Consider the following 57671-nt stretch of genomic DNA (forward strand, 5'->3'; position numbering starts at 1 on the left):
TCGAAAGTAAATGGGCCTCTTTGGATGCCCCTGGAATAATACATCCTACTTCCGGGTGATCCAAAATCCATCGTAAGGCGATAGGGGCTAAATTTGTGTGGTTCGGAAATAGCGCTTTTAGCTCTTCCACAGCTTTAAGACCTAGATTATAAGGAATTCCGGCAAAGGTTTCACCCTTATCAAAATGGGAACCATCCCTATTGAAATTTCGATGGTCATCCGCATCAAAGGTGCTGGCAGCACTGAATTTCCCGGTTAATAGACCACTGGCCAAAGGTACGCGAACAATCACCCCGACATCCTTTTTTCTCACCTGTTCAAAAAACAGTTCTTTGGGGCGTTGCCGAAACATATTGAAGATAATCTGTACGGTAGCGACGTTTTCATATTCGATTCCTTTTAAGGCTTCCTCAATTTTTTCAACACTTATACCAAGGTGCTTTATCTTCCCTTCATCCTTTAAGCGATCGAACAATCCAAAAATCTCGGGGCGGTAGAATACTTCGGTAGGCGGACAATGGAGTTGTATGAGGTCCAAACATTCCAAGCCCATATTCTTCAGGCTGTCCTCAACAAATTTCCGAAGTACTTTGGGTTGGTAGTTTTCGTTGGTATGGGGGTTGATTTGACGTCCGCATTTTGTAGCCACATAGACTTCTTCCTTTCTAGATCTTACAACCCTTCCAACAGCAGCTTCACTCAATCCTGCTTCATAAACATCGGCAGTGTCAATAAAATTGATTCCTTGGTCAATGGCGGTATTGATGATTTTATCCGCCGAGGAATTGTCGAATCCGCTTCCCCATGAACCTCCTACCTGCCAAGTTCCCAGTGATATTTCCGATACATTGAAATCGGTCTTTCCAAGTCTTCTGTATTTCATTTTTGGCTATTTTTAGTTGTATGGATGAACCATAAGGGTTAATTATAAACCCTAACTACGTTATTGCTATAGGTGTTATTATAAATCAGCATATCGTAATAACGCCCACCATCATCCGGTCTGTTGAGCATTTGCCCTGTAAACAGACTGTATTCATAATCATCGCAAGGGCATATGGCCGTCTGTCCATTAAGAATCATTGTTGAACAATCGTTGGGGGCATGGTTAGGGCAGCTGGCTTCAGACGCGACGAATTGGTTGAACCCTGAATTGATGACAAAAATGCCTGCAGTGCCTACACCATTCGTTCCTACATATACAGCGGTTCCAGTGTTTGTCAAAAGGCTGTATGAAGGTAAGTTCAAATTCAATTCGTAGTTAAACGAAATTTCTTGTAAGTATGGATTTCTATTGGTACTACTACTGCTGCAACCCAAAATCAATAACAATAAAAACAGGGGATAAATACGATTCATATTTCAATTTCTATATAAAGGAACAAATACAAAATTGAACAAAAAATATGTATATTTGCGTTAAATCCTCTTTAAAATAAGGGGATTTTCCTATTAATGAGACCCTAGGATGGGAATATCGCTTTTTCTAAAAGCATTCATCTTAGCTGGGTGGATTAATCCCGCGACATGGCGGATTGTTTTAGAGTATTGGGGGAAATTCTTCGAGTATGACTTAAAAATGGATAAATTATGAGTAACGTATCATATTATACTGCTGAAGGTTTAAAAAAATTAAGGGACGAATTGAATTATCTTAAAGACGTTGAACGCCCAAAGGCTTCACAGGATATTGCCGAAGCTAGGGATAAGGGTGATTTGTCAGAGAATGCCGAGTATGACGCTGCCAAGGAAGCCCAAGGACTTTTAGAGCTTAAGATTTCAAAAATGGAAGCCACTTTGGCCAATGCCCGATTGATTGACGAATCCCAATTGGATACGTCCAAGGTCTTGGTGCTGTCTACAGTTAAATTAAAAAACCAGACCAATGATATGGAAATGAAATATACCTTGGTGGCTGAGAGCGAGGCGGATTTGAAAACAGGGAAAATATCAGTGAGCTCGCCAATAGGTAAAGGACTATTAGGGAAGAAAGTGGGGGATACCGCGGAAATTTCAGTGCCAAATGGCAAAATAACCTTTGAGATTTTGGAAATAACCAGGTAATAAAAACCGGGAATTCTTTATATTTAAACCTATCATAATCGATAGGTTTTTTTTGTACTTATTTTAAATGAATTGACCATGGCAAGTATCTTTACAAAAATCATCAAAGGGGAAATCCCATGTTATAAAATAGCCGAGGACGAGAATTTCTTTGCCTTTTTGGATATTAATCCGAATGCTAAAGGACATACGTTATGTGTGCCTAAAAAGGAGGTGGATAAGATCATGGACTTGGATGAGGAAACTTATATGGGATTAATGGCTTTTTCAAGAAAGGTAGGTAAAGCCATTGAAGCAGCTATCGATTGTAACCGGGTGGGTATTACGGTAATTGGACTCGAAGTGCCCCATGTGCATGTGCATTTGATCCCATTGAACCAAATGATGGAGGCTACCTTTCAGCACAAAGTGGCATTGACACAGGATGAGTTTGTTGCGATTGCCCAAAGCATATCCTCTAAAATTGGATGATTCCGGATTGCCATAGATAGATACCAGCCCCGATTAGTATCAACAGGGAAACCAAAAGAATATAGAACAGGGGTGTAAAGCGGATCACGGCCTTTTCAGGGGTAACCATTTTTTGATAATAATTGAAAATGCGTTCTATATCTTCCGTCCAATTTACCGGATAGATTATGGAGTCGCATTTGTTGCACCTAATGGTGTGTGTGATCTCACTGGTTGTTCTATCGTAAAGCTTCCCGTATTTGTGTTTCTGTTTAAAGGTTATCTTCATATCCTGATTAAAACACTCGGGACAATTATTGGTAATATTTGCTTCCTTTATAATTACTAACTTTTCCTTTGACATGGTTTACTTATTTACTTTTAAGGAGATTTGCATGATGGTACCTTCCTTTCCAGATGAAAGTACCCTTACTTTTCCCTTATGATATTCTTCCACGATTCTTTTTACTAAAGACAGTCCTAAGCCCCATCCTCGTTTTTTGGAGGTAACCCCCGGGTTAAATATGCTCTGGTGATTACTCTTCGGGATACCGCCTCCCGTATCGGCTATCAGGATATTCACATACTTTCCAGCAGGAATAATATCGATGGCGATACTTCCTTTGCCTTTCATGGCATCTATCCCGTTTTTGACCAGATTCTCAATGGTCCAGTTGTACAAGGCATGGTTTAAAAGCACTGGTAATTTATCAATTTTCGAATTGAACGAAAAATGGATCAATTTCGAACTCCGCAATTTCAGGTATTCATAGGCTTCCTTAGTTTCCTGTACAATATCGACTTCCTTTAACTCGGGTAAGGAACCGATTTTGGAAAATCGTTCGGTAATGGTTTCCAAGCGACCGATATCCTTGGCGATTTCCTTGGTGATTTCAGGGTTGATCCTTTCTGATTTCAAGAGTTCGTTCCAACCTAAAAGCGAGGATAATGGTGTGCCGATCTGGTGTGCGGTCTCTTTGGCCATCCCGGCCCATAATTTGTTTTGTTCCGAAGCCTTGTTGGTTTTGAAGAAGAAGAATATAACCGCCGCAAAAAGTAAAATAATCAACAAAAGGGCTATGGGGTAATACTTTAGTTTGTTCAGGACTTCTGAGTTCCCATAGTAAAGGGTGGCAAGGTGTTCTCCTTGTTGGTCAATGAATATGGGGGTGTTCTCGCTTTCGAATTTTTGGATGTTTCGCTGTATGTACAAAGAATCCTTTGCGCTTTCCTCACTCATGTTATTGGTCTTGACCGAGCCATCCTTGTTTACCAGTATCATTGGGGTTGAGGTATTGTTCTGTAATACCTTTATGGTGAGGTTACCCATATCCATATTTTCCGAATATTGCAATAATTCGGATTGGGCGGTAGCCCATATTTCCATTTTTAAGCGTTCTTCCTCCTTGAACTTTTTAAAGAAACTATTGGTGTTCCACAGAATCAAACTCACAATGGCAAAGGCTATGGCCAATAAAATAAAGTTCGAGGTCTTCTTTTTTGGGTTAAATTCCATCCAACCGGTTTAATGCTTTAAAGATAACGTAAAATGAGCATAAATGGTGTGTAGGGTAGATGGCCATCTGTTTTTAGTCGTAGTCAAATTGACTACATTTGTTATACTATGGATGATATGATCTCGATAATTCCAAAGGATATCACAACCCAAAAATTGCATGGGTACCTTTTAGGTGCCATTGGGCCCAGACCTATCGCTTTTGTCAGTACCATAGACGAAAAAGGTAGGCCCAATCTTTCGCCTTTTAGTTTTTTCAATGTATTTAGCGCCAATCCGCCCATATTGATTTTTTCACCAGCGCGCAGGGTTCGCGACAATACCACAAAACACACCTTGGATAATGTTGAAAAAGTGGGTGAGGCCGTCATTAATGTAGTCACTTATGAAATCGTTCAACAAATGTCGCTCTCAAGTACTGAATATCCTCAAGGGGAAAATGAGTTCTTGAAGGCTGGCCTTACCATGTTGGAATCCGATTTGGTGAAACCCTTTAGGGTAGCGGAATCACCCGTTCAGTTTGAATGTAAGGTAACCAAGATCGAACCGTTGGGAAAAGAAGGTGGGGCCGGAAACCTTGTTTTTTCCGAAGTGGTTAAAATACATATCAACCCCAATATATTGGACGAAAATGGTAATATAGACCAATTTAAGATAAATCAGGTTGCCCGCATGGGAGGCAATTGGTATTCTAGGGCCAATAAAGGGATGTTCGAAGTTCCCAAACCATTGTCGAGTATGGGGATTGGGGTAGAAGCCATTCCGGAAGGAATCAGGAACAGTACGGTTTTAACAGGCAATGACCTTGGGAAATTGGGTAATGTAGCGAAATTACCTTCAAGAATCGAAATAGGGGAATTTATCAGTTCAAACGAAGGAATATCTTCTTTGGCAACAAACAATGACCTTCAAACCATACATCGTAAGGCCAAGGAATATCTTGACCGGGACGAAGTGCTTTCAGCCTGGAAACTGCTTTTGGCAAACGAATTGTAAATAACTATTTGGTCAGTTTTTATGAAGCCATTTGTAAAACCCTTAACTTGGCGGCAAATTGTTTTTATCTATTTGATGGAGTCTTTCCCAATCTGTTATACTCGGGAAGGAAAGTTTGCCACAACAAAGAATAGGAAGAGGCAGGTAGTAAGCCTTAAAGGCATCAATAAAAAAATTAATACAGAATACAATTAGATAATTATCAAAAGATGGAAATACAAGGAAAAATCAAGAAGATAGAAGAGACCAAAACCTTTGGAAGCAATGGTTTTAGAAAAAGGGAAGTGGTAATAACCACCGAAGAGCAGTACCCACAACAAATCCTAGTCGAGTTTATACAGGATAAATGTGATTTGTTGAACAGCTATCAAGTTGGTCAGGATGTAAAAATCAGTATTAATATCCGAGGGCGTGAATGGACAAACCCACAGGGAGAGGTAAAGTACTTCAACTCTATTCAAGGATGGCGCATTGAGAATCTTCAGGCAGCGGAAGGCAATGCCGATATTCCACCAGTACCGCCTATGGATGCTTTTGAGCCTGCCGATAACATCAATGAGGAGGATCATGATGATCTGCCTTTTTAATAGGACAATGGATCAACAATACGAAAAGACCCGGAAGGGTCTTTTTTTTGTCCTTGTTTTTAGATAACTTCCGCTATTGAATCAATGTTTTTCTTAAAAAACCTGTGGTGAAAAAGAACGGTATTCATAAACCATTGGTATTCCTTACCAATGAAATTTATTTTCCTCCAGTAGCGGATGCCAATAGCGAAGGATTGGTGGCTGTTGGTGGGGACCTTTCCCCAGAACGTTTGTTATTGGCCTATAAGCGGGGTATTTTCCCTTGGTTCAACGAAGGCTCTATGGTAATGTGGTGGAGTCCCGATCCTAGAATGGTATTGTACCCTGACCAGGTGAGGATTTCGAAAAGCATGCGTAAGGTCTTGAAGGGCGATCAATTTCAATTGACCAAGAACACATCGTTTGAACAGGTGATCGATCAATGTGCAAGGATAAAACGCAAGGGTCAAGACGGTACGTGGATTACCCAGGATATGAAGAAAGCCTATCTGAAATTACACGCTATGGGATTTGCACAATCTTATGAGGTTTGGGAAGAAGGCAGGTTGGTCGGGGGACTCTATGGTATTGATCTAGGCCATGTATTCTGTGGGGAAAGCATGTTCAGTACCGTGGGCAATGCATCAAAGTTTGCTTTTATCAATTTGGCCAAGGAGCTTGGTCAAAAAGGATATCGTCTTATCGATTGTCAGATATATACCAGCCATTTGGAAAGTCTCGGGGCCCAGGAAATCCCAAGGGAGGATTTTATGGAAATTTTAAAGAATATGTAAGGGTTGAATTGAATTTTAGGGAACTGGACTAGGTTTTTTTAGGAAGTTTTGGTTGTACACAGTATTTATTCAAGTTCAGAGATTGTTTAAATAACATTAATTACGCTTATGGTCCCATAATTTTTGAAACTATGGGCCTAGAATACTAATGTCACAAATTAAAGGAGAAATGGTTTGCTTTTTACCTCAGTTCTTTGTTGCTTATCGTTGTTTCTATTCCTTGCTTTTTGGTTTAATGGTTCCAATCAATTCCCTAATGGTTCCATTACCAAAATATTGGTATACGTAAGTTTTTCCTGTTGCAAAGTCCGAATACAGGGAAACGATAGTCTTATCGTGTTCAATCCAACCGGTTAATGTTGTATGTTCATTCAAATGAATAGTTTTGATTTTTTCATTTGCATCAGCTCCTGATGTTCTTTCAATCCAATACAATTCTGTATCAGAACTAAATGTCAGGTCAATTTTTACATAATCTTTAAAATCATATTCAAATTCTTTATCGTAAATATTTTCAGTGGTCATATTTAATTGGGAAAAAGCCATTGAAGAAAATAGCATAGTTAAGCAAAGAAGTATGTTTTTCAGTTTTTTTCAGTTTTTTTTTCAATTCCGCAAACTTGCTAAATTCTGATATTGAGTTATAAATTCCGCGTTTTATTTTCAAAAATCCAATGCTTTTCAATTCCGAATTGTTCACGTTTGAGTGATTTCCGAGATTGTTGGCAACTTGTTTGTGCATGGCTAGTTGCGTGGTTAAGCACGTAATTTAGCAAATAAAAACCGTCCCGACGGTTTGGGAGAAAATCCGCAAGAAATTTCGTAAATAGGCTTTTACCAGCCATTAATTTTATACGGCTTAATTTTGATTCCCTTTAAATTGATAATATAATCAAAAAGAACAAAAGAGAGAATAAAGGTCAGGATACACGGTGAAGCTTTAGACTTCGACAATCCCGAGGGTTCGGGAATAATCCTCTCTTTTTTACGACTTAAACCACGTTCAGTTCTGCTTAAGCTATAACCTTTAGACTTTCTTTTAAAACCTCTAAATGCAATTCTACAGGGTTTGTTCTCTTCAATTCGCCATCCAGCTCAAAAATGATTTCTATGTCCTGATTTTCTATTTTTATTGTAGCATTTTTAACCCTATGATAAGAATATTCCTTGATTTTATGCTCGTATTTGAGTAGAAATAAAAATGCGAAATAAAGGATTTTAAATTTATTCAATCGATCAATTATCACAACATCCAGAAATCCGTCATTTAAAATTGCCTTTCTTGTAATGGAGAAATTATAGCCCATGATATTGGTGTTCGATATGAAAACTAAAAAAGGGTTTAAGACCGCTTCTTTCCCATTAATTTCAATGGTGTATTTTGCATCATTTTTAAATGACCTGATTGATTGTAAAGTTGCTTTTAGATAAGTAAACAATCTTCTGTTCGAAGAGCTTTCAAAATTTGAAATCGTATTGGCGGCAAATCCAAAACCAATGTTGCTGAAAAAATATTCCCCATTGATTCTACCTACATCAATAGAGGTAGCTTTTTGCTCTTTGATGCGTTGAATGGCTTTTTTTATGTTTTTCGGGATTTTAAGGTTTCTTGCCAACCCATTACCTGAACCAATAGGGATAATCCCAAGTAATATCTTAGAATTGACCAAACAGGATGCTACTTCGTTGATCGTGCCATCACCCCCACAGGCAACGATGATTTCAGCTTTTTCGTTTATGGACTGTTGTACTAAAAGTGTCGCATGTCCTTTATAGGAGGAATGTTTTACAACAATTGAAAAATAGTTCTTTTCAAAATATGCCGATAGATAATGCTTTGTAATTCGGGACTTCCCTTTACCGGCAATTGGATTTACTATGAAGTGGACTATTTTCATTCGTTCACTTTTAAGGATAGTCCGTTATTATTGTACAGATGGTCGGCCACTTGAAAATATGAAATGGTTTCTTTAAGAAAATCTTGGTTCATAGGCTTTGCAACCAAACTATTGTCATCTCTTTTCCAATTATAGAAATTAGCCTGTTTTTGATCCCCTAAGATCATAAGTTCATGACCCTTTAATAATCCTAATTTTCTATAGTTGCCAATAAAGGCACGTTCATCAGTCTCTTCCATTTTTAGAATGTCCTGTCCAAAAAGGTTACTTTCATAAGTCCAGTCCAATTGTGCAAATAATGTGGGGAAGATATCGACTTGGGAACAAAGTCTGTCAATATGTTGTTGTTCTACACCATCAAGATTTAATATCATTGCCGGAATATGATAATTGGCTACATCGAGTTCCCAACGACCTGCACTGCTGGCACAATGGTCTGCCATTAATATGAAAACGGTATTTTTAAACCAAGGTTTTTGTTTTGCATTTCTTAAGAATTCTTGAATTGCGAAATCGGTATATTTAATGGCTCCGTATCTTCCTGTACCTGATGGAATACTAATTTTATTGGCGGGATAAGTGTATGGCTTATGGTTCGAAGTAGTCATTATAAAATCAAAGAAAGGCCGTCCTGTGGCAAAGGCCGAATCGGCTTCTTTTATTACCTTTTTATAAATATCTTCATCACAAACCCCCCAGGCATTTTCAAAAGTTACTTCTTCATCCGCGATATTCTTACGATTGGTTACAATATCTGCAGATGGTAGAAACCCTCTTCCCCTGTCCACAATGTCAAATCCATTACCACTGAAATATTTGTCCATATTGTCAAAATATCCGTCGCCCCCATAAAAGAACGTCCTTGAGTATCCTTTACCCCTGAATACCTCGCCAATAGTAAAGAGATTATTATTTTTCTTTCGTTTAACAATACTTCTCCCAGGCGTTGGGGGAATTGAAAGTGTAATGGCTTCCATTCCGCGAACTGTCCTAGTGCCAGTTGCCATTAAATTGTCGAACGATAGTCCCACTTGCGATAAGGAATCCAATGTTGGGGTTAACATATTTTCATTGCCAAAAGCCCCCAAATATTTTGCACTTAAACTCTCAATGCAAATAAAAATAATGTTAGGTTTCTTCTCTTCACCATCATTTCTAATATATCTACGTATGCCCGTAGATGGCGCATAGATGCTGTCTTGAAAAGTTTTTATGTTTTCATTTACCTTTAAGAACGCTTCTTTGATTGGCTCGGTTTTGTAAAACTCAGGATAGCTAAGTTCATTATTCCGAAAAGCTGCAAAAAAAGAATAAATACCTGCTTTTGAAAGCTCATTGTTATAGCGATTATCTGAAATCTCGGCATTTTCATTTTTGATAAACAAAGTAAAAATCAAGGCAATACCCAATATGATTACACTTGGCAGTAAGCGGATTTTAAATGGATCTGTGCTTTCAAAAGTTCTCTTGAATATTCGTAATCTTATAAAGAGTATAACCGTAAGCATGACAAGTATTCCTATACTTCCAATCAAAATAGGTATAGGATATGATTCATTTATATTCTTAACGACCTCGTAAGTGTATATTAAATAGTCAACTGCAATAAAATTGAATCTTCTCTGGAATTCTTCCCAAAAAGTGATTTCTGCAAAGAATGAAAAGAAGATTATTAGCACGCCCACTATAAAGCCTGTATAACAAATAATCCTATCTGCCATAGTACCATTAAGACCTTTGGGTACTATCAAAAAATATAAAGTAGCGATTAGGGCAAAAAATGAAACGGTACCGATATCGTAAAAGAGCCCAATAAGGAATGTGGTAAACACGGTAATAACACCATGGTCGATTTCTGAAAAATTCCAAATAAGAAAAATGACTCTCAATAACAACGAAATTCCTAGGAACAAAAGGATGAAGCCTTTTAACAATTCGAACCGTTTTGTAAATCCTATTTTCATCTTATTCGTATTAATTGTTTTAGTTTGTTTAAATTTTCTTGTTTCCCTTTTTCCAAGACCTCTTTACCGTATGTGGTCTTAAACCGATACTCCTCCAGAAATTTAATATTGAGGAGATGCCATTCGTTATCGGTCATAACGGTGTCACAAAATAGTTCCCATTCCTTTCGCAAGAGCATATTCCTGTACATGTAATTAGTGGTTCCCAGATGGAACAAATCGGCATCGCAAAGTACTTTCTCATATACATCCATAGGATTTTGGGGCATCTTTGTGGCATCGATACAAGAAAGCACCCTTTCAATTTCGGTTTGCGGACAATTGGCTTTTGAAAGATATTGAGTAGCCAATCGTTTACTTACTTCTTCGTGTCCTTCATAGGTTTCCGAGAAACCTGTATCATGAAAGCAAGCCGCAATAGCTATGAAATCCACTTCTTTTGGTTGTAATCCTATGGCATTGGAAATCAAAAAAACGTTGTCGATTACTTCTTGCGTATGGGCAAAGTTGTGGAAGGGGAGATTCTTACATTTGTCATTTTGAAGTATCTCCGAACAATACCTCGTAATGCTTTTAATTGTCATCGCTGTCATTGTCCGGGTCTAAATGAATCATATCAGCATCATGTCTAATTTCAGTATGGCGAATCACACCTCCACTCAATCCTACATATTTGGAAATTATTGTCGAGGTTATAGCGAGTATCAGAACAATTGAAAAACAATATTTAGTATATTTTGATTTTTTATGGAGTAGAAACAGAGCGGCAAGGGACACCCCTCCTAAAATCAAAATAGTGGTAAAAAACAACTCTGCATATTCTTCATGGTTATGTAAAAGTGTCTCGCTTACTCCAGGAAAATCCTCAACAATTTCCGCAGCCCCTTCACCTGTATTAAAGGCAGCAATGGATGTTAAGGCACTGAATACAAAAATACCCAGTGATGTGTTCTTTACTTGGTGGTTCTTTATGATATAGCCTGAAATCAATACCAGAAAACCAACCAAAACACCAACAATGGGTAGATGGTTTATCACTAAATGTATATTTGCGTCGTTCATAACATTGTTTTCATTATTTAGGTTTCTGTTTTACTCTGTTATCAAGTTAAATGCCCCATTGGTTAGAAATTCCGTGTTTGGTTTAAAATCAGCTGCATTAAGGATTTGGGTAAATCCATTATTTGTAGCACCTATTTTGACCAATACCCTTTTGAAGTTTGTATTATCTTTTTTTACAAGTACAAAAAAGTCATTATCAATGTTCGATACAGCTTCGGATGGTAATGCTGGATATTCTGCTGAAGTGGTCAGGATTTCAGCCTCAATGTACATTCCAGGGGCAAATAGTTGTACTTCCTCATCATTTACAAGATCCCCATGTATCTCCACGGTTCTACTTTGGGCATTTATCGACTTGTTGACTAAATGAACCACTCCTTTATATACATTGCCCGTGTCGTTTTGCAATCTTACATTGATTTGCTGCCCTTTTTTGACCATAGGTAGGTCCTTTTCGAAAATCTTCAATTCTATGTGAAGGTCGTCGGTATTGGTAACGGTTACAGCAACATCAGAAGGGTTTAGGTACATTCCTTTACTTGCGTTTATTGTAGTCGCATACCCTGATAATGGTGAAACTACACTAATGACTGACCGAATATTTTCGCCCGTAAGGGTATTCGGATTGATGTTCATAAGGCTCAACCTCTTTTTAAGGGATTGATATTGTGCCATGGTCACGGTATATTCCGATTCAGCCTTTAAGAAATTCTTTTGGGAGGTGACATTATCCGCCATTAACTCTTTCTGGCGTTCATAATCGGATTTCAAATAGCTCAAACGTCCTTTGGCTTCCAAAAAATCTTGTTGCACCTGAATATATTCTGGGTTTTCAATGGTGAACAATACTTGACCTTTTTCAACCTTATTCCCAGGTAATAGATTGATGTTCTTTACATAGCCGGCAAAGTAGGCGCTAACATCGGCTTGGTTCTGTGGGGGTACTGCGAACATACCGTTCGCTTTCACAACTGTATTGAACTCTTGCATCGATATTTTCCCCAAATCCATTCCACCAGATTTAAATTGATTTTCGGTAATTATTATTGCATCTTGGTCTTTAATCCCCATCGTTACACCTGTGTTGGCCGTTTCTGGTTTTACTTTTGGGTTACAGGAAGCCAATGTTAGTGTCAGCAGTAAAAGAATGCTTGTTAAACTTATAACATGGGTAAAATTGTTGACTATATCTTTCATCATTAATTGATTAAATAATTTAATTCTAAAACTGTGGCGTTATACTCATTAAGGTTCTGTAGATAGGTGATTTGAATATTTTTGGCACTTTCCAATAGCTGTACATACTGTAAGAAATCTATCTCTCCGTTTAGAAATGATTTTGATGCACTTGTAGTTAATTCTTCTGCTAGTTTGCCACCAGTGGTTTCATAATAATCAACGGCCTCTTGGAATTTCTTTAAATCGGATAGCAAGGCTTGATACTTTGATGCCAATTGTATTTTGTAATTTTCAGACTCATCGGCCATTATCATAGTCTCTGTTTTTGCCGCATTGATTTTTGCCTTGTTCGCCCCGAACCATAACGGAATCGAGACACCCGCCTGGAAACCATTGTATCGCTTCGCATTAACACCATTATTAGTGCCCTGAAAGACTGACATATGTAAATCTGGAAGTAATCTTTGCCTTTCCAAAGAGAGAGAGGATCTACTCAGTTTTTGAGCGGAATCGTAATACAGTATTCCAGGATGATCACCAAAATTCGGTTGTTGTAATTCCAGTTTGGGTAAACTGTTCTCTTCTACGATAATCAACGAATCTGTCTGCATCCATTGATATAGCATCGTAGATGCTTTTGCCACGCCTGCTTTAGTTTGTGCAAGCAAAATGGATATTTCTTTTTGCTTGGCCTCTGCCGTAAGTTTTTCCAATAAATTGGTTTCCCCTACAGCATATCGCTTATCGGCAGCCTTGGAAAACTGACCATAGAGACTATCTAGAAATTTGTATTGTTCTACAAGACTGTTATTGTATACCACATTGTAATAGGCTTTATAAACCTCTTTGGTCAAGGTTCTTTCATTTAATCGGTACTGTTGGTTTGATAACTCAACCTTATATTTTTCTACCTTACGTTGGGCACCATAAATCGTTGGGAACTGTAAGGACTGGCTAATTCCGAAAACATCCAATGGAAGCCCGTTATCCGCAATATTATTTTCGTCGGAACTATAATAAACTTGGGTTTTATCCAAGTTAAAAGCACTTCCAACCAATTGTTCGGATTGCTGCACTCTTTTGGCAGAAGCTTTAAGTCCATAATTGTTCTCAATCGCAATTAGAACTGCTTGTTCTGCATTGATAGTGCTCTGTTGGGCACTTCCGACAACCGGTAAGAATATTAAGGCTATGATACCAAGTACTTTTAAATTTATTTTTTTCTTGATCTTAGGATGATGCCCCTTCCTATCGAACATTGCATATAGGATAGGTAGTACGATTAGGGTCAAAGCTGTTGCCGTAATCAGTCCACCCACAACAACTGTTGCCAAAGGTCTCTGTACCTCTGCCCCTGCTGAGGTCGAAATTGCCATAGGCAAAAAGCCCAAAGCTGCTGCTGCTGCTGTTAACAATACAGGGCGCAATCTGTTTTTAGTTCCCATTAAAATTCGCTTATTAATATTGCTGACACCGTGTGCTTTGAGCTCCTTAAATTCTTCGATCAACACAATACCGTTTAGCACGGCAATCCCAAAAAGGGCAATAAAGCCTACACCTGCCGAAATACTAAACGGTAAACCTCGTAAGTAAAGTAACATAACGCCACCAATGGCGGACAGAGGAATAGCACTATAGATCATTAAGGCTTCCTTTACGGAATCGAAAGCAAAATAGAGTAAGACAAAAATCAGAACCAGTGCGATTGGAACTGCGATTTTCAATCTAGCCGTTGCGGTACGTAGATTTTCAAATTGCCCTCCATAACTTATAGAATAGCCGGTCGGTAGTTTAATATCCCTTTCTATTATGCTCTGTACATCCTTAACCACCGATTCTAAATCGCGATTACGAACGTTTACACCTACTACGATGCGCCGTTTTGTATTATCACGTGAAATTTTAGCTGGTCCTTTGGTATAACTTATTTTAGCGAATTCGCTTAATGGTAATTTCATTCCATTGGGTAATGATACCGAGGCCGTTTCTATGTTTTCAATATCCCTTCGGTGGGCATCATCATAACGAATCACCATATCGAATTGCTTTTCACCTTCGAAAACAGTTCCTGCGGGCATACCTGCAAAACCCATGGTGACAACTTTATTCAAGTCTTCGATATTCAAGTTGTACTTAGCAATTTTTTGTCTGTTATATTTAACGGTCATTTGAGGTAACCCAGCAGTTTTCTCAACGGAAATATCGGCAGCACCTTCGACGTTTTGGATTGCTTTTTCTATTTCTAAGGCTTTATTATAGAGAACATCCAGATTCTCACCGAAAACCTTAATGGCCAAATCTGCACGTACTCCTGTAATCAATTCGTTGAATCTCATTTCGATAGGTTGGGTAAACTCGAAATCGACACCGGCTATTTCGGATAGGGCATCCTTAAATTTATCGGCTAATTCGTCCTTGGTCTCTGCGGAAACCCATTCCCCTTTTGGCTTCAATTTGATGATGACATCACTTTCTTCCATTGACATTGGGTCTGTTGGAACTTCAGCAGCGCCTATTCGACTTACAACCTGCTCCACTTCGGGGAATTTCTTCAATATTTTTTCCATTCGAGTAGTAGCCTCAATGGTTTTACTTAATGATGTTCCCGTTTTCAATACAGGTTGAATTACAAAATCACCTTCGTCCAATGTAGGCACGAATTCGCCTCCCATTCTAGTGTATAGAAATGCAGTAATTGCCAACAAACCTATAGCCATACCCAATACCAATTTCTTTTTACGCAATGCCCAAGAAATAGTGGGTTGGTATTTTTCTTCAAGAAATGCGATTAGTTTGGATGAAATCGTTCGTTTTTCGGTATTTGAAGGTTTGATAAACAAAGAAGCCATTACTGGAATGTATGTAAAACACAGTACCATGGCACCTGTGAGTGCAAAACTGAATACCAAAGCCATTGGGCGGAACATTTTACCTTCTACATTTACCAAAGAAAGAATAGGAATGAATACGATGATAATGATCAACTGCCCAAAAACTGCAGAGTTCATCATTTTAGACGCACCTTGATATGTGATTTGATCTATTAAGCCTTGCCTTTGGTTTTTTGGAAGAGCCAATAATTTAGTTCGTTGATTGGTGATTTTAAAGGCAATAAACTCAACAATGATCACTGCACCATCGATGATTATTCCAAAGTCTATCGCCCCTAAGCTCATCAAGTTGGCATCTACCCCAAAAATGTACATTAAGGAGAGGGCAAAAAGCAAGCTCATTGGAATAACCGATGCTACCACTAAACCAGAGCGTAGGTTGCCCAAAAGTAGTACTACTACGAAAATCACGATTAAACATCCCAAAATCAGGTTTTCCGCAATAGTAGCTGTGGTTTTCGCAATAAGTTCGCTCCGCTCTAGAAAGGGATTAATAGAAATGCCTGGAGGTAATGATGATTGTATTTCAGCCACACGTTGTTTAACCGCTTCTATAACAGCATTAGAGTTGGCATCCTTCAGCATCATTACCTGTCCCAATACTTTTTCTCCCTCACCGTTTCCTGTAATTGCGCCAAAACGGTTGGCATGACCAAAGCCTACTGTAGCAATATCCCTTACAAAGACGGGTATATTTCCTGTACTGGTTACTACAATGTCTTCAATATCCTGTACGGAACCCACAAGTCCTTCACCTCTTATAAAGTAGCTTTCATTAGCTTTTTCTATGTAACCGCCCCCGGCAACGCTATTGTTTTTTTCCAATGCACTGAACACATCAAAGATGGATACGTTCATGGAGCGAAGTCGTTCAGGGTTAATAGCAACCTCATAGGTCTTTAAATAGCCTCCCCAAGTATTTACTTCTACCACGCCTGGAATGCCTGAAAGTTGACGTTTTACCAACCAATCCTGAATGGTACGCACATCAGATAAAGAATACTGTTCCTTATGTTTTGCATCAACATCTATTACATATTGATAAATTTCACCCAAGCCTGTGGAAACAGGACCCATAAATGGTTTGCCAAAACCCGCGGGGATTTTTTCTTCAGCACTTTTTATTTTTTCTGCGATTAGCTGACGGGGTAAATATGTACCTAAATTATCATCGAAGACGACTGTAACAACCGATAGACCAAACTTGGAAACGGAACGTATTTCTTTTACCCCCGGTAAGTTTGCCATTTCTAACTCTACAGGGTAAGTCAAAAACTTTTCTACATCTTCAGTAGCCAGATTTCTGGAGGTTGTGATGACCTGTACCTGGTTGTTGGTTACATCGGGTACCGCACCTATAGGAATATTGGATAAGGAATATAAGCCAAAGCCAATAATACCCGCAGTAAACAAGAGAACTATGAGTTTGTGGTGTATACTGTATTGGATAATACGTTCTAACATTTTTACTGGATTATTAATTTATATCCCAAATGTATTTGGTGTACCTAAGAGCCATCTAAATGGTTTCTTAAGATTGGCTTAAGAATGGTTTTCCTTCGGTAAATGATAAAAAACAAAAGCCCTGAAAATTATTCAGGGCCTTTGCCAATCGCTATTAAAAACTAACCATCAATCAAAAGTCTTTATAGGGCGTCTATTTTAATAAATAATTTTGCATCGGTCATGGAAATTTCACAGCGCGATGGTGCTGTGGTCGCATAGGTGTTCCCACAAGTTGGACATAGATAATACACGGAAGGCAATGATTTTACATTTCCTTCTTCCAAAACTTTTAAAGCATTTATGTAAAAATCCCTGTGCTTTTGTTCTACTTTGTATGCATATGTCAAACTTATTTGTGCCATATAATTACCTGCTGCATTGGCATCCTTGATGAAGTTTGGGTACATTGTATTAAACTCATAGCTTTCGCCTTCAATGGCATTCTTTAAATTCTCCTTGGTTGTTCCCACACTAAATTCTGGAGTAACGGTTGGTATTTGCTCCCCCATTCTTTGAATAACGACCTTATGATTATTGGCGTGTATCAATTCCGCCCCGGATGCAGCCTTGAAAAGCAGCGCTATTTCCGGGTAGCCTTCTTCAGCCGCTTTTTTACTGAAAGCGGCATATTTAGCATGTGCGGTCGTTTCACCTTTAAACGCATCTTTCATATTTTGAATGGTTGATTTTTGAGGGTCCTCTTTTTCTTTAACTACTGCCATGGCTGTTTCAGCCACTTCTTTTGAAGGTTTGATTTCAATTTTGTCTACTGTATTATTCTTACAAGATTGAAAAAGCATACTTGAGAATACCATTCCAATTGCCAATACCGCTACTGATTTTTTCATTTTATTTATTTTTAAATATTTGAGTAAGTGTATGTCCACATTTCCGTGGGTTTTCTATATTTTTTATAAGATTCGATTTTAGTTGGTTGATTGATTTCCAAAATCGGGAAGAGCCAATTCTATACCTGCCCCGTGTTGAAAAACCAATTGCCCACCTAAATATCCTGTTCGTGCCACCGACCCAACTAAGGCAGTAAATAGGATGATCCCTACCCATTTAGACCACGTTCTTTCAAATTTGAAATAGTACAATGACACGCGAAATAATGCCGTTATAATAGCAAGCCATAACGTTATGGTAGCAGCTTCCTCGTGTAGTTCCATGGGTTTTTGTAGAATGCCATCTGTCATTCCGTCCCCAGCATAACTTCCGCTTATATAAGCTACTATGGCCCCTAAAGCACCTAATAGCAAAAGATAAAATGAGGTATCTTTGAAAAATTGTTTTTTACTGATAAGAGCTATGATTTCTGAGAAAAATCCAACTAGGATCAAAGCAATCGGAAAGTGGATAACCATTGCGTGAATGTGTGGTGATGTTAACATTTTAATGTGATTTTTAATTACACATCAAATGTATAGGCACCAACTTAAGACTGAATTAAGTAAAACTTAAGTTTGGCTTAAAATGAGATGGTGAACGTTGTGCCTATACCAAATTCACTATCTACATAAATTTTGGCGTTTATGGCATCGGCGGCCTTTTTGGCTATGGATAGACCTAAACCGTTTCCCGGGATGTTTTTATGGTTTAGAGCATCGGATCTAAAAAAGCGTTTGAACACATTATTTAGATCCTCTTTTTTAATACCGATACCTTCATCTTGGATTTTACAAATTATTTTTGAATCCATACGTGCGATTTCGATATGTATTGTGGAACCCTCCTTAGCATATTTTATGGCATTACCGATAATATTTTCCATGATCAATGTGGTGTAATATTGAGGTGCCATTTCTTCCAATAGAACCCCTTTCTGGAAAGCTATTGTAAGTTTCTTTTGTAAGATAGGAGTCTTGTTCCTAGAGAGAATTTCGTCTATTATGTTAGGTAAAGGGACCAAAGAACGGTCAACTGTTCTTGAATTGACATCTAACCTGGCAAGCAGTAAAAGTTGTTCAATCGTGGCGGTCATCCGGTCTATTTCCGTAAGACTAAATTTGATTTTATCCTCATATTCCGATTGCTCTCTGGGCTTTCGAATCAATACCTCAAGCGTACCTTTTAATGTTGATAAAGGTGTTCGTAATTCGTGGGAAGCATCAGAGGTAAATTGCCGCTTTCTTTCGATAGTATTTTCAATACGCTGTAATAGCTCGTTAATGCTAAACGACAAATCGTAGAGCTCATCTTTGTTATGTGGAAGAATAACCCTTTCATTCAAACTATTCTGAGTAATTCTTTTTGTTGTTTCGGTTATTACCTTTACAGGTATAATCCCCCGCCCTGCCAAGTATCTAGACATGAAATATAGTCCCGCTAAAAGAAATAAATAAGAAATAACCAAAACATTTCTTAGATTAAGCAATACCATTTTTGAGGATTCCAACGACATGGCCGCTAGAATAAAGCCTTTGATCTTTCCATTCTGCTCGATAGGGATTTGAACTTGTCGGATAGCCCTATTGTTGAGGGTTTCGTTAAAGTGACCGCCAAATTTTTGCTCAGGATTGTAAGCGAGGACGTGATTTTTCAGGTTGGGGGAATTATCCATAAATTTCCCGTTTTTATCCAATATTTGGATAAAAACAGGGTTTATTTGTACTTCTAGGTGCTCCCTTTCTTCCCACTCCTTTTTGTTCTTTATCTTAATACTATCCCCGACAATCCTTATTTCGTCGGTATGTTTTTCAGCCTCGAAAGATAGGTCATTGTCAAGATTTTGGTATACCGTTCCCTGCACTACAAAATAAACAACTGTAAAAGCCACGGCCATGGTCACGGCGGTGGCAATCATATAATGTAATGCTATTCTGTTTTTAAAACTTAATCTCATATTTCTTTAGCTACATAGCCTACCCCACGAACGGTTTGAATATAGTTTTCATCTTCACTTAACTTTAATTTTTTACGAAGTGCATTAATATATACGTCAATCACTCCAGTATTGTATTCGAAATGGATATCCCAAACACTTTCAATGATTCGGGTTCTTCGGCAAACTATACCCTTGTTCCGTATTAGATATTCCAACAAGGCAAATTCTTTTTGGGTAAGACTAATTTCTTCTTCAGATTTAAAGACTTGATGGGTTGCAGTGTTCAAGGTAATGTTTCCAAGTTTAAAAATGGAATGTTCCCCGGATTTGGGTCTTAGTTGGACTTTTATCCGTTCCAAAAGTTCTTCAAAATGAAAAGGCTTTTTGATATAATCGTTAGCACCGGATTGAAGTCCGAAAATGGTTTCATCAACGGTATCTTTTGCTGTTAAAAATATAACTGGCGTTTCTTTATACTCCTTTCTGAATAGACGACAGATTTCAATACCACTGACACCAGGTAACATCCAATCCAATAGCAACAAATCATATTCCCCGGAAAGAGCCAGTTGAAGACCTTTATTGCCTTCATCGGCAATATCCACAGCATATGATTCTTCTTCCAATCCTTGTTTTAGGAAGTTGAATATACCTGGCTCATCTTCTACGATTAATATTCTCATACTACAAAAGTTACGTATTTAAATTAAAGCGACATTAGACTTTTCTTAAGATTTGCTTAAAAAGGTTTTGCAATAATATATGGGTGTTAAAAATGAATCGACTTGGTGTAAACTGAAGGTATTACAATTAACTGGGGAGAAATTCACTTGTTAATTAAAACAAAGAAGTTTCAGATCTAAATTATAAGATATATTGCTACCGAATAATGTCGTTTTGTAACCTTACACTTTTTGAAGCATTCCCAAAAACTAGGACTTTATAAAATTAGAATTTCGTAATTCATCCCTTATTTGAACATATATAAAGATAAGAATTTCAGATGATGGACTAAATACAAACTCGGTAAGGCTACAAAGGATAAGATAAAATTACCAGGTCTGAAAATGGGGAATTCAATCGTTAGATGCCATTTTATATTATGTAAACCATACTAAAGGGTTTTTTTGTCCAAATCAAGTAAATAACCCACGGATAGATTAAAAAATCCGGTTGTTTTTAAATCAGTTTCTGATTTTACGGGAGAAGGAAAGTTAATGTTGTACCCAACCTCAAAATCCCATGATTTGGTAGATATCGAAAAAGGTAAGTTAATTTGGGTGTTCAGCAAATCGAAAATATCATCATAAATGATTTCCGCTGATGGTTCATTGATTTGAGCGTTTAATTGCTCCAATGCAATAGTTTGTTGTGCGATAAGAAAGTTGATTTTGGGTCTAAATCTTACAACTGACTTTTTTTGTCTAGCAATGGTTATGTTGGCATATGTTCGGGATGATATTTGAAAAGAACCATCAGTTCCGAACAAATAGGAAACACCAAGTGTAGTTCCTAGGTTTCGTTTTTTGGTTCGTAACCCGACACCTAAACTTAACGAGTTTGTAAAGGTGTCCCAACCATCGGCATAAAAAAACCGGGTATATTCAGCATTATAGGTCACCCGTTTATCCTTCCCCATGGTGTTGAAATAACCCACTGAAACATTGGTATAATCCCAGTTTGGTTCAAAGGTTTCGTATAAAATACCGGAAACACTTACATTGAATCCTGAAGAACTATAATAGGATACTTGTGGAACGATACTGAATTGGTCGATGCCGGAATCGCGACCAGAGAAGAACGTATTATTATAAAACGATGTGTTTACGTAAATGAAATTATAGGTATTGAATGAGTTTAAAATATCATCTATAAATTGTTGTTCGTTGAAGAAAAGTTCATCCAAAAGTAAATCTATTTCATCTTCTTCCGGTTCTTGGGCATATAAATCAACAGAGGTTGCCACTGTAAACAGTAGCAACCAAACTGCGAGTAATCCTTTGCTGGATATTATGGGATGGTATTTCATCTTTTAGTGGATATTAATTTCCTCCTCCATTTCCGTTACCGTTCCCGTTTCCACTACCGGAACCTTGTCCGTTTCTACCGCGTTCACCATCACCTCCAAAACCATTTTGATTTCTCATTTCACCTTGACCGCTGGATTGCCTGTTTTGTTGTACCCGTTCACGTAACATTTGGCGTTGCTCTTGAGTCAAGGATTGTCTGAATTGGTTTCTTACTTGGCGCAACTGACCTTCTTGATTTTCACATAATTGGTTTTGCTGATTGGAGAAAGATTCCCTTAATCGTAATCTTATTTGTTCCCTTGTTTGGGTTTTGTCCTGCAAAATGGCCAACTGTTCATCGGTCAACGTTGCTCGAAGTTGTTCCCGATTCTGTAGCATCAATTTACGTTGTGTTTGTAGCATTTCTTGTTGTTCCGTTGACAACTGGTTCATGATTGGGGAAAGATCGGTTTCTTGTGCAAAAAGAAAACTACTTGAAGTTAAAAGCATGACAAAACCGAAAAGTGCGATTAATGTTTTTAATGTTGTTTTCATGATTATTATTTTTTATTGTTAGGTACTTTTAATTATTAGAAACTGAAAGTTTGAAAAAGTTTGTTTTTAATTTTATAAAACGACATTTTCAATAAGGCTTTTTTCGATGTAATCATCTATTAATGAGTCTTCTATAATGATGGAATTAATAAATATATTTTCCAGTTGTTGTTCAGATAGTTCGGCATCAACGATTATTTCGTTTAGGATATAATCATCCATAAAACCATCCATGTCCGCATCATCTACGAGAAGTGACGAAACCAAAAAATCATCGGAATTCAAATCCATTGAATTTATTTGCTCAACATTTGCATCTTGTGGTTCAATGGTTGTAGGGTCATTTTGCAGCCAAATAGTAAAACCTATCAATAGAATAAGTGAAGCTGCAATCGGATAGGCTATCATTGGCTTTAGCCCAAATACGGTTCGTTTTTGTTCTTTTTCCATGGGTAAACTTTTTAAAATATTGTTTTTGGATATAGAGAAATAGTTATCCGGAACATTCATTCCCAGATACTCTTTATGCGCTTGGGCAAGTCCTTTTTTATCGATATCATCATTAAAAAAGCCTTTTACGTATTGCCCAATAGGGTTCTTACTGTTTTTATTCTTCTTTGCCATGGTATATATTAGACCTTTTGATTTTCAATTAGTTTGTATTGTATCGCTGATAATTTCCTTTTCGATTGTTTTTACCGCGCTATAATAAGACGATTTCAGGGTATTCTCACTCACATTCAAGATTTCCGATATTTCATGAAAGCTCAAATCATCAAAGTATTTCATTTGAAATACGCGTTGTTGTTTTTCTGAAAGGCTCGAAATAATGGAATGAAGTTTCAGTTGTACCTCGTTGCCATCAAAATAGGCATCCTGGGTTAGATTGCTGAGGTAACTTTTGGTGGCGTCGTTTTGATAAAAAGCAGATTCTAATTTGTTCTTTTCCAAAAATCGGATGCATTCGTTATATGCAATCCGAAACATCCAAGTGTGTAGTGCGCTATTTTCCTTAAAATTTTGAATGCCCTTATAAACCCTAATGAAGGTATTTTGGAGCACATCATTGGCATTGTCGTGGGTCAGTACAATTTTCCGGATATACCAATAGAGTCGTTCTTGATGAATATCAAGTAAATCCTTGAAAGCCTTATTTTTTAACTTTGGATTCTTTAATCTTCTTATGAGCTCGGTTTCTCCTTTTATGGGTTTTATTGCCATGAGGCGTCCTTTGCTTATTAGACCCTATACTTATCGAATAGTTTGTTTTATATTTAAAAGATACTGGAATTAAAATTTAGGACCTTCCAAAATGGGCAATCTTATCGTTTATTTGAATTTTAGGGAACTGGACTAGGGTTTTTATAGGAGGTTGTGTCAGCTGTAGTTTTATTTTTTATTTATGTCTTTTTCAATTCCTGACACAGCTTTATCCATTTTAGCTTTTACATATTGTACCTGAAAAGGAGTAATACTAATGGTAAATCCATTTCTCCAGTAGAAACTCACTGCTTGATTTTCCTTATGTACGAGTACTACTATTGGGATTCCTTTCTCTAAATCCATGAAAGATAAGTTCTCTGAATTCTTCAAAATCAGTGAATCATTTATGAATTATCCGAATTCAATTTTTTGAATAAAAGGATCGTCCAAAATTGAACTGGTCATTATTGCAGAAACAATAACACCTTGTGCTTTGTAAAATTCATTTTCATTATACTCTTCAAATGATTTTTCTCTACAAGAAATAACTATAAATAGTAAGAAGCCTAATAGATAAATGAAAAATGGACTTTTTTTCAACATTAGGAATTTCATTTTTCAAAATACTTACAACAATTGGATATCGTAACAAGTTACTATAACTATCAAATTTAAGGAATATAGTTGCTAGTGCTAATATTCATTTTTTGTAAATACTTAGTAATCAGTGGATATTCCATCCTTTAGATAAATATTTCCATCCCATTGTTCCACCGAGAAGGTTTACCCTACCATATCATCGATCCATAAGGCGAAGCGCTTCGCGACGACTTAAGTTTGCCAATTCGTGATTCGCGACGAAAGCTTTGACCCACTCCGGGTTGGTTCTGCTGTATTCCCTCAAAACCCATCCAATGGCCTTATTGATAAAAAACTCCTTGGAGCCCAAAAGCCGTTGTATGATATGGCCTAATCTAAAGGTATCGATGTCGTCCTTTCGTTTTAATTGATACAGCAAACAACAGCGTTGCAACCAAATGTTCCCCGAGGCCAGCCATTTTTCAAGGTAAGTGTCCAATTGCCCGGGATAAAGCACAAAATAGGGTCCGATCAATTTAACGGCAATATAATCCACAGTGTCCCACCACGACTTGTGGGTTACCATGTACTCCAATATTGAAATATCGCTTATACTGAATTGTTTGGTGTATTTAAAAACCAATTCCTGGGCAAAGAATTGATACTCCCGTTGCGGTTTTTGGCCATAGGATTTTAACCAATGCGTGGAGCTTTTCTTTTGGAGGTAAATACGATTGTACCAAAAAGGGTCTCTGGATTTCCTTCCGTTTTGGGGATGTTAACCCATAAAACTCAAACTGGTTGCGCATATAGGCTTTTTGTCCTTCTGCGATCTGGGGATTTGAATGGGCCTCGAATTCTTGCTCCAAAGTCTGTAAATAATCGGTCATTTATGTTCTAATACAAAGTATGGTCGTGGTTCATGGGCAAGGCAATTCTTTTATTTATCAAATGACCTTCCGCGTTGAACCAAAAATCATAATCGGTACTGTTCTTACCATTTTTACTTGTAATGTTCAACTTGTAGATATTGCTTGGGAGCAATAAGTTTTGAAAGGTGTTTTTTAATTGGGAGTCCTCACTTTCGTTTTTGTTGGATGCGTATTGCTGGTACATTCGTTTTATCCTGTGTTTTTCGAAAGTAGAGGATAACAGTCTTTTTATTTCTTGAAGGGTTTCATCTGGTACGTCTATCTCATTGATCTTGAATCCTGAATTCAGTAATTCCCCTGATTCATTAAACCTTAAATTATAATGCAAACGATTTTTTTTGAACTTAAGAATGTACGTAGAACCGAGACTATCTACTTCTTTATAGAAGCGTTTCCTTTTAATGTTATGCCCGGCAAGGGATGAATCCAATGGTATATCGGGAAACTGGGATTTTTTTATACGGAATTCCCGCTCGTAATTATCCTGACCTTGACATATAAGTGTCCCACAAAATAACAGAATCATTACTTTTAATATGGAAGTCATTGTTGATGTATGCATCACCTTAATTTATTTTATCTTGTAATATATACTCAGAAAATGGAGCTTGGCCTTTAAACCTCATTATATCTAAAACAATCGATTTCATGGTCGTTGACCATACCTATGGCCTGCATAAAGGCATAGACCACGGTGCTACCCACAAATTTAAACCCTCTCTTCTTTAGGTCTTTGCTCAGTGCATCCGAAATTGCCGTGGTTGCAGGGCCGTTTTTATAGTTTTCAATATTGTTTTTTAAGGGTGCGTGATTAACGAATCCCCAGACATAATTACTAAAACTTTCAAATTCGTCCTGTACTTTCATAAACGCTAAAGCATTGGAAACTGTTGCACGAACCTTTAATTTGTTTCTGATGATTCCGGCATCCTGCAATAGGGTTTGGATCTTATCTTCTTCATAAGTGGCAATTTTCCTATAGTCGAAGTTGTCAAATGCCTTTCTGAAATTTTCGCGTTTTTTAAGAATGGTAATCCAGCTTAGTCCGGCCTGAAAGGTTTCCAATACCAAAAATTCAAAAAGTAAGGCATCATCCTTTACGGGTGACCCCCATTCTTCGTCATGGTAAGCTTCATAAAGGGCATCACCCAAGCACCATCCACATTTGTGTTTATCCATGTCATTTATCTATAGAATAAAGATATGGATTAATATGATTTTCAATAGACCGGTTTTATGTTTTCTAACCAATGTGGTTTATGGTTTTTAGTAGGGGTGAAACATGTTCTTTCCGCTTTGCCGATGGATCGGCACTTGGCTTATATCCACGAGGTGGAAAATCCCGGAAAGAACATGTTCCATGGCTTGGTTTATATGGGTATTAATTCACCGCGTCCCAAAGCCTTCTCGTAGTCCGCTTTCACCTTGGGAAAAACCTTGAAGAAGCGTTGACCATCCAAAGGTTTAAGAATTATTTCCGTTTCACCGTTTTGGGATGATACCACTTGGGAAACTTCAACTTTTTTACCTATGATTCCTTTATAATCGGCGATTCCACCTCTTTTAATGATAAAATTCCTTTTTGGGAAATGAATGTATTTAAACTCCAACCCGGAAGAAGGTGTTCCTAAAATAAAAATACTCCCTTTCTCTATGGGAAATTCAGTCTGTTGTCCTTTAACCCATCCAAAACATAATAAAACAGTGGTTAAAAAAATTAGCTTTCTCATAAAAATTGTGTTTAAAAATTAATGATTTGATTATAAATTAAGCTGAAATCAAAAATAATAAAATAGATAGTAAAACAACCGTTAAAAAATAGTTAAACAACCATATAATGATAGTAATACTATTATATTTGATCAACATAAAAATTGAAGATCATGGATCGTTTGTTACAATCTGTTAAAATAAACATCAACGAAAATATCTATGTAAAAGATCCTGAATCCTCGGATTTGGGAAAGCGGATCATCGAGGAAAGTATCCTTATGATCAATGACATGGGTTTCGAAAGTTTCACCTTCAAAAAGTTGGGGGCTAAGATTGGTTCTAACGAGAGTTCCATTTACCGCTATTTTGAGAACAAGCACAAATTGCTCTTGTATTTAGCCTCCTGGTATTGGGGATGGTTGGAATACCAGTTGGTCTTTGCCACCAATAGTATAAGCAATCCAAAAGAGAAACTCGAAAAGACGATTGAAATCGTTACCAAAGCCACTGAGGAGGATTCCTCTTTTTCACATATCAACGAGGTGTTGTTGAACAAGATCGTTATTAATGAGTATTCCAAATCCTATTTGACGAAGGAGATTGATGCCGAGAATAAAGAAGGCTATTTTATAATCTATAAAAGATTGGTCACGAGAATCAGCGATATGATCAAGGCTATCGATCCCGATTATCCCTATGCGTCAAGTCTTGCCAGTACAATCCTGGAAGGATCGCTGCATCAGTATTTTCTAAGAGATCATTTTCCTTCATTGACCGACTGTCATGCAAAAAATGCCCCAACAGCCTATTTCTTGAACTTGGTTTTCAGCATTCTAATACCAAAGACTAAATGACCAAAATAATTATGACCACATGGCAACGGTTAATAGGGCTGTTGCGCTTGGATAAAAGGGATATTTTTCAAGTTTTCTATTATGCGATATTTGCCGGTGTTGTTAACCTATCCTTACCCCTGGGTATTCAGGCCATCATCAATTTGTTGCAGGGTGCCCAAATAAGTACTTCGTGGATCGTACTTGTGGTATTGGTCACGATAGGAGTGGCATTTGTTGGGATACTGCAATTAATGCAAATACGGATTATTGAAAATGTACAACAGAAGATATTCACCCGTTCATCTTTCGAATTTGCCTATAGGTTTCCCAAAATAAAGATGAGTGAGTTAAGTAATTACTATCCGCCGGAACTGGCGAATCGGTTTTTCGATACACTTACGGTCCAAAAAGGAATATCAAAGATCTTGATTGACTTCCCTGCAGCGTTGTTGCAGATTATATTGGGTCTATTGTTGCTTTCATTTTACCATCCCTTCTTTATCATTTATGGCATCTTGTTGTTGCTGTTGATCTACGTGGTGTTCAAGTTTACTGCACAGAAAGGGTTGGATACGAGTTTAAATGAGTCTAAGAGTAAATATAAGGTAGCCCATTGGCTTCAAGAGGTGGCGCGATCAATCGTTAGTTTTAAACTTTCAGGTAAAACGTCCCACGCCTTGGACAAGAATGATGAACTGGTTTCTGAATATCTAAAATCAAGAGAGGGCCATTTTAGGATTTTGGTCCTGCAATACATCCAAATGATTGGGTTTAAAGTTTTGGTGACTGCCGGTCTGCTCATCATTGGGGGGCTGTTGGTTTTGAACCAAGAGATGAACATCGGGCAGTTTGTTGCGGCGGAGATCATTATTCTTTTGGTCATTAGTTCTGTGGAAAAACTGATTTTGGGGTTGGAAACTTTTTATGATTTATTGACCTCCTTGGAAAAGTTGGGACAGGTCGTTGATAAGGAATTGGAACCGCAGGAGGGCGAAATTTCCTTTGGGGAAGATGTGCCCCTATCTGTGGAGTTGGAGCATGTTTCGTATAAAGTGCCTGGAAGTAAAAAGATGGTTATCGATGATGTGAGTCTAAAGATCACACCTGATTCCAGGATGCTCATTAGGGGTAAAAGCGGTTCCTTAAAGACCACTTTATTGCGGATTATATCCGGCATAATGGAGGCGGATTCCGGAGGTGTATACGTGAATGGTAACTCATTGGATGCTTTGAACCTTAATAGTTATCGTTCTCAAATAGGCCATACCTTACCAGGGGAATCCCCTTTTGAAGGCACCATCAGGAACAATATTACATTTGGTGATACCTCTATTTCACAAGAAAGGATCAATTGGGCCATTGACAAGGTTGGCCTAAATCAATTCGTAAAAGAACAACCCCAAGGGTTGCAAACGGTCCTTTATCCTGAAGGGCAGCAAATACCGTTTACGGTGTCTAAAAAAATTGTCCTTGCGCGCAGTATTGTGAGAAATCCGAAATTACTCCTCTTAAAAGATCCCTTAGATCAATTTGATAAAGAGGAGGCCATAGATCTTATTCACTTTTTAAGTGATCCCGACAATGGTTGGGCCTTAATCGTAGTTAGTGAAAATAAGCGATGGATCGATCATTGTACGCATATCGTAACCATGGAACGAGGAAGAATAATCAATGAAAAAGTAATCTGATATGTTGAATATTTCACACAACAAATTAAACCAAAAGGTTTCTTTGGAACGATTTTCTTCTGCCCAAAAGGTATTCCATCAAAGGCACTATAAACATTTCAATCGTTTTTTACTGGCCTTTGCACTGGCTGGTTTCATTATTCTTTTTTTGCCGTGGACACAAAACATCAATAGCAAAGGATATGTAACCACCCTAAAACCTGATCAACGCCCACAAACCATTCAATCACCAATTCCAGGTAAAATTGAGGAATGGTATGTTCAGGAAGGTGATTACGTTAAAAAAGGGGATACGATTCTACACATCTCCGAAATAAAAAACGAATATTTCGATCCCAGGTTGGTAGAACGTACCGAGCTTCAAATTAGGGCCAAGGAAGGTTCGGTCACTTCTTATGAAAGTAAGGTGAAAGCATTGAACAATCAAATAGGCGGACTGGTTAGGGAAAGGGGGCTGAAGTTAGAACAAGCCAAGAACAAATTACTGCAGTCAAAACTTAAGGTAAAGAGTGACAGTGTTGATCTTGAGGCAGCAGGGACGAATATTGAGATTGCCCAGCGACAATACGACCGTACAGTGCAATTGCAGGCCGAAGGTTTGAAGGCGATGACCGATGTAGAACAAAAACGACTAAAGCTTCAAGAAACACAGGCCAAGTTGATTTCCCAGGAAAACAAGTTGTTGTCGGCCCGAAATGGGATTTTGAATGCCCAAGTTGAGATAAGTCGGGTAATGGCCGAATACACCGACAAAATATCAAAGGCAGAGAGCGATATGTTTACGGCACAGTCGAATCAATTCGATTCTAAGGCACAGGTAACCAAGTTGGAAAATCAATTTACCAACTATCAGATGCGCAATGACCTGTACTATATTCGTGCTCCCCAAAACGGATATATCAATAAAGCGATACAGGCTGGTATCGGAGAGACTTTTAAAGAGGGTGATCGATTGGTGGGTATTATGCCCGCCGATATAGACATGGCTGTTGAGAGCTATGTACAACCCTTGGACCTTCCCCTATTGCATATTGGAGAAAAGGTACGTATTCAGTTTGATGGTTGGCCTGCCATAGTTTTCAGTGGATGGCCCAATGTTTCCTATGGAACCTATGGTGGCAAAGTAGTGGCTATAGAAACCTTTATCAGTGAAAATGGTATGTACAGGGTATTGCTGGCCCCTGACCCTGATGATCATCCATGGCCAGAGGCAATTCGTGTGGGTTCAGGTGCGAGTACGATTGCCCTTTTGGAAGATGTTCCCATATGGTATGAATTATGGAGACAATTGAACGGTTTCCCCCCAAATTACTATCAGCCGAACAACGTAAAATCAGGATCCAAAAAGAAATAGGCATGCGCAATTTTATTATTTTCCTATGCCTTGTATGGTGCGTTTCGCTTCAGGCCCAAACACAGGATACATTGGTTTTAAGGTTCAACGAGTATTTGGGGTATGTGAAAAAGTACCATCCTATAGCAAAACAAGCCGAATTGCAATTGAGTATTGGGCAAGCGAATCTAATGAAGGCCCGTGGTGGTTTTGATCCCAAAATAGAAGTTGATTACGGTCAAAAGAAATTCAAGGGGACCGAATATTACGACCGTTTGAATGCAACCTTCAAGGTTCCAACATGGTATGGAATTGAACTCAAAGGGAATTTCGAACAGAATGATGGGGTCTATTTGAATCCTGAAAATACGGTTCCCCCAGACGGTTTGTATAGTGCAGGTATTTCAATGTCGGTCGGACAAGGTTTATGGATCAACGACCGAATGGCCACCCTGAAAAAGGCGAAATATTTCAAGAATCAGTCCAAGGCCGATCGTGACCTCTTGGTCAATCAAGTGCTTTTTGAAGCTTCGTTGGCCTATTTCGATTGGTTGAAAGCATATCATGAAGCTTTGGTGTATCATAACTTTTTGGAAAATGCAAGAATAAGATTCGAGGGAATAAAAAGTAGTGCCAAGGCGGGTGAAATAGCGGCCATCGATACCGTGGAGGCAAAAATAGTTATGCAATCCAGGGCATTGGGACGTGAGCAGGCCAATGTAAGGTTAATGAAGCAAACGCTAGAGCTTTCCAATTTCTTGTGGTTGAATGAAGGTATACCTGTTGAATTGCAATCGAATGTGGTTCCTGAGACCTCTATTGAAAGGGAAATTGATCGTACCTTGGAAATATTGGGAAAGCCGCTCGATAGTTTTTTGCTCGAAGATCACCCTAAATTGAAATCATTGGGATATAAAATAGAGGGCTTACGTGTGGAAAAAAGGCTAAAAGCGAATCGATTGTTGCCGAAGATAAATCTAGAGTATAATTTTTTGACCGAGACCCCGGAGTTTGTCAATTCGTTTCAAACCACACAGTACAAAGGTGGGTTCAGTTTTCAATTGCCCTTATTTTTACGGAAGGAGCGAGGGGACTTGAAATTGGCCAAATTCAAATTACAGGATGCACAATATGAGTTGGATAATACGGAAATCCAGATCAAGAACAAGATTTTGTCCATTTACAGGGAACTGGAATCCTTTGAGGACCAAAATCCACTTATCAACGAAATAGTTCAAAATTATAATACGCTTTTAAAGGCAGAGGAACGCAAATTCAGTTTTGGGGAAAGCTCATTGTTTTTGGTCAATTCCCGGGAGGGTAAACTCATCGATGCTGAATTAAAGAAGATAGAGGTACGGAACAAATACTTCATCGCCAAAGCGAAACTATTCCAAAGTCTTGCCGTGAATCCCCAGAACCTGTAATCAACTATAATATAAGTATCGATACGCTAAATTCGGATTTGTAAGGTTATAGAAATAATTGCTACCAATGTGACCTAAGTTACCAATGGAATTTAGTTTCATAAGTAACTTTGCCGTTTTTAAAAACAATACTTATGAATACAAGCGTTTTGGAGAATTTGGAGCTTACTACAGAGGAAATTATACAAAAAGGAATAGAAAAGGGGATGTCATATCCTGACTATAGAGCGTTAATGGATGGTTTGGCGGCAGCGGGTAAGGCTACAGGGCCCGAAGTGTCCGAGGATATGGTCAATTATACCCTCCTGAACCAACGACGTATGAAGCGTTTGGACAAAACCTTGAAAATCGATGAAGCATCCGCAGATAGGATAAAAGGTTACACGGGTAATAAGGTAACATGGTTGGTTTTGACCGAAAGTTGGTGTGGGGATGCTGCACAGTCCTTGCCAATGATCCATAAAGTCGCTGCCTTAAATGACGATATCTCCCTGAAAATAATCCTAAGGGATGAAAACCTCGAAATCATGAACCGCTTTTTAACCAATGGTGCCATGAGCATTCCCAAATTGGTCATGGTCGAGGATGCTTCCGGTAAAATATTGAATGAATGGGGCTCAAGACCTAAGACAGCACAGCAAATGGTCGTCGATTATAAAAACGAACATGGTGTGCTAACACCCGAATTTAAGGAAGAACTACAAGTTTGGTATAATAAGGACAAGGGGCAGAGTATGCTGAATGATCTTTTGGAGTTACTTGCCTTGAAATAGGTAAGTGATCGTTCCTTTTTGTACTGCTTTTGAGGAGGTGTCAAATTTGGCTTTTAAAGCATAGGTAATCGCATTGTCTACCAGACACCCATTGGAGGTGCCGGAACTTTTTGCGTTAAAGCTGGCATCGGTCACATTGCCGAGTGCATCGACTTCAATATTGATGACTACTTTTCCCCCTTCGATACAGGTATAGATAGGTGGGGGTAATTTATAATTGTTCCTGTCCACAAGCGAATAGGAGACTGAAGTTCTCCTTGCCGCGAGAAAATTGGTCCGCTCTTCTTTTTGGGCTTCCCTTTCCCCCAGCAATTGTTTCTTTTCCTCCCTTTGTTTGGCCAATTCCTTTACCTTGGCCACATAATCGGAATCCATACCATCATATTCAGAAGCGTCATCGGATGCATTCATGGCTTTTTCCTCTAATATCTCTTCAAGGGTTTTCAAGGGTTCGGGATTTCCAAAACTAGGTTTTGCAGTTTCATTGAAGGCCATATGGCTTTTAATGGGGTCCTGTTGCTGCAATTCTTCCAGCATCTTTTCCTCTTCCTTGATCAATTCTTCGAGCATATCCTCATCCAAGACCAATTCAACCACATACTCGTCCTCTTCTTGTTGTCCGCCAAGATGAATGTTGTAAAGCCCCAAGACCACAATGGCCATGGAGAATACGGTTATGAGTAATGATAGCTGTTGACGGTTAAGTTGCATAAGGCTATAACCTAGATTTTATTAAAATATTTTAATTATTCGTTGAAATGGTTTCCTTTTTACTTAAGAATCCATAACATTCCCTGGATTAAGCAGTGTTTCAGCAAAAACGTTAGGGTCTGTGGCTATATCTACGTTATAATCACCTATTTTGGTTCTTCGAAGGGTTGATAAGTGGCCCCCTGATTGCAATGCCTTGCCAAAATCATGGGCTAAGGAGCGTATGTAGGTCCCTTTGCTACAGACTACCCTGAATTCGATTTTTGGTAAATCTATTTTGGTGATTTCAAACTCGGAAACAGTTACCTGTCTTTTTTTGATTTCAACTTCCTTGCCTTCGCGGGCATATTCATATAAACGTTTCCCGTCTTTCTTTAAAGCGGAGAATACAGGCGGTACCTGTTCGATCTCCCCGATAAAACCGGCTGTGGTCTCGTGGACCAAAGCATCTGAAATATGGTCGATCGGAAAGGTTTCATCCACTTCGGTTTCCAGGTCAAACGAAGGTGTTGTGGCTCCTACGGTAATCGTTCCCGTATATTCCTTTGCTTGCCCCTGAAGGTCGTTTATTTTCTTGGTGAATTTACCTGTGCAAACCAGTAAGAGGCCTGTGGCCAATGGGTCTAATGTGCCGGCATGCCCTATCTTGAATTTTTTTAGTGAGAATTTCTTGCGAATAGCCCACTTGAGTTTATTCACGGCTTGGAACGATGACCAGCCCATAGGCTTGTCGATCAAAAGCAATTGCCCTTCTAAAAAATCTTCTTTTGACAATGATTTCATTAAAAGGCGTTTTTAGGTTTTTTCAAAGTTAGCGGATACGGAATTTAAACCCAGTAACTGTATGTAATGGCTATGAGTCCTACTATCAGGCAGTAAATGGCAAAATAGCTCAATTTGCTTTTCTTTACCAATTGGATCATCCAAGTACAGGCAGCCAAACCGGCAATGAACGCCGCGATGAACCCTGCTCCCATGGCAAAGGTATCCTCACTTTGGATACTTAGTTCCCCACTCAGAAGGTCTTTGCCAATTTTGCCGAAGATTAAGGGGACTACCATTAAAAAGGAAAAACGTGCCGCTTTGGTCTTGTCGACTCCCAATAGTACAGAGGTTGAAATCGTAGCCCCTGATCGAGAAATACCCGGTAGCATGGCAATGGCTTGGGAGACCCCAACGATGAATGCATTTTTATAAGACACTTTCTTATCGGTGTCCTTGGCCTTATCGGCAAAATACAGCAATACCGCAGTAATCAACAACATAAACCCGACAAAGCGGATATCACCTCCAAAAAAGGCTTCCAATTGTTTTTCAAAAAAGAGGCCAATCAATACGGCAGGTAGCATTGAGATTATGATTTTTAAGGTAAAACGGGTTTCCTCGTTCCATTGAAACCGAAAAAGCCCTTTAATGATCTCCCAAACGTCTTTCCTGAATACTACCATAGTACTGAGTGCCGTTGCAAAATGCAGGATCACGGTAAACAATAAACTTTCTTCAGGCACCGAGTGGTCTCCCAATATAGCTTTTCCTAATTCTAAATGTCCACTGGATGATACCGGAAGAAATTCGGTCAGACCTTGGATGATTCCAAGGATAATTGCGTCAAATGTTTCCAATTACTTGCGTTTCTTATGGGGATTTAACAAAATGGCATATATCTCGATCCCGAGACCGATCAATACCAAGGTTGGGGCCAATCGGATTCTACGAAAATTATAGATATCTTCATTAAAGACATTCGGGTCGTTGCTACCTCCCCCGGACATGAGTATAAAACCCATGGTGATAAAGGCAATCCCTAGAAACATGAACAAATAATTCTTTTTATGAAATATGAATTCATGCTTAACAGCTTGTCCATTTGAAATGTTTTGCTTTTGAGCCATGTCGCAAATTTAATGAAGTCAGACTTATTATTTTTATTTAACCGGGAATTTATGCTTTTATTACAATTTCTTAACTTTTTTCGAAGGTTCCAGTTTCATTGGGAAATTGATATTTCGCCTGAAAGAACCGGTAGGACCTGTGTTAATAATACAACTCGTCGGTCCTGAGGTTTAGGAAACGTTGTGTAGCAAAATAAGTGCTGATCAATGAAATCAAAACGCCTAAAACAAAAACACCCACGAAGAGTAAGATGATCAAAGTGCTATCTTGAAGAAGGTTGAACTCGGTGAAGTTTCTATCCAAATAGATCAACACACCACCCAAGCCCATGAGGGCAATCAGTGCACCCAACATACCCAGTTTTATATTCGTCCAAATAAATGGTCTTCGAATGAAAGTCTTGGTGGCCCCTACCATTTGCATGGTTTTAATGATAAAGCGTTTGGAGTATATGGATAATCGTATGGAACTGTTGATGAGTAGAACGGCAATAAACGTGAAAATAGCACTTGCCACAAGGATCCAAAAACTGATTTTTTTTACATTATCGCTTAGCAGGCCAACCAAGGGTTTGTCATAACTTACTTCATCGACATAGTTCTTTTTGGAAATTTCGGTGGCAATTTCCTCAATTTGTTCCGGCGAAACAAAATCGGCATTCAATTGTACATCAATGGAATTCTTTAAGGGGTTGTACCCTAGGAAATCGATAAAATTCTCACCAATATCCGCACTGTGCTGTTCGGCGGCCTCTTCCTTGGAGACATAGGTGGCCGTTTTGGTGTATTCGGCCATGGCCAAACTCTTTTGTAGCTGGTCTACCTCGACCTCCTTGGCGTTTTCCTTTAAGAAAACCGAGACGGTTATCTGTTCCTTGAAATGATCGGCCATTTTTTTGGTATTCAGTACCAATAAACCAAGAATACCCAAAAGAAAAAGTACCAACCCAATACTTAAAACCACGGAGAAATACGAAGAGATTAATTTTCGTTTTTGGTATCGTTCAAAAGATTTGCTCATGCTTGGAATACTTCAATATGTAAAAATAGGAAAGTAAATTGATATTTACGCCTATAAAAATAGGCAGGGTTTTATCTTTTTAAACTAAAATGCCCTTTTAGCACCTTTCCATCAATATGTATGGCGTACCAATAGTCGTCCGATGGAAGGGCTGTATTGTTAAAACGGCCATCCCATTGAAACGGGGCATTTTTCGTGTGTTTGATAAGCATCCCGTAGCGATTGAAAATCATAACTTCATAACTGGCGTAAGCCTCAATGCCCTCGGGAATGAATAAATCATTGACTTTGTCCCCATTCGGGGTAAAGAATTTTGGAATCACAAGATGTACGTACTCCATAGGGGTGGTGCCGCATCCATTCTTTTCACTTACAAAAACCGTATAATGTCCGCCTGGCGTATTCTCAAAGACAGGGCTCCCCTGATAGGAGTTTCCGTCCAAGGAGTATACGAAATCGCCCGTATTCGCCATGTGGACCTCAAGGGTGTAATCATCCGAGGTTATATAATCGATTACTGGAGTATTCAATTGGATTAGATTGATGGTTTTAGTAGCTGAGCAACCATTCCCATCGGTTATTTTCACGGTGTACTGGCCTGGAGTATCCACCTCGATTTCAACGGTGCTTTCTCCTGTACTCCATTCGTATTGCATGTTCAATAGACCAGCAGAAAGTACAATAGCGCCTCCCTCACAAAAAATAAGATCTTCATCTATAGGCATTGGAGGTGTATAGAAATCAACCGATATTCCCGTTCGGGCATCGGATGTGCATTCTGTCATAGTTGATGTGGCCTCCGCGTAATAGTTTCCTTGGCTTTGTGGTTTGTAGGTCGTGTTGTTCTCGAGAAGAAGGTTGCCGCCCGTTGGGGCATCATACCAATTCACTTGTGTATTGGCCGGCACCGTGACAAGGATTACCTCACCTAGATCCTGACATAAAGTAATAGTGTTATAAGCGCTACTGGGAGGGTCCGGTTTGGGGACGATAATGATGTCGAAAACTTCCGATTGCGTATTGCATAACGAATTATTGAGGTTTACGAGGTCCTCGGCAACTTTTACCCGATAAAAAATAGTGGAAGTAATAGCCGGAGGGGTATAATCTTGATTGGTTTCACCTACAATATCAACCCAGTTTTCACCATCGGTACTTTCTTGCCATTGGTAAACGTGTGTGGGGTATATCGAATAATCAGGATGGGCGGTAAGATGCGTGCTTACGGGGCCATAATCCTCACAGACCAATATATTCGTTTCATTTTGGTCATTGGAGATATCAATAAAATCCCCACAAGTTCTAAAAACAATGTCATCAATGGCCAGATCGTTGCCACATCCACCGGCACCGTTGTTCAGCATTTTCAATATAACGGAAGTCTGTCCGGGTCGGGTTTGGAACAAAAGGGCGTATTGTTCCCATACGGGGGACGTTTTGTCCTGAATTTCCCCCGTATCTCCCGATGCCAATAAATCGGTTCCTGTGTTGTCCCAAATCTGAAATCGTACGTTTATGGGAATACCATTACCATTACAACCGGATTTAGGATGTAAATTCATCAACCAGGATGAAAATTCATAGGATGTATTTTCACATAATCCTGTTACGGTCCTTTGGTAAAATTCCCCAGGGGTATAACTGGCATTGACGATAAAAGCTTTCCCATTACTATCGTTCGGGGTGTGGTCATTCGTGTTGAACCAATCGTAATAGGCCGTATTGCTAGAGATGGTGTATTTGCCGTCTATGGGTTCCCCGCTAATATAGCTATAGGAGGTGGTGCCCGTAGGTAATGGCGGGCCGTTGGTCGTGCCAGCCCCAAAATCCTCAGTAAAAATAGGGTCTCCGGAATTGCCACCACAAAATCCCAATTGGGCGTGAGCGACAAAAATCGATAATCCCCAAAACAGGAGGGCGATACCAATTAAATTGTAATTTGATTTCTTCATGGTTACTCTAAGAACTGGGCAAATGATGCTGCATTTTGCCGAAATCTGCAACTGATGGATACCAAAGATAATCTTCACAATCCGGAAAACCATACCCAATATTCTCAGATTGTAAGTCCATATAATCTTTTCCCTTTCAAGGATTAAACTTATTTTTGTCCAGTATAGTTAAGAAAGATAAGACATGCAGTACAATTTCAATGAAATTGAGGCCAAATGGCAGAAATTTTGGGCCAAAAACCAAACTTTTAAGGCAGAGAACAATTCCGATAAGGAAAAATTCTATGTGTTGGACATGTTTCCTTACCCTTCAGGGGCCGGACTTCATGTCGGACATCCGTTAGGGTATATCGCCAGTGATATTTATGCCCGGTACAAACGCCACAAAGGGTTTAATGTGCTACATCCGATGGGGTATGATTCTTTCGGACTTCCAGCCGAGCAATATGCTATTCAAACAGGACAGCACCCGGCCATTACTACCGAAACCAACATTAAACGGTATCGGGAGCAATTGGATAAGATCGGTTTCTCTTTTGATTGGAGCCGGGAGGTACGTACCTCAAACCCAAAATATTATAAATGGACCCAATGGGTCTTCATTCAGTTGTTCAATTCTTGGTACAATAAGGATTCGGACAAGGCTGAGGATATTGAGACATTGATCGCCCAATTCGAGAAAGAAGGGAATTCAAATGTAAATGCGGTATGTGATGATGATATCGTCGAATTCTCCGCAACCGATTGGAAAGGTTTCTCGAACTCAAGGCAACAAGAAATATTATTGCAATACCGATTAACGTACTTGGCGGAAACCGAAGTAAATTGGTGCCCTGGTTTGGGTACGGTTTTGGCCAATGATGAGATTGTAAACGGGGTTTCGGAACGTGGGGGCCATCCTGTGGTTCGCAAAAAAATGACCCAATGGAGCATGCGGATCACGGCGTATGCCCAGCGTTTGTTGGACGGTCTGGAAAAGGTCGATTGGCCACAACCCTTAAAAGATTCGCAGACCAATTGGATCGGGAGAAGTGAAGGGGCTTCGGTAACATTCCATACGGTCACTTCCGGGGAGGTAGGAAAGACATACCCCATAGAGGTGTTTACCACGCGACCCGATACTATTTTCGGGGTTAGTTTTATGACCCTGGCCCCAGAACACGATTTGGTTTCTGAAATCACTACTTCGGAGCAAAAAGCTGAGGTAGAAGCGTATATTGAGGCTACGGCCAAACGCTCGGAACGTGATCGTATGGCCGATGTGAAAACCATTTCAGGTGCATTTACGGGTGCCTATGCGGAGCATCCTTTTACCAAGGAACCTATCCCTATTTGGATAGGTGATTATGTTTTGGCGGGTTATGGTACGGGAGCGGTGATGTCCGTACCTTGTGGGGACCAGCGTGATTATGATTTTGCGAAGCATTTCAATATTCCCATTCCCAATATTTTTGAGGGAGTCGATATTTCTGAAGAGGCTTTTTCGGATAAAGGCTCGGTGGTAATCGCCAATTCGGATTTTCTAAACGGATTGCCGTATAAGAAAGCCGTAAAAAGGGTCATTTTTGAGTTGGAGAAAATGGGTCAGGGTAAAGGAAAGATAAACTACCGATTACGGGATGCGGTATTCAGTCGGCAACGCTATTGGGGAGAGCCTTTCCCAGTGTACTATGTAGATGGTTTACCGCAAATGATCGATGCAGAGCATTTGCCTATAACCTTGCCCGAAGTTGAAAAGTATTTGCCTACCGAAACCGGTGAGCCGCCCTTGGGCAATGCGACGGTTTGGGCCTGGGATCGCCTCAAAGCGGAAGTAGTTAAAAATGAATTGATTGATAATGTAAATGTATTTCCGTTGGAATTGAACACCATGCCCGGTTGGGCGGGTAGTTCCCAGTACTTTAATCGGTATATGGATCCTACCAACGACAATGAGATCTTTTCCAAGGATGCCATCAACTATTGGCAAGATGTGGATTTATATATTGGCGGTAGTGAGCACGCTACGGGGCATTTGTTGTATTCCCGTTTTTGGCAAAAGTTCATGTTCGATAAAGGTTTGGTGCCCAAGGATGAGTTTGCGAAAAAATTGATCAATCAGGGGATGATCACGGGGACGAGTGCTTTTGTGTATTCTCTAAATTTACCATTTGGATTTAATCTTCGTGATGAGAAGAATAAAACAACTGAAGAGGATAAAGAAGCTTATTCTTCTTTTTTTGAGGCAATATTTATAAATAAATCTATTTATGATTGTCGGTCTAATTTATCTGATTCTCAAAAAAAGCAGTTAAAGTGTTTTGTTGATGAGTTGATTGATGAATATCATAGTTTGAATCCTAATCATATTATAGATAGAACTTTTGATTTCCTTACTGATTTTGAATCATATTGTTATCCAATTCATGCAGATGTGTCATTCGTAAACGCATCGGATGAATTGGATATTGAAGCTTTCAAAGAATGGCGATTAGAATATAAAAATGCTAGATTTTTAAAAGAGGATATTGGAAAATACATTGTTGGCCGCGAAGTCGAAAAAATGTCCAAGTCCAAATACAATGTGGTGAGTCCGGATGAGATCTGTGAGGAATACGGGGCGGATAGTCTGCGTTTGTACGAGATGTTCCTAGGGCCCTTAGAGCAGTCCAAACCGTGGAATACGGCCGGTATTACGGGAACACACGGATTCTTAAAAAAATTGTGGCGTTTGTATTTTGATGAAAAGGGAGCCAAGTTCAATGATGCCGAACCAACCAAGGATAATCTTAAGACCTTGCATAAGACCATTAAAAAGGTTGAGGAGGATATCGAGAATTTCTCATTCAACACCTCGGTGTCGACTTTTATGATCTGTGTGAACGAACTTTCCGCCCAAAAATGTACCAGCAGGGCCATTTTGGAGCCTTTGGCGATATTGGTTTCCCCTTATGCCCCCCATATTGCCGAGGAGCTTTGGGAGCAATTGGGACATAACGAATCGATCGCTACGGCACCTTTCCCTGTTTTTGATGGGAGTCACTTGGTCGAGAGCAGTAAACAATATCCTATTTCTTTCAATGGTAAAATGCGTTTTATGTTGGAATTGCCTTTGGATCTGGATAAGGATGGAATCGAGGCTGCGGTGATGGCACACGAAAAAACACAAAAACAACTGGAAGGTAGAACCCCTAAAAAAGTTATTGTGGTTCCGGGTAAGATCGTGAATATCGTAGAATAAAAGATAAGGTTTTAGAACAGGAAGCCGCTTTCCATTTTTGGGGAAAGCGGCTTTTTTATGTGTAAACGAATTTTTAATGATTAAGTAATATACCCCCTATTAAAATGATAAACAATCTTATAAAAGGTTAAAAAAATGAATGTATCCCTAAAATAATAGGGGTATAATATCAAAAAATATGTAGTTGAACGGATACACCCCTTATATTTGTAACAATAATTTTTTTATTCCAAACTATAATCACAATTTTACTTCATAATCTAAAACCATATACTATGACAGTAGGTATTCCAAAAGAGATTAAGAACAATGAAAGTAGGGTGGGCATGACGCCTGCCGGTGTTTTTGAATTGGTTCATAAGGACCATAAGGTATTTGTGCAAACCGGAGCTGGGGAAGGTAGTGGCTTTTTCGATGAAGACTACAAGCAGGTAGGCGCCGTTATTTTGGATACTATTGGTCAGGTATATAGTATGAGCGAGATGATCGTAAAGGTGAAGGAGCCCATTGAAGAGGAATATGGCCTTATTCAAGAAGGGCAGGTAATATTCACCTATTTTCATTTCGCGTCGAGTGAACCTTTAACCAAGGCGATGATCGAAAGTGGGGCAATTTGTATTGCTTATGAAACCGTAGAGGATGAGGAGGGTACGTTGCCATTATTAACACCTATGTCCGAAGTTGCCGGTCGAATGGCCATTCAACAAGGGGCCAAATATCTCGAAAAACCTAAGAAAGGGCGTGGTGTATTATTAGGGGGGGTACCTGGTGTTCCTCCGGGAAGGGTATTGGTTTTGGGGGCCGGGATCGTTGGTATCCAAGCCGCTAAAATGGCTGCTGGCTTGGGGGCCCATGTCACAATCCTCGATATCAACATGAAACGCCTGCGGTATGTCAATGATGTAATGCCTAGTCATGTGGTTACCGAATTTTCTAATGAATATAATATTCGAAAGCATGTAAGAACCCACGATTTAATCGTTGGTGGGGTGTTGGTGAAAGGTGCCAAAGCCCCTAATTTGATTACCCGTGACATGCTAAAAACAATGCATCCTGGTACGGTAATCGTCGATGTTGCGGTAGATCAAGGGGGCTGTGTGGAAACCACTAGGCCTACTACCCATGAAGATCCTATTTATATTATAGATGATGTGGTTCATTATTCAGTGGCCAATATGCCGGGTGCTGTACCGTATACTTCTACAGTGGCCCTTACCAACGTGACCTTGCCCTATGTTTTGGCCTTGGCCAATAAGGGATGGAGAAAGGCCTGTGCTGAAGATGGATCTTTGAAAAAGGGGTTGAACATCGTTGAAGGGGAAGTTATTTTCAAAGAAATCATAGAAGCCTTCGGTTGGGATGCTGCAATGGCATAAAAAGTACATTTTGTCAGTAAAATCAACCCCGTCAATTTTGGCGGGGTTTTTGTTTTAAACAGTATCCATCCTTTAAAGATGGGAAACTTTAGTATTTTAGTTGATAATAGTAAAAACAGAAAAGTTATGATGGGATATTATATATTGATTGGTGCCATTGCCCTTGTGAGTTGGCTGGTGAGCAGTAAACTGAAAAGTAAATTTAAGTTCTACTCCAAAGTGCATTTGCAAAATGGAATGAGCGGGGCTGAGATTGCAGAGAAAATGTTGGCCGATCATGGAATCAGGGATGTAAAGGTGGTTTCCACTCCGGGAATGTTATCGGACCACTATAATCCAAAGAATAAAACCGTTAATTTGAGCGAAGGCGTATATAGTCAAAGAAACGCTGCCTCTGCGGCTGTGGCTGCCCATGAATGTGGCCATGCCGTTCAGCATGCCCAAGCCTATGAGTGGTTGACCTTAAGGTCTAAGTTGGTACCTATTGTCAGTGTTACCTCAGGAATGTCTATGTGGGTTGTTTTTGGTGGATTGATGCTCGGTGCGGCTGCTGGGGTAGGATTCGGATATTGGGTAGCCGTTGCAGGATTGGTGATGATGGGTATGGCCACTTTATTCAGTTTTATCACCTTACCCGTTGAATATGATGCCAGTAATAGGGCATTGGCATGGCTAAAGGCTAAACATATAGTGACACAGGAAGAATACAAAGGTTCGGAAGATGCTTTGAAGTGGGCTGCCCGTACTTATTTGGTGGCAGCCATTGGTTCCTTGGCCACTTTGGTGTATTGGGGATTGCAAGTATTGGGAGGTAGGGATTAATAATCTCCCAACAATAATATGGAAAAGACGCCCACTGGCGTCTTTTTTTATATGGTGATCTGTCTGTCGATCTGTTGGTTTAGGGAAATAAAGGTTTCCGTTCTTGAGACACCTTCGATTTGTTGTATTTCTTTATTCAATACATGCATTAAATGCTCATTATCCTTACAGAGTACTTTGATAAGGATCGACCAATTTCCGGTGGTGTAATGGCACTCCAAAACCTCTGGGATTTTTTCCAATTGCTTTACGGCGACAGGATTGCTCATGGCCTTATCCAGGTAGATGCCTATATATGCCATTGTGGTGTAGCCTAATACCTTTGGGTTGATGATGAATTTAGAGCCAGACAATAACCCCGAGGCTTCCAGTTTTCGTAAGCGTTGGTGGATTGCGGCACCGGAGATACCGATGCTTCTGGCAATTTCAAGAACGGGTTTCCGGGCATCATTCATTAGAAACCTTAGGATTTCCTTGTCAATGCCATCGATTTTAACATTTTTATCGTCAGATTTCATGGTTACATTTCAGAATGAAAGTAAAAATACGAAATTTGAAAGCAATGTTAATTACCTACACTATCCGGATTGTAGCCTAAATACGGTACTTCGTATTCCTTAAAATTGATTCCATAGTTCTTCAATTCCTTTAAAATAGGGTCATAGACCTCCTTGGCTATAGGTATTTGGACCCCGGGTGTCTTGATCTTACCGTTTAGGATCAATAGGGTGGCAATGGCAACCGGGAGTCCCACCGTTCTGGCCATGGCCGTATGAAAGCGATTCTCGCCAATGACGACCATATTGGCATCGATCTGCAATTTTTTACCATGGAGTTCATAGCCAAACTTATGGTACATCACGATCATATCCTTGTCGTCTTCATCCAAGGTCCAAGAATCTTCAAGTATCAATTGTAGGATTTGTGCCGGGGTGGCATGGTCTAAGGGAATGGTCTTTTTTGCATCAAAAATATTCAGTTCGGATAGCATTTCCCATTTGCTGTCATCCTGGTCTATTTTCAGATAATGTCTTAGCTTCAATTCAACCGAATCGGTTGGGGAATAAGGCAGGAATAAATTCGTGAATTCACGGTATGACATTCCTTTTGAGTTTTCAATGGTATAGCTGTCATCGGTCATGCCCAGCTGTACGAACATATTCCATGCTTTGGAAAAGCCCACCCTGCGCATTGTACCCCTGTAAAGGGTAAGGGCATCCTGTAATCCGTATGCCTTACGGTATTTTAGGGAATCACGATTCGCATAACCTTCGAACTTGCCGTATCCTTCTATTTCGAAAAATTCGGTTCGTCGAAATAGCTTATGGTAGGGTATGTATTTATAGGTGCCTTCCTGAATGAATTTTGCCGCGCCACCCTGTCCGGCCAGGACAACATTCCTAGGATTCCAAGTAAATTTGTAGTTCCAGAGGTTATTGTCGCTTTCGGGGGCGACCAAGCCTCCGGTAAACGATTCGAACAGTATTATTTTTCCACCTTGATCCGTAATTTGGTCAATGACCTGCATAGCGCTCATGTGATCGATTCCTGGATCTAGACCGATCTCGTTCATGAAGATGAGGCCTTTTTTCCGTACGGTTTCATCAAGGGCCCGGATTTCAGTACTGATGTAGGAGGCGGTAACTAAGTTTTTATTCAGTTCGACGCAATCCTCCGCTACTTTGATATGGAAACGGGCGGGTAGCATGGAGACCACAATGTCACTGTCTTTAATGGCCTTTTTGCGATCGTCATTCTTTAGTATATCTAAATGGATTACTGTACAATTGGGGTGGTCCTTTACCGAAGAAGGAATCCCTTCTGGATGTATGTCGCCAATGGTTAGGTGCAGTTTTTCGGTAATGGATTTGTCCAAAAAGTAGTCCAGTAAATATGAAGTTGATTTACCGGCACCTAAAACAAGTATTTTTCGCAACATGAACTTTGATTACTTTTACGGTTAAAACGGTTAACTAAGGTATCAAATTGTGATATATATAAATAATTAGGCAGATTAAGTTATGAACAAAACAATTTTTTGTACAGGTATTCTCTTAGGGGTGCTTGCTGTTATTTTGGGTGCTTTTGGGGCGCACGGTTTGGAAAAGATGGTTGATGCAGATGCGATACAGACCTATGAAACGGGTATTCGGTATCAAATGTACCATGCCTTGTTCCTGATGATTTTGGCGAATACGCGTTTTGTGGGGGAAGAGAAGAAGAAAACCGTGTTTTACTTTATACTTATTGGGGTTGTGTTGTTTTCGTTTTCGATTTACCTTTTGGCAATCAATGCATTGGTCGCTTTCGATTTTAGAAAAATAGCCTTGTTGACCCCGTTAGGGGGAACCTTACTGATTGTGGGTTGGACGGTGTTGGCGTATCGGGTGATCAAGGGTAACCCGAAGGTGGGTCAGTAGTATGGCTCGGTGTTTCTTATGCGTTTGGTGTGGATATTGGGCTTGGCGGTATTATGTAATAAAAAAGGCCTCAAAATTGAGGCCTGATGTTTATTTTTTATTTACCGTGGTTATATACTTTTGAAGCGCCATGGTCATTGACGGCGTGTCGGGTGTCGGCGCTTTGATGTCGATGCGCAGACCAGCCCCTGTGGCAGCCTTCACTGTGGAATTTCCAAATACGGCAATGCGTGTGTCCTTTTGTTCAAAATCCGGGAAGTTCTTAAGCAATGATTCTATTCCTGATGGACTAAAGAAGACCAAAACATCGTAATATACATCCCTCAAATCAGAAAGATCGCTGATAACTGTTTTGTAAAAGATACCCCTTGTCCAGTCAACACCCAGTTCATCCAAGGCTTCTGGTGCATGTGATTTTAAGACATCGGAGGAAGGAAGAAGAAACTTTTCATCCTTATATTTTTTGATCAAAGGAAGAAGGTCGATAAAATGCATTTTACCTACATAAATCTTACGTTTCCTATAGACTACATATTTTTGTAAATAATAGGCAACCGCTTCGGACTGGCAAAAATATTTCATGGAGTCCGGTACTTTGAAACGCATTTCATCGGCTATCCTAAAGAAATGGTCTACAGCATTTCTACTACAAAGAATGATGGCCGTGAAATTCTTTAAATCTATCTTTTGTTGTCGAACGCTTTTGGCATCAACCCCTTCAACATGAATAAAAGGTCTGAAGTCCACTTTCACTTTTTCCTTGTCAATGAGTCTGGAATATGGGGAATTTTCCATTTTAGGCTCAGGCTGCGATACCAAAATTGTCTTTATTTTCATAAATCCTAGTCTTTTAGATAGCTCCCGATGAGGATTAACGGTGCGATTTCAAGAGCGCAAAGGTACAAAATAAAATAGAAAAAATAGCTTGTGATCAATTTTTGATGATTCCTCAGGATTGTGATCCAGCCGATTATGTTTATCAATAAAATTAGAAGAATGGCCACGTATACCACAGGTTTGGAGCCTAATAGGATGTAAGTTAGAATGATGTTGGCCAAAAACATGATCATGCCACTGTAATTGAAATAGGACAATTTCTTGAAAAGGACCTCGGTAATCATTTTTTTAATGCCAAAAATGTATCCATTACCCAACTGCAATCCTAATTTGAGGAAGATATATACGATAACGGCCCCTAAAATCCACGGAAAGGCCAAAGTCTTACTGGAATGGTCGTTTTCCAGTATAATATTCAGGGCCAGGTATATAAAAAGGGAAAAGTTGATAATGAGGAACAGGCCCCAAAACAGATTAAACCAATTCATCAGTTTCTCCTTTTTGTTATACATGAAAATGTACTTGTTGTTAAAAGGAAGTATGATGAAATTCAAAAATCGGGAATAAAACACATTTTTCGCCAAAACCAAGAATAGAAGGCTTAGCACCACCAAGATGGTTATCCAATCGTTCGTAATCGTATTTCGAAGAATGGCCTCCATTAGTCCAATTTTATCGTTTTACTGTTCAAGCCGTATCGCAAACCGTTCTCAGAAATTACAATTTTAAAATATTTGGGGGCGTCGGTTTTCTTCGGCTTTGGTAGTTTAAACGTGAAAAGTGTGGAATCATTTGAAGAAAGATGCATTAATTGTGCATTTTCGGGAACCATGTCTACCCCAACAAGTTCTTTAAATTGCTTTGCTTCGTTCAAATAGGCAATGGCGAACTTTAATTTCTTCAAGGCAATATCCTGGTCATAAGGATTATACACCTTTACCACATGCCTTTCATCATTCAATTCGAATTTTTCATCTTCGACAATACAGCGTAATTTTCTGAAGGATTCAAAATCGTCCATAAACATACCATAATACACACTACCACTGTCCTTAGGGAAGGCAATGTCCTTTTTGTCGAGGTATTTTGAAATATAGAGCACTTTCTTGTGTTGTACCGCTTCTTCCGAATTATCTATTGAATATTGGTTTTGTCGATAGTTGATGTTGTTCAGGGAATAGGAGGTTTTTCCTGTATAAAATGCATACATGGGTGCATTGCGGTATGAGTTTTCAAAGACCACGGGGTTGTCACCTGCCTTTTCCTGTATCTGTGACATCCAGGCTTTATTGCCGTGTGTTTCGTAGTGAATGGGAAACAATGGCTCGTAAATTAAGCCGACCCTAAGAATGAGGATAATGGCAATGTTTATAAGGGCAAGCCTAAAAAGCCATTTCCGAACATTTTCGTGCTCCAACATATAGGAAAAGACAAGAATGGCCATAGGTATTGAAACAACGATGATCCATTGGGTCTGCACCCGTCGGTTGAAACTCGATATAAAAAAGAAAATCAAGACACCATACGTTAAATAAAGAAGGGCCTTCGTAAATAGGTCCTTGGCACGGCTTTTTGCCAGGGCATAGTAAACGAACGGGAATGTAAGTCCGAATATCGCCACTAGGTTCACCAAAAATCCCAAAGTGTATTTGTTGAAGTTATATGGGGCATTGGGACGTTCGAAGAGGTGATATTTTATGGAGATGTAATCGTGTTCATATAGCCATAAAAAATGGGGGGAATAGCATAATAAAGCGGTGATTACGGCCAGCCATGCATATTTGTTAACGACCAATTTAAGGTTTGAGAGCAGCACAAAGAAAATTACCAGGACAGCGTGGTATTTACTGTACATGAGTGCAGCCATGATCATACCCAACACAATCCCAAGGACAAATGATGGTTTTTTAATGAATCGCTTGTATACCAATAGGAACAATGCGGTAAAAAAAAGCAACGGAGTGTCCGGCAAGGTGAAAAATCCGTAGGCATTGAGCAAGGTCATCGAGAAAACGAGGGCAAAAAAATGAGGCACAAATTTTTTCTTGTCGGGATTATCGATGGCCAGCCACAATAAAATAAAAGTACCGGCCGATAAGAGGCAACTAACAAAACGTACCCCTAACTCGCCATCGAAGAAATAACTACCGATTTTAATCATTAGGGCTACCATGGGAGGGTGGTCAAAGTACCCCCAAGCCAAGTTTTTGGCATAATGCCAATAATAGGCTTCATCGAAAATCAGTTCTGTGAAGTTGGCCTGTAAAAGGTTAAGGACCAATATGGATCCCAACAGGTAGTAAAATAGTTTAGGTAATTTCAATGACATTGATGATTGTTGGTTTGCGCGTAAAATTACAAATTCTACATGGTAACCAAAAGGTTAAAAAAAATGATAAATAGGAAGTTCGAATTTCCCAAAAGCGTTTAAAAGACTATTTTTGTGTAAATTGAAAGAAGTTTATGGCAGGTAGTTTGGTCATTATCCCCACATATAATGAGATTGAGAATATTGATGCGATTATAAGGGCTGTTTTTGCGTTGAAGAAAGATTTTCATGTGCTGATTGTTGATGATAATTCACCCGATGGCACAGCTGATCATGTGGTGGGTATGCAAAAGGAATTCCCCGATCGATTGTTTTTGGAAGTGCGTCATGAAAAATCAGGATTGGGTACGGCCTATATTCACGGGTTTAAATGGGCGATTGCCAAGAAATATGATTATATTTTTGAGATGGACGCCGATTTCTCACACAACCCAACCGATCTTTTGCGATTGCATAAGGCTTGTGAAAGCGGGGCTGATGTCGCAGTGGGCTCCCGTTATAAAAAAGGGGTTAATGTCGTTGACTGGCCGTTGTACCGCATATTGCTTTCCTATGGGGCGTCGTTTTATGTGAAATTGATCACGGGAATGCGTGTTCATGACCCAACAGCCGGGTTCGTGTGTTATAGACGACATGTGCTCGAAAGCATAAATCTGGATTCCGTAAGGTTCGTAGGCTATGCTTTTCAAATTGAAATGAAATTTAGGGCCCACCTTAAAAAATTCAAAATAGAGGAGGTATCGATTATTTTTAAGGATAGGGAAAAGGGGAAATCAAAAATGAGTTCTTCAATAATAAGTGAGGCCGTTTTTGGGGTTATGAAAATGAAGCTTAAAAGTATTTTCCAAAAAAATCAATTCTGATTATGGGTAGGGTTCTGATTAAAAATGTGAATATTGTCAATGAGAACAAGGTTTATGAATCCGATGTGCTGCTCGAGGACGAGATCATTCTTAGGATAGCCCCATCCATTAGCGATGCCAACGCCAAGGTTATCGATGCAGCTGGTAAGTTCCTGCTTCCAGGCCTTATCGATGATCAAGTTCATTTTAGGGAGCCGGGGCTAACCCATAAGGGTGATATTGCCTCGGAAAGTAGGGCCGCCGTTGCCGGGGGGATTACTTCCTTTATGGAACAACCGAATACCAACCCCCAAACTACGACCATTGAAAAACTCGAAGAAAAATTCGCACGGGCATCAGAAACTTCCTTTGCCAATTATTCTTTTTTATTCGGGGGTACCAATGATAATCTGGAAGAAATAAAACGATTGGACAAGAATGCCTGTTCGGGTATTAAGCTCTTTTTAGGTTCTTCCACAGGGAACATGCTGGTCGATAATGAGGTGGTTATCGAAAACATCTTTAGGAATACCGAAATGGTTATCTCCGCACATTGTGAGGATGAAACCACCATAAAACGAAATTTGGCCGAATATCGGGAAAAATACGGCGACGACATTCCTATAAAATGCCATCCGCTGATCCGAAGTGCCGAGGCTTGTTACCTTTCTTCCTCAAAAGCCATTGCCTTGGCGAAGAAAACCGGAGCAAGGTTTCATGTTTTCCATCTATCGACGGGTATTGAGACCGACTTGTTTCGTAATGACATTCCGTTAAAGCAAAAGCGGATTACCGCGGAAGTATGTATACACCATCTTTGGTTTTCAGATGCGGACTATGATGCTAAGGGCACATTGATCAAATGGAACCCTGCGGTAAAATCGGCTGGGGACCGCAGTAAACTTTGGGAAGCGCTACTTGATGATCGTATCGATGTCATTGCCACGGATCATGCGCCCCATACCTTGGAAGAAAAGAACAATGTGTATACCCAGGCCCCTTCAGGAGGCCCATTGGTACAACACGCATTGCCCGCAATGCTTCAAAAATACCATGGGAAAATGCTGTCCTTGGAAAAATTGGTCGAGAAAATGTGCCATAATCCAGCAGTATTATTTGATATTGAGAAAAGGGGTTTTATCCGGGAAGGGTATTATGCCGATTTGGTTTTGGTCGATTTGGACGATCCCTGGAAGGTCACCAAGGAAAATATTGCTTATAAATGTGGGTGGTCCCCTTTCGAAGAAACTGTCTTTACCTCAAAAATCACGCATACCTTTGTAAATGGACATTTGGCCTATGAACACGGGGAGTTCTCAAAACAGCGAAATGCAAAACGCTTAACTTTCAACAGGTCGTAATGAAGAATTTAATAGTGCTTGTTTTTGTTCTGATTTTGTGTTCCTGTGGGGATAAACTGATCAAAGAACCGGATGGTTTAATACCCAAGGATGAAATGGTGGATATCCTTAGTGATTTGGCCATTTTAAATGCGGCTAGAAATGCCAACCCAAAGATATTGGAGGAACAGGATATTGAACCTACACGTTTCGTTTTTGAAAAATATAAAATAGATAGCCTGCAATTTGTCACCAGCGATACGTACTACGCATCCTTGCCAAAAGAATATGAGGCGATGTACGTGGAAGTCGAGGAGCTTCTCAATAAAATAAAAGATAGCATGACTGAGGCAAAAAAGATAAAGGACAGTTTGTTGTTGGTCAATAGGATTAAAAAAAGTCCCATAAAAAAACAAAATACAAAAGAGGCTAAGGATTCTCTTCCTTGAATATTTTACAACAAAAGTTGATGGTTTCCTTCATGTCCTCAAATTGAAATCCAAGTGTGTCTTTGATTTTTTCATTATCATAGACCTCCGGTTGCATTAAGGACTTAATGGTCTTCTTGGTGATCTTTCGCTTTCCTCCGATCATGAGGCTTCGTAAATAGTCAAAAAACCGGGCCAAATTCAATTGCCATACCCTTAATATTTTGGATGGAGCTTTTTTTCCCAACGCTTTTGCCAATATGGCCAATATCTCTTTATAGGTTATGTTTTCAGCAACGGCAATGAATCGTTGGTTGACAATTTCTGAATGCATTAGGGTGGTCATCATTTTAACAACATCGTTCACGGTAATGAAACCAGTGCCTCCCGGCGGGTAGTAATTTTTGGCATTGTTGGCGATCGTGAAAAGATTGCCACTGCCTTGTTGCCAGAACCCCGGGCCAATAATTACACCCGGATTAACGATAACAACGTTTAGACCTTCTTGCGAACCACGCCAAACTTCCATCTCGGCCCTGTGTTTCGTTAGCGCATACACATTTGCCTCTTGGCCAGACCAATCATTTTCCTCGGTGGCTTTATGGCCTTCTGCACTTTTTCCAATCGCCCCGATGGTACTCACATAACACAGTTTCTTGACTTTATTCGACAGGCAAAGGTTTACAATATTGGCAGTGCCTAGGGCATTTACCTTCTTTAGTTTGTAATAATCCTTAGGGTCAAATGAAATTAGTGCGGCAGCATGGTAAACGTAATCCACATTCTTGAATGCAGTCTCCAAAGCAGGAACGTTATTGATGTCGGCCAATACCCAATCGATAGTGTCAAAAAGCTCTGAAGCTTTTTCTTCTACGTAGTAAGAAAAGACTTTTTCAACTTGTTTCAGATTGCTACCCTCCCTGTAAATTGCACGGACTTTGGCGTTGTTTTGAAGCAAATGCAACAAAAGATGCGCCCCAACCAATCCCGTACCTCCTGTTACCAAAACCATAGTCCAAATTTAGGTAAATGAAGGCTAATAAAACCAATTTCAAATAGGGAAAGGCAATGTAATTCCTTTTATATTTGCAGTTGTTATCAAAATAAATACAGAAATGAACACAAATTTCGTCGAAGAATTAGGATGGAGAGGAATGTTACATGATGCTATGCCAGGCACCGAAGAACATCTAATGAATGGTATGCAATCGGCCTATGTGGGGATAGACCCTACGGCAGATTCACTTCATATTGGTCATTTGGTTGGGGTAATGATGCTACGTCACTTTCAATTGGCAGGCCATAAGCCTTATGCTTTATTGGGAGGTGCAACGGGCATGATCGGTGATCCATCGGGAAAATCACAGGAACGGAATTTGCTGGATGAGGATACTTTGCGTGCAAATCAAGAAGCACTGAGAGCCCAATTAAGTAAGTTTTTGGATTTTGATAGTAACGCTGAAAACGCGGCGATCTTGGTCAATAATTATGACTGGATGAAGGACTTTTCGTTTTTGGGATTCATCAGGGATGTAGGGAAGCATATCACTGTAAATTATATGATGGCTAAGGACTCCGTTAAAAAACGGTTGTCCAGTGAGTCCAAAGAGGGTATGTCTTTTACAGAGTTTACCTATCAGTTGGTTCAAGGCTATGATTTTCTCCATCTGTATCAGCATAATAACTGTACCCTTCAAATGGGGGGTAGTGACCAATGGGGGAATATCACCACGGGTACCGAGTTGATTCGACGAATCGGAGGCGGTAAGGGTTATGCTTTGACCTGTCCTTTGATCACCAAGGCCGACGGTACGAAATTTGGAAAAACAGAGGGCGGTAATGTCTGGCTGGACCCCAATAGGACTTCACCTTATAAGTTTTACCAATATTGGCTGAATACTTCCGATGAAGATGCCGCAAAATATATCAAGATTTTTACCTTCCTAACAAAAGAGGAGATCGATGGTTTGATTTCCGAACATGGGGAAGCGCCACATTTAAGGCTCCTACAAAAACGTTTGGCCGATGAGATCACGGTTATGGTACATTCCCAGGAAGATTTGGAAAATGCCAAGAAGGCGAGTAATATCCTCTTCGGAAAATCAACTTCGGAAGATTTGAAAGGTTTGGATGAGAAGACATTCTTGGATGTTTTTGAGGGTGTGCCCCAAGCTAATATCCCAATGTCGGAATTGGATAATGGTTTGGATATGATTGGGGCCTTAGCGGCCAAAACAGGATTTTTAGGTTCCAATGGGGAGGCCCGAAGGGAGCTGAAACAAAATTCGATTTCGGTAAATAAGGAAAAAGTCAAGGAGGATTATTTGATAACTGCCAAGGACTTGATTAGCGATAAGTTCGTATTGTTACAACGCGGTAAAAAGAATTATTTTCTTTTAGTGGTTGGTTAGTGGAGCATTTTATGGATCAAATTACATGACCATTAGGTTGCAGCCACGAATATCGGAATGGTCAAAACGACCTAATATTTCAAAGGATCGGTTTTTGGATTTCTTGCCAAGGTCTTGTGTTGCTATAAACGAACAGGAATTGATGTTGGCAAGGTCAATGACATTGATTCCGCCCGTTTTTCCATCGGGGAGGTAACTCAATGGGTCTTCGGTGTCCCTGATAAGTATTTTCATCCAAGGCGGGGTTTTGAAAACGCCATTTCCTTTGGAATAAGCCTGGGAAAGCAATTCCGTCATACCGTACTCAGAATGGATTTCCGATACCCCAAAGCCTTTTTTCAGGACATCATGAAGTTCTTCCCGGATCAATTCTTTTCGTCGGCCTTTCATGCCACCCGTTTCCATGACCACCGTATTGTTAAGTTGCAAAGTGTGTTCTTCAACCACATCCAATAAAGCGAAAGAAACACCGATTAGCAATGTTTTTACGCCTTGGTTATCGAGTTTGGTCAAGGTTTCGACCAATGCGTCAATTTCGTTCAAATAAAATCCACTGTCTGCATGGTTGCTTTTTTCAATCAGATCATTGACCATGTAGATCAATGAAGATCCATTGCGTTCCAAATAGGAGGGCAGAAGGGCTAAAATGCAATATTGGGAGACATCTCCATAGAAATGATCAAACCCCTTGGTAAAGCTTTGCTCATACAGTTTCAATTGGGTCACGTAATGCTTGCTGGTCACCTGTCCCGTTGTTCCACTGCTCGAAAATACAATCTGTTCCTGGTCTTTGGTCGCAACGACTTTTTTTGATTTGAAAAAATCAATAGGCAAAAAGGGAATTTGCTTAAGTTCTTTGACGTTGGATTCCGTTTTGTCCAAATAATGGCAGAATTCCTTGTATACGGAATTGTTCCTCAGCTGAAACCTGAATACGTCGAGTGCCATGGATTCAAACTCCTTTTCAGTGCTGATGTTGAATATTTGGGTAGTGTCGATCATTGGTTTCTGACCACAAAGATAATGATACGACAAATTGATTTCAGCTAAAACGGGACTTATTTCACTACCAGTTTTCGGGTAATGGTATTGTTGTCCTCAGTGAGCTGTATCACATACACCCCAGGTACCAATCTGGAAATGTTCAAGGAAGTATTGGTGGTTCTTTCGGTTAAGACGACCTCGCCAAAGACATCATAGACGATAATTTCCTTACGGGCGTTTTTCTCGGTAGTCACATAGACTACATCGTCGTATGCGGGATTGGGATAAAGTTTAAAGCCTGGGATTTCCTCTTTTCGGGCCATTGTGAAATCCACGGATTCTTGCGCATAAAACACAAAGGAGCATAGCATAAGTAGGATAGCGTAGATTTTTTTCATAAGTATTGATTTGGGATCAACACCATAAAGGTAATGAAAGGGGTTTCTTGCAATTTAGAATTGTTGTGAATTTCGATAAAATGTAGGTGAATAACAGTAGAGGTGCTTTTTGTCGATGTTTTTTGCTTTTCATCGAAAGGGTGATTCCCGGTTTAACACCTTAAAAAGGGAATAACTACTTAATAATCAGTTTTCTGGTGGCGATTTTGTTTTTTTCAAATACGCGTAGTACATAGACCCCGGCATCCAATTCAGAAACATTCAACTCTTCCCTAAGTAGGGTGGTTTCCATAACCTGTGTTCCCAAGACATCGAAAATCAGGATTTTTTTAGGGGCTTTTTCCGTGGTAATGATATATACCTTTCCATTGGTAACGGGGTTGGGATATAATTTAAAACCATCAATATCCCCATTGGGCTTCGCATCTTGTGCGTGGCCTATCGAAATAAAAAGTAAAAAGAAAACGAAGTATAGTTTCTTCATATAGAGTTTATAGCAAATGGTATACCACAAATATACTAATATTTGTACTTGATGGTTGGTGTAGCACTGGTATTGCAATAAAAAATCGATGAAATGCATAAGTAGGTGAATTGATCTTCGGGGGTGTGTAACCTTTTCATAATCTAAATGTTATGATAACGTTACGAATTGATGGGCCTCCCAAAGGGTTCCGTGTAATAGTATTATCTTTACTTTTACGCTTAGTAATGAATTCAATCTATAAATGAAAAAGAAGGACCTTAAAATACTTTTGATCGATGATGAGCCTGACATCTTGGAAATCGTCGCCTACAACCTCACTGCGGAAGGTTATCAGGTTTTTACTGCTAAAAATGGTGTTGAGGGTGTGGCCATGGCAAAGAAAAAATTGCCCCATTTGATTATTTTGGATGTAATGATGCCCGAAATGGATGGTATCGAAGCGTGTGGTATTATCCGTAAAATCCCTGAGTTGGAAAATACGATTATTACCTTCCTTACCGCCCGTGGCGAAGATTATTCCCAATTGGCGGGTTTTGATGCAGGAGCTGATGATTATATTACAAAACCGATCAAACCCAAGGTTTTGGTCCGTAAGGTAACGGCACTTCTCAGGAGGTTCAAGGAAGAGACCGCCGTGGCAGAGGAGATTTTTAAGGTTGGGAATATTGTGATCAACCGGGAAGAATATAAAATTGTCAATAACGGTACCGAGATCATCTTACCTAGAAAAGAGTTCGAATTATTGTCCCTGCTCACCTCAAAACCCAATAAGGTGTTTAAGCGTGAAGTGATCTTGAATAAGGTATGGGGCAATGAGGTTGTTGTCGGTGGGCGTACGATTGATGTTCATATTCGGAAACTTCGTGAAAAAATCGGTGACGAACATTTTAAGACCGTTAAGGGTGTGGGCTATAAGTTTGTGCTATAATGGCTACCCATTTAAAAAAGTCCTATAGGTTTGCCTTAAGGTCGGCATTCTTTATTACCGTATTTTCCTCTTTGGTGCTTTTCGGTCTACTCTGGTTTTTTGAAACCTTAAACCTTATTCTTCTTGGGGTATTTGCGGTAACCACATTTGTGAGTTCATTGATTGTCTTACAGATGCGGATAGAAAAATTCATATACAGGAGAATAAAGAAAATATATGATGATGTGGCCCTATTGGAGTCGACCAGTCTTACTTCTGGCCCTATAACCACGGATATGAAGACACTTACGGCGGAGATAGAGAAATTCGCCAAAGACAAGAGAATTGAAATCGACACCCTGAAAATCAGGGAAGCTTACCGAAAAGATTTTCTCGGCAATGTCTCCCATGAATTAAAAACCCCCCTCTTTACCGTACAAGGGTACATTTTGACCCTGCTCGACGGGGCCATGGAAGACAAGAACATCCGTAAAAAATATTTACAAAGGGCGAGTAAAGGGGTTGAGCGCCTT

General features: G+C 39.5%; 61 protein-coding genes (2 of these 61 cut by a window edge). 20 read left to right on the top strand and 41 right to left on the bottom strand.

The window, feature by feature from the left end:
- Both HPE56_RS04380 and HPE56_RS04385 read right to left on the bottom strand, forming a co-directional pair.
- Positions 1–883, bottom strand: the 5' portion of a protein-coding gene (locus HPE56_RS04380) for an aldo/keto reductase (protein ID WP_188242567.1). Its footprint begins 104 nt before the window's first position; only the first 883 of its 987 coding nucleotides appear in the window; the start codon lies at positions 881–883; its stop codon lies beyond the left edge, outside the window.
- Between the two features lie 38 nt (positions 884–921).
- The gene (locus HPE56_RS04385) at positions 922–1359 is read right to left on the bottom strand and encodes a Rieske (2Fe-2S) protein (RefSeq protein WP_188242568.1); all 438 of its coding nucleotides are present in this window, start codon (positions 1357–1359) and stop codon (positions 922–924) included.
- A 231-nt stretch (positions 1360–1590) separates the two neighbouring features.
- On the opposite strand from HPE56_RS04385, the gene greA reads away from it, so the two are divergent.
- Together greA and HPE56_RS04395 are read left to right on the top strand one after the other, a co-directional pair.
- The gene (greA, locus tag HPE56_RS04390; RefSeq protein WP_188242569.1) at positions 1591–2064 is read left to right on the top strand and encodes a transcription elongation factor GreA; all 474 of its coding nucleotides are present in this window, start codon (positions 1591–1593) and stop codon (positions 2062–2064) included.
- A 78-nt stretch (positions 2065–2142) separates the two neighbouring features.
- Positions 2143–2535, top strand: coding sequence for an HIT family protein (locus tag HPE56_RS04395; RefSeq protein ID WP_188242570.1), 393 nt, complete (start codon positions 2143–2145; stop codon positions 2533–2535).
- Here the strand turns inward: HPE56_RS04395 and HPE56_RS04400 are convergent.
- Together HPE56_RS04400 and HPE56_RS04405 are read right to left on the bottom strand one after the other, a co-directional pair.
- Positions 2522–2878 carry a hypothetical protein gene (locus tag HPE56_RS04400; protein WP_188242571.1) on the bottom strand — a complete coding sequence of 119 codons (357 nt, stop codon included), beginning with the start codon at positions 2876–2878 and terminating at the stop codon, positions 2522–2524. The two genes, HPE56_RS04395 and HPE56_RS04400, sit on opposite strands and share 14 nt — an antisense overlap.
- Positions 2879–2881: 3 nt before the next feature.
- Positions 2882–4030, bottom strand: coding sequence for a sensor histidine kinase (locus tag HPE56_RS04405; RefSeq protein WP_188242572.1), 1149 nt, complete (start codon positions 4028–4030; stop codon positions 2882–2884).
- A gap of 117 nt (positions 4031–4147) precedes the next feature.
- On the opposite strand from HPE56_RS04405, the gene HPE56_RS04410 reads away from it, so the two are divergent.
- The 3 genes from HPE56_RS04410 to aat all read left to right on the top strand — a co-directional run bounded on the left by HPE56_RS04410 (position 4148) and on the right by aat (position 6386).
- Positions 4148–5026, top strand: a complete 879-nt coding sequence (locus HPE56_RS04410) for a flavin reductase family protein (RefSeq protein WP_188242887.1) — start codon at positions 4148–4150, stop codon at positions 5024–5026.
- A 209-nt stretch (positions 5027–5235) separates the two neighbouring features.
- Positions 5236–5613 carry a DUF3127 domain-containing protein gene (locus tag HPE56_RS04415; protein ID WP_188242573.1) on the top strand — a complete coding sequence of 126 codons (378 nt, stop codon included), beginning with the start codon at positions 5236–5238 and terminating at the stop codon, positions 5611–5613.
- Positions 5614–5717: 104 nt separating this feature from the next.
- Positions 5718–6386, top strand: coding sequence for a leucyl/phenylalanyl-tRNA--protein transferase (gene aat / locus HPE56_RS04420; protein WP_394355030.1), 669 nt, complete (start codon positions 5718–5720; stop codon positions 6384–6386).
- Positions 6387–6599: 213 nt separating this feature from the next.
- Here aat and HPE56_RS04425 read toward each other — a convergent pair whose 3' ends face one another.
- The 22 genes from HPE56_RS04425 to HPE56_RS04525 all read right to left on the bottom strand — a co-directional run bounded on the left by HPE56_RS04425 (position 6600) and on the right by HPE56_RS04525 (position 26721).
- Positions 6600–6911: a MoaF-related domain-containing protein gene (locus HPE56_RS04425; RefSeq protein WP_188242574.1), complete on the bottom strand. Its 312-nt coding sequence runs from the start codon at positions 6909–6911 to the stop codon at positions 6600–6602.
- Between the two features lie 488 nt (positions 6912–7399).
- Complete coding sequence (locus HPE56_RS04430; RefSeq protein ID WP_188242575.1) at positions 7400–8284, bottom strand: diacylglycerol/lipid kinase family protein; 885 nt, start codon at positions 8282–8284, stop codon at positions 7400–7402.
- Positions 8281–10248: an LTA synthase family protein gene (locus tag HPE56_RS04435; protein ID WP_188242576.1), complete on the bottom strand. Its 1968-nt coding sequence runs from the start codon at positions 10246–10248 to the stop codon at positions 8281–8283. The genes HPE56_RS04430 and HPE56_RS04435 overlap by 4 nt, the downstream gene beginning before the upstream one ends.
- Entirely contained in the window at positions 10245–10841 is a 597-nt protein-coding gene (locus HPE56_RS04440; RefSeq protein ID WP_223170187.1) for an HD domain-containing protein, read from the bottom strand. The genes HPE56_RS04435 and HPE56_RS04440 overlap by 4 nt, the downstream gene beginning before the upstream one ends.
- On the bottom strand, positions 10822–11310 hold the full coding sequence (locus HPE56_RS04445; RefSeq protein ID WP_188242578.1) for a hypothetical protein: 489 nt from the start codon (positions 11308–11310) through the stop codon (positions 10822–10824). Before HPE56_RS04445 ends, HPE56_RS04440 begins: the two co-directional genes overlap by 20 nt.
- A 30-nt stretch (positions 11311–11340) precedes the next feature.
- Positions 11341–12510 (bottom strand): efflux RND transporter periplasmic adaptor subunit, encoded by a 1170-nt coding sequence (locus HPE56_RS04450; protein ID WP_223170188.1) that lies wholly within the window; start codon positions 12508–12510, stop codon positions 11341–11343.
- The gene (locus HPE56_RS04455) at positions 12510–16844 is read right to left on the bottom strand and encodes a CusA/CzcA family heavy metal efflux RND transporter (protein ID WP_188242579.1); all 4335 of its coding nucleotides are present in this window, start codon (positions 16842–16844) and stop codon (positions 12510–12512) included. Before HPE56_RS04455 ends, HPE56_RS04450 begins: the two co-directional genes overlap by 1 nt.
- A gap of 182 nt (positions 16845–17026) precedes the next feature.
- Complete coding sequence (locus tag HPE56_RS04460) at positions 17027–17734, bottom strand: rubrerythrin family protein (RefSeq protein WP_223170189.1); 708 nt, start codon at positions 17732–17734, stop codon at positions 17027–17029.
- 78 nt (positions 17735–17812) lie between these two features.
- Positions 17813–18280: a DUF2231 domain-containing protein gene (locus tag HPE56_RS04465; RefSeq protein WP_188242580.1), complete on the bottom strand. Its 468-nt coding sequence runs from the start codon at positions 18278–18280 to the stop codon at positions 17813–17815.
- A 77-nt stretch (positions 18281–18357) separates the two neighbouring features.
- Positions 18358–19731, bottom strand: coding sequence for a sensor histidine kinase (locus HPE56_RS04470; protein ID WP_188242581.1), 1374 nt, complete (start codon positions 19729–19731; stop codon positions 18358–18360).
- Positions 19728–20396 carry a response regulator transcription factor gene (locus tag HPE56_RS04475; protein ID WP_188242582.1) on the bottom strand — a complete coding sequence of 223 codons (669 nt, stop codon included), beginning with the start codon at positions 20394–20396 and terminating at the stop codon, positions 19728–19730. Before HPE56_RS04475 ends, HPE56_RS04470 begins: the two co-directional genes overlap by 4 nt.
- A 431-nt stretch (positions 20397–20827) precedes the next feature.
- Entirely contained in the window at positions 20828–21742 is a 915-nt protein-coding gene (locus HPE56_RS04480) for a hypothetical protein (protein WP_188242583.1), read from the bottom strand.
- Between the two features lie 13 nt (positions 21743–21755).
- The gene (locus HPE56_RS04485) at positions 21756–22277 is read right to left on the bottom strand and encodes a hypothetical protein (RefSeq protein ID WP_188242584.1); all 522 of its coding nucleotides are present in this window, start codon (positions 22275–22277) and stop codon (positions 21756–21758) included.
- A gap of 72 nt (positions 22278–22349) precedes the next feature.
- Positions 22350–22901 carry a hypothetical protein gene (locus HPE56_RS04490; protein ID WP_188242585.1) on the bottom strand — a complete coding sequence of 184 codons (552 nt, stop codon included), beginning with the start codon at positions 22899–22901 and terminating at the stop codon, positions 22350–22352.
- Positions 22902–22925: 24 nt separating this feature from the next.
- Positions 22926–23498, bottom strand: coding sequence for an RNA polymerase sigma factor (locus HPE56_RS04495; protein ID WP_223170190.1), 573 nt, complete (start codon positions 23496–23498; stop codon positions 22926–22928).
- Between the two features lie 168 nt (positions 23499–23666).
- On the bottom strand, positions 23667–23843 hold the full coding sequence (locus HPE56_RS04500; protein ID WP_188242586.1) for a hypothetical protein: 177 nt from the start codon (positions 23841–23843) through the stop codon (positions 23667–23669).
- A 48-nt stretch (positions 23844–23891) separates the two neighbouring features.
- Complete coding sequence (locus HPE56_RS04505; protein WP_188242587.1) at positions 23892–24083, bottom strand: hypothetical protein; 192 nt, start codon at positions 24081–24083, stop codon at positions 23892–23894.
- Positions 24084–24276: 193 nt separating this feature from the next.
- Entirely contained in the window at positions 24277–24702 is a 426-nt protein-coding gene (locus HPE56_RS20440) for a DNA alkylation repair protein (protein ID WP_262890263.1), read from the bottom strand.
- On the bottom strand, positions 24692–24949 hold the full coding sequence (locus HPE56_RS20445) for a DNA alkylation repair protein (protein WP_262890264.1): 258 nt from the start codon (positions 24947–24949) through the stop codon (positions 24692–24694). Before HPE56_RS20445 ends, HPE56_RS20440 begins: the two co-directional genes overlap by 11 nt.
- A 7-nt stretch (positions 24950–24956) precedes the next feature.
- Entirely contained in the window at positions 24957–25553 is a 597-nt protein-coding gene (locus HPE56_RS04515; RefSeq protein WP_188242588.1) for a hypothetical protein, read from the bottom strand.
- A gap of 53 nt (positions 25554–25606) precedes the next feature.
- Entirely contained in the window at positions 25607–26170 is a 564-nt protein-coding gene (locus HPE56_RS04520; RefSeq protein WP_188242589.1) for a DNA-3-methyladenine glycosylase I, read from the bottom strand.
- A 191-nt stretch (positions 26171–26361) separates the two neighbouring features.
- Complete coding sequence (locus HPE56_RS04525) at positions 26362–26721, bottom strand: hypothetical protein (RefSeq protein ID WP_188242590.1); 360 nt, start codon at positions 26719–26721, stop codon at positions 26362–26364.
- A 153-nt stretch (positions 26722–26874) separates the two neighbouring features.
- Here HPE56_RS04525 and HPE56_RS04530 point away from each other — a divergent pair, with 153 nt between their 5' ends.
- From HPE56_RS04530 to HPE56_RS04550, 5 genes are all read left to right on the top strand, one after another.
- Positions 26875–27558 (top strand): TetR/AcrR family transcriptional regulator, encoded by a 684-nt coding sequence (locus HPE56_RS04530; protein WP_188242591.1) that lies wholly within the window; start codon positions 26875–26877, stop codon positions 27556–27558.
- Positions 27555–29228 (top strand): peptidase domain-containing ABC transporter, encoded by a 1674-nt coding sequence (locus tag HPE56_RS04535; protein ID WP_188242592.1) that lies wholly within the window; start codon positions 27555–27557, stop codon positions 29226–29228. The genes HPE56_RS04530 and HPE56_RS04535 overlap by 4 nt, the downstream gene beginning before the upstream one ends.
- A gap of 1 nt (position 29229) precedes the next feature.
- On the top strand, positions 29230–30582 hold the full coding sequence (locus HPE56_RS04540; RefSeq protein WP_188242593.1) for an HlyD family secretion protein: 1353 nt from the start codon (positions 29230–29232) through the stop codon (positions 30580–30582).
- 2 nt (positions 30583–30584) lie between these two features.
- Complete coding sequence (locus tag HPE56_RS04545; RefSeq protein ID WP_188242594.1) at positions 30585–31988, top strand: TolC family protein; 1404 nt, start codon at positions 30585–30587, stop codon at positions 31986–31988.
- A 134-nt stretch (positions 31989–32122) separates the two neighbouring features.
- A complete protein-coding gene (locus HPE56_RS04550) occupies positions 32123–32761 on the top strand; it encodes a thioredoxin family protein (protein ID WP_188242595.1) in 639 nt (212 codons plus the stop codon).
- On the opposite strand, the gene HPE56_RS04555 is transcribed toward HPE56_RS04550, so the two are convergent.
- The 6 genes from HPE56_RS04555 to HPE56_RS04580 all read right to left on the bottom strand — a co-directional run bounded on the left by HPE56_RS04555 (position 32744) and on the right by HPE56_RS04580 (position 38337).
- Positions 32744–33472, bottom strand: a complete 729-nt coding sequence (locus HPE56_RS04555; protein ID WP_188242596.1) for an energy transducer TonB family protein — start codon at positions 33470–33472, stop codon at positions 32744–32746. The genes HPE56_RS04550 and HPE56_RS04555 overlap by 18 nt on opposite strands.
- 63 nt (positions 33473–33535) lie before the next feature.
- On the bottom strand, positions 33536–34255 hold the full coding sequence (truB, locus tag HPE56_RS04560; RefSeq protein WP_188242597.1) for a tRNA pseudouridine(55) synthase TruB: 720 nt from the start codon (positions 34253–34255) through the stop codon (positions 33536–33538).
- Positions 34256–34299: 44 nt separating this feature from the next.
- Positions 34300–35094 (bottom strand): undecaprenyl-diphosphate phosphatase, encoded by a 795-nt coding sequence (locus HPE56_RS04565; RefSeq protein WP_188242598.1) that lies wholly within the window; start codon positions 35092–35094, stop codon positions 34300–34302.
- Positions 35095–35364 (bottom strand): DUF3098 domain-containing protein, encoded by a 270-nt coding sequence (locus HPE56_RS04570; protein ID WP_188242599.1) that lies wholly within the window; start codon positions 35362–35364, stop codon positions 35095–35097.
- Positions 35365–35506: 142 nt separating this feature from the next.
- Positions 35507–36385, bottom strand: coding sequence for a cell division protein FtsX (locus HPE56_RS04575; RefSeq protein ID WP_188242600.1), 879 nt, complete (start codon positions 36383–36385; stop codon positions 35507–35509).
- Between the two features lie 71 nt (positions 36386–36456).
- Positions 36457–38337 (bottom strand): T9SS type B sorting domain-containing protein, encoded by a 1881-nt coding sequence (locus tag HPE56_RS04580; protein WP_188242601.1) that lies wholly within the window; start codon positions 38335–38337, stop codon positions 36457–36459.
- A 184-nt stretch (positions 38338–38521) separates the two neighbouring features.
- Here HPE56_RS04580 and HPE56_RS04585 point away from each other — a divergent pair, with 184 nt between their 5' ends.
- The 3 genes from HPE56_RS04585 (at position 38522) to HPE56_RS04595 (ending at position 43755) form a co-directional block, all read left to right on the top strand.
- On the top strand, positions 38522–41557 hold the full coding sequence (locus HPE56_RS04585) for a leucine--tRNA ligase (RefSeq protein ID WP_188242602.1): 3036 nt from the start codon (positions 38522–38524) through the stop codon (positions 41555–41557).
- A gap of 275 nt (positions 41558–41832) precedes the next feature.
- On the top strand, positions 41833–42933 hold the full coding sequence (gene ald, locus HPE56_RS04590; protein WP_188242603.1) for an alanine dehydrogenase: 1101 nt from the start codon (positions 41833–41835) through the stop codon (positions 42931–42933).
- A 126-nt stretch (positions 42934–43059) separates the two neighbouring features.
- Positions 43060–43755, top strand: coding sequence for a zinc metallopeptidase (locus tag HPE56_RS04595; RefSeq protein WP_188242604.1), 696 nt, complete (start codon positions 43060–43062; stop codon positions 43753–43755).
- A 47-nt stretch (positions 43756–43802) separates the two neighbouring features.
- Here HPE56_RS04595 and HPE56_RS04600 read toward each other — a convergent pair whose 3' ends face one another.
- Both HPE56_RS04600 and HPE56_RS04605 read right to left on the bottom strand, forming a co-directional pair.
- Complete coding sequence (locus HPE56_RS04600; protein ID WP_188242605.1) at positions 43803–44273, bottom strand: Lrp/AsnC ligand binding domain-containing protein; 471 nt, start codon at positions 44271–44273, stop codon at positions 43803–43805.
- A gap of 47 nt (positions 44274–44320) precedes the next feature.
- Complete coding sequence (locus HPE56_RS04605) at positions 44321–45694, bottom strand: saccharopine dehydrogenase family protein (RefSeq protein ID WP_188242606.1); 1374 nt, start codon at positions 45692–45694, stop codon at positions 44321–44323.
- Between the two features lie 82 nt (positions 45695–45776).
- On the opposite strand from HPE56_RS04605, the gene HPE56_RS04610 reads away from it, so the two are divergent.
- Positions 45777–46175 (top strand): DUF423 domain-containing protein, encoded by a 399-nt coding sequence (locus HPE56_RS04610; RefSeq protein ID WP_188242607.1) that lies wholly within the window; start codon positions 45777–45779, stop codon positions 46173–46175.
- Between the two features lie 90 nt (positions 46176–46265).
- Here HPE56_RS04610 and HPE56_RS04615 read toward each other — a convergent pair whose 3' ends face one another.
- From HPE56_RS04615 to HPE56_RS04625, 3 genes are read right to left on the bottom strand one after another with little or no spacing between them, the layout of a single operon-like run.
- Positions 46266–47012, bottom strand: a complete 747-nt coding sequence (locus HPE56_RS04615) for a uroporphyrinogen-III synthase (protein ID WP_188242608.1) — start codon at positions 47010–47012, stop codon at positions 46266–46268.
- A gap of 5 nt (positions 47013–47017) precedes the next feature.
- Positions 47018–47674, bottom strand: coding sequence for a DUF4271 domain-containing protein (locus HPE56_RS04620; protein WP_188242609.1), 657 nt, complete (start codon positions 47672–47674; stop codon positions 47018–47020).
- Positions 47674–49341 carry an ArnT family glycosyltransferase gene (locus tag HPE56_RS04625; RefSeq protein WP_188242610.1) on the bottom strand — a complete coding sequence of 556 codons (1668 nt, stop codon included), beginning with the start codon at positions 49339–49341 and terminating at the stop codon, positions 47674–47676. Before HPE56_RS04625 ends, HPE56_RS04620 begins: the two co-directional genes overlap by 1 nt.
- A 134-nt stretch (positions 49342–49475) precedes the next feature.
- Here HPE56_RS04625 and HPE56_RS04630 point away from each other — a divergent pair, with 134 nt between their 5' ends.
- The 3 genes from HPE56_RS04630 to HPE56_RS04640 are packed head-to-tail and all read left to right on the top strand — an operon-like array spanning position 49476 to position 51972.
- Positions 49476–50204: a polyprenol monophosphomannose synthase gene (locus tag HPE56_RS04630; RefSeq protein ID WP_109648783.1), complete on the top strand. Its 729-nt coding sequence runs from the start codon at positions 49476–49478 to the stop codon at positions 50202–50204.
- A 2-nt stretch (positions 50205–50206) separates the two neighbouring features.
- Positions 50207–51544, top strand: a complete 1338-nt coding sequence (locus HPE56_RS04635; protein WP_188242611.1) for a dihydroorotase — start codon at positions 50207–50209, stop codon at positions 51542–51544.
- Positions 51544–51972, top strand: a complete 429-nt coding sequence (locus HPE56_RS04640) for a DUF4296 domain-containing protein (protein ID WP_188242612.1) — start codon at positions 51544–51546, stop codon at positions 51970–51972. The genes HPE56_RS04635 and HPE56_RS04640 overlap by 1 nt, the downstream gene beginning before the upstream one ends.
- On the opposite strand, the gene HPE56_RS04645 is transcribed toward HPE56_RS04640, so the two are convergent.
- Positions 51953–52963 (bottom strand): NAD-dependent epimerase/dehydratase family protein, encoded by a 1011-nt coding sequence (locus HPE56_RS04645; protein ID WP_188242613.1) that lies wholly within the window; start codon positions 52961–52963, stop codon positions 51953–51955. The two genes, HPE56_RS04640 and HPE56_RS04645, sit on opposite strands and share 20 nt — an antisense overlap.
- Positions 52964–53066: 103 nt before the next feature.
- Between HPE56_RS04645 and tyrS the strand changes: the two genes are divergently transcribed.
- Positions 53067–54362, top strand: a complete 1296-nt coding sequence (gene tyrS / locus HPE56_RS04650) for a tyrosine--tRNA ligase (protein WP_188242614.1) — start codon at positions 53067–53069, stop codon at positions 54360–54362.
- 21 nt (positions 54363–54383) lie between these two features.
- Here tyrS and HPE56_RS04655 read toward each other — a convergent pair whose 3' ends face one another.
- The 3 genes from HPE56_RS04655 to HPE56_RS04665 all read right to left on the bottom strand — a co-directional run bounded on the left by HPE56_RS04655 (position 54384) and on the right by HPE56_RS04665 (position 56228).
- Complete coding sequence (locus HPE56_RS04655) at positions 54384–55364, bottom strand: LuxE/PaaK family acyltransferase (RefSeq protein WP_188242615.1); 981 nt, start codon at positions 55362–55364, stop codon at positions 54384–54386.
- A 56-nt stretch (positions 55365–55420) separates the two neighbouring features.
- Positions 55421–55744 (bottom strand): T9SS type A sorting domain-containing protein, encoded by a 324-nt coding sequence (locus tag HPE56_RS04660; RefSeq protein WP_188242616.1) that lies wholly within the window; start codon positions 55742–55744, stop codon positions 55421–55423.
- A 175-nt stretch (positions 55745–55919) separates the two neighbouring features.
- The gene (locus tag HPE56_RS04665) at positions 55920–56228 is read right to left on the bottom strand and encodes a T9SS type A sorting domain-containing protein (protein ID WP_188242617.1); all 309 of its coding nucleotides are present in this window, start codon (positions 56226–56228) and stop codon (positions 55920–55922) included.
- Between the two features lie 244 nt (positions 56229–56472).
- Between HPE56_RS04665 and HPE56_RS04670 the strand changes: the two genes are divergently transcribed.
- Both HPE56_RS04670 and HPE56_RS04675 read left to right on the top strand, forming a co-directional pair.
- Positions 56473–57159, top strand: coding sequence for a response regulator transcription factor (locus tag HPE56_RS04670; protein ID WP_188242618.1), 687 nt, complete (start codon positions 56473–56475; stop codon positions 57157–57159).
- Positions 57159–57671, top strand: partial view of a sensor histidine kinase gene (locus tag HPE56_RS04675; protein ID WP_188242619.1) — the start only. The gene runs 534 nt beyond the window's last position; only the first 513 of its 1047 coding nucleotides appear in the window; it begins with the start codon at positions 57159–57161; its stop codon lies beyond the right edge, outside the window. The genes HPE56_RS04670 and HPE56_RS04675 overlap by 1 nt, the downstream gene beginning before the upstream one ends.

This window comes from Maribacter aquimaris (assembly GCF_014596745.1).
GTDB classification, from domain to species: domain Bacteria; phylum Bacteroidota; class Bacteroidia; order Flavobacteriales; family Flavobacteriaceae; genus Maribacter_A; species Maribacter_A aquimaris.

Excerpts from the sequence above, each read along its gene's own strand:
- HPE56_RS04385 (WP_188242568.1), bottom strand. The coding sequence starts at position 1,359 with ATGAATCGTATTTATCCCCTGTTTTTATTGTTATTGATTTTGGGTTGC.
- greA (WP_188242569.1), top strand. The coding sequence starts at position 1,591 with ATGAGTAACGTATCATATTATACTGCTGAAGGTTTAAAAAAATTAAGG.
- HPE56_RS04395 (WP_188242570.1), top strand. The coding sequence starts at position 2,143 with ATGGCAAGTATCTTTACAAAAATCATCAAAGGGGAAATCCCATGTTAT.
- HPE56_RS04400 (WP_188242571.1), bottom strand. The coding sequence starts at position 2,878 with ATGTCAAAGGAAAAGTTAGTAATTATAAAGGAAGCAAATATTACCAAT.
- HPE56_RS04405 (WP_188242572.1), bottom strand. The coding sequence starts at position 4,030 with ATGGAATTTAACCCAAAAAAGAAGACCTCGAACTTTATTTTATTGGCC.
- HPE56_RS04410 (WP_188242887.1), top strand. The coding sequence starts at position 4,148 with ATGATCTCGATAATTCCAAAGGATATCACAACCCAAAAATTGCATGGG.
- HPE56_RS04415 (WP_188242573.1), top strand. The coding sequence starts at position 5,236 with ATGGAAATACAAGGAAAAATCAAGAAGATAGAAGAGACCAAAACCTTT.
- HPE56_RS04425 (WP_188242574.1), bottom strand. The coding sequence starts at position 6,911 with ATGACCACTGAAAATATTTACGATAAAGAATTTGAATATGATTTTAAA.
- HPE56_RS04430 (WP_188242575.1), bottom strand. The coding sequence starts at position 8,284 with ATGAAAATAGTCCACTTCATAGTAAATCCAATTGCCGGTAAAGGGAAG.
- HPE56_RS04435 (WP_188242576.1), bottom strand. The coding sequence starts at position 10,248 with ATGAAAATAGGATTTACAAAACGGTTCGAATTGTTAAAAGGCTTCATC.
- HPE56_RS04440 (WP_223170187.1), bottom strand. The coding sequence starts at position 10,841 with ATGACAGCGATGACAATTAAAAGCATTACGAGGTATTGTTCGGAGATA.
- HPE56_RS04445 (WP_188242578.1), bottom strand. The coding sequence starts at position 11,310 with ATGAACGACGCAAATATACATTTAGTGATAAACCATCTACCCATTGTT.
- HPE56_RS04450 (WP_223170188.1), bottom strand. The coding sequence starts at position 12,510 with ATGATGAAAGATATAGTCAACAATTTTACCCATGTTATAAGTTTAACA.
- HPE56_RS04455 (WP_188242579.1), bottom strand. The coding sequence starts at position 16,844 with ATGTTAGAACGTATTATCCAATACAGTATACACCACAAACTCATAGTT.
- HPE56_RS04460 (WP_223170189.1), bottom strand. The coding sequence starts at position 17,734 with ATGAAAAAATCAGTAGCGGTATTGGCAATTGGAATGGTATTCTCAAGT.
- HPE56_RS04465 (WP_188242580.1), bottom strand. The coding sequence starts at position 18,280 with ATGTTAACATCACCACACATTCACGCAATGGTTATCCACTTTCCGATT.
- HPE56_RS04470 (WP_188242581.1), bottom strand. The coding sequence starts at position 19,731 with ATGAGATTAAGTTTTAAAAACAGAATAGCATTACATTATATGATTGCC.
- HPE56_RS04475 (WP_188242582.1), bottom strand. The coding sequence starts at position 20,396 with ATGAGAATATTAATCGTAGAAGATGAGCCAGGTATATTCAACTTCCTA.
- HPE56_RS04480 (WP_188242583.1), bottom strand. The coding sequence starts at position 21,742 with ATGAAATACCATCCCATAATATCCAGCAAAGGATTACTCGCAGTTTGG.
- HPE56_RS04485 (WP_188242584.1), bottom strand. The coding sequence starts at position 22,277 with ATGAAAACAACATTAAAAACATTAATCGCACTTTTCGGTTTTGTCATG.
- HPE56_RS04490 (WP_188242585.1), bottom strand. The coding sequence starts at position 22,901 with ATGGCAAAGAAGAATAAAAACAGTAAGAACCCTATTGGGCAATACGTA.
- HPE56_RS04495 (WP_223170190.1), bottom strand. The coding sequence starts at position 23,498 with ATGGCAATAAAACCCATAAAAGGAGAAACCGAGCTCATAAGAAGATTA.
- HPE56_RS04500 (WP_188242586.1), bottom strand. The coding sequence starts at position 23,843 with ATGGATTTAGAGAAAGGAATCCCAATAGTAGTACTCGTACATAAGGAA.
- HPE56_RS04505 (WP_188242587.1), bottom strand. The coding sequence starts at position 24,083 with ATGTTGAAAAAAAGTCCATTTTTCATTTATCTATTAGGCTTCTTACTA.
- HPE56_RS20445 (WP_262890264.1), bottom strand. The coding sequence starts at position 24,949 with ATGACCGATTATTTACAGACTTTGGAGCAAGAATTCGAGGCCCATTCA.
- HPE56_RS04515 (WP_188242588.1), bottom strand. The coding sequence starts at position 25,553 with ATGCATACATCAACAATGACTTCCATATTAAAAGTAATGATTCTGTTA.
- HPE56_RS04520 (WP_188242589.1), bottom strand. The coding sequence starts at position 26,170 with ATGGATAAACACAAATGTGGATGGTGCTTGGGTGATGCCCTTTATGAA.
- HPE56_RS04525 (WP_188242590.1), bottom strand. The coding sequence starts at position 26,721 with ATGAGAAAGCTAATTTTTTTAACCACTGTTTTATTATGTTTTGGATGG.
- HPE56_RS04530 (WP_188242591.1), top strand. The coding sequence starts at position 26,875 with ATGGATCGTTTGTTACAATCTGTTAAAATAAACATCAACGAAAATATC.
- HPE56_RS04535 (WP_188242592.1), top strand. The coding sequence starts at position 27,555 with ATGACCAAAATAATTATGACCACATGGCAACGGTTAATAGGGCTGTTG.
- HPE56_RS04540 (WP_188242593.1), top strand. The coding sequence starts at position 29,230 with ATGTTGAATATTTCACACAACAAATTAAACCAAAAGGTTTCTTTGGAA.
- HPE56_RS04545 (WP_188242594.1), top strand. The coding sequence starts at position 30,585 with ATGCGCAATTTTATTATTTTCCTATGCCTTGTATGGTGCGTTTCGCTT.
- HPE56_RS04550 (WP_188242595.1), top strand. The coding sequence starts at position 32,123 with ATGAATACAAGCGTTTTGGAGAATTTGGAGCTTACTACAGAGGAAATT.
- HPE56_RS04555 (WP_188242596.1), bottom strand. The coding sequence starts at position 33,472 with ATGCAACTTAACCGTCAACAGCTATCATTACTCATAACCGTATTCTCC.
- truB (WP_188242597.1), bottom strand. The coding sequence starts at position 34,255 with ATGAAATCATTGTCAAAAGAAGATTTTTTAGAAGGGCAATTGCTTTTG.
- HPE56_RS04570 (WP_188242599.1), bottom strand. The coding sequence starts at position 35,364 with ATGGCTCAAAAGCAAAACATTTCAAATGGACAAGCTGTTAAGCATGAA.
- HPE56_RS04575 (WP_188242600.1), bottom strand. The coding sequence starts at position 36,385 with ATGAGCAAATCTTTTGAACGATACCAAAAACGAAAATTAATCTCTTCG.
- HPE56_RS04580 (WP_188242601.1), bottom strand. The coding sequence starts at position 38,337 with ATGAAGAAATCAAATTACAATTTAATTGGTATCGCCCTCCTGTTTTGG.
- HPE56_RS04585 (WP_188242602.1), top strand. The coding sequence starts at position 38,522 with ATGCAGTACAATTTCAATGAAATTGAGGCCAAATGGCAGAAATTTTGG.
- ald (WP_188242603.1), top strand. The coding sequence starts at position 41,833 with ATGACAGTAGGTATTCCAAAAGAGATTAAGAACAATGAAAGTAGGGTG.
- HPE56_RS04595 (WP_188242604.1), top strand. The coding sequence starts at position 43,060 with ATGATGGGATATTATATATTGATTGGTGCCATTGCCCTTGTGAGTTGG.
- HPE56_RS04600 (WP_188242605.1), bottom strand. The coding sequence starts at position 44,273 with ATGAAATCTGACGATAAAAATGTTAAAATCGATGGCATTGACAAGGAA.
- HPE56_RS04605 (WP_188242606.1), bottom strand. The coding sequence starts at position 45,694 with ATGTTGCGAAAAATACTTGTTTTAGGTGCCGGTAAATCAACTTCATAT.
- HPE56_RS04610 (WP_188242607.1), top strand. The coding sequence starts at position 45,777 with ATGAACAAAACAATTTTTTGTACAGGTATTCTCTTAGGGGTGCTTGCT.
- HPE56_RS04615 (WP_188242608.1), bottom strand. The coding sequence starts at position 47,012 with ATGAAAATAAAGACAATTTTGGTATCGCAGCCTGAGCCTAAAATGGAA.
- HPE56_RS04620 (WP_188242609.1), bottom strand. The coding sequence starts at position 47,674 with ATGGAGGCCATTCTTCGAAATACGATTACGAACGATTGGATAACCATC.
- HPE56_RS04625 (WP_188242610.1), bottom strand. The coding sequence starts at position 49,341 with ATGTCATTGAAATTACCTAAACTATTTTACTACCTGTTGGGATCCATA.
- HPE56_RS04630 (WP_109648783.1), top strand. The coding sequence starts at position 49,476 with ATGGCAGGTAGTTTGGTCATTATCCCCACATATAATGAGATTGAGAAT.
- HPE56_RS04635 (WP_188242611.1), top strand. The coding sequence starts at position 50,207 with ATGGGTAGGGTTCTGATTAAAAATGTGAATATTGTCAATGAGAACAAG.
- HPE56_RS04640 (WP_188242612.1), top strand. The coding sequence starts at position 51,544 with ATGAAGAATTTAATAGTGCTTGTTTTTGTTCTGATTTTGTGTTCCTGT.
- HPE56_RS04645 (WP_188242613.1), bottom strand. The coding sequence starts at position 52,963 with ATGGTTTTGGTAACAGGAGGTACGGGATTGGTTGGGGCGCATCTTTTG.
- tyrS (WP_188242614.1), top strand. The coding sequence starts at position 53,067 with ATGAACACAAATTTCGTCGAAGAATTAGGATGGAGAGGAATGTTACAT.
- HPE56_RS04655 (WP_188242615.1), bottom strand. The coding sequence starts at position 55,364 with ATGATCGACACTACCCAAATATTCAACATCAGCACTGAAAAGGAGTTT.
- HPE56_RS04660 (WP_188242616.1), bottom strand. The coding sequence starts at position 55,744 with ATGAAAAAAATCTACGCTATCCTACTTATGCTATGCTCCTTTGTGTTT.
- HPE56_RS04665 (WP_188242617.1), bottom strand. The coding sequence starts at position 56,228 with ATGAAGAAACTATACTTCGTTTTCTTTTTACTTTTTATTTCGATAGGC.
- HPE56_RS04670 (WP_188242618.1), top strand. The coding sequence starts at position 56,473 with ATGAAAAAGAAGGACCTTAAAATACTTTTGATCGATGATGAGCCTGAC.